Below are 56951 nucleotides of genomic sequence, written 5' to 3'. Positions count from 1 at the left end.
GGCGAGCATCTGCGACAGCACGACGGGGTCGATCGAGATCACGCCGTCGAAATGACTGCCGTTGGTGTGCTTGAACTCGTTCTGGAACAGTGTCGCCGTGGTCGGGAAGTTCGGCGTCATCGTGAAGTTCTGCGAGTAGGTCGTGATGTCGGACCGGTACAGCTTCGCGGCCGCCGCGGGCAGGCTCGTGTAGGAGGTTCCCGCGGTGCCGGCGGTGTAGAACGTCGTGGAGCTGGCCTGATCGAGTTCCTTGAAGTGACCGTTGTTCACGGTCATGATCATGCTCGCCGCCGGGTTTCCGCCCGTGGCGCGGATCTCGGCGTTGTTCTGGAAGATCAGCAGGTACGTCTTCTTGCCGCTGCCGCCGGCGATGTTCAGCAGGGTCGGCAGATACTTCTGTGCGAACTGCAGCTGCGGCGCGGCGGAATTGATGACGCCGTCGATCTGATCGACCGGGCCGGACACCTGCGACATGAGGCCGGCCCTGTCGATCGGGGCGAGTTCGGCCTGCGCGGCGGTGAAGGCCGCCGCGATCGTCGGGATGGAGGTCTGCGCCTTCTTGAACGCGGTCAGGTCGATGCCGCCGCCCTTCAGCGCGAGCTGGTTGAGCTTGAGGCTCGACATGACCTCGAGCCCCGGCGTCAGCGCCTTGCCGGTGAGGATGTTCATCGCGCGGGTCACCCGCTGGACGGCATCCACGTTCTTGCCGACGACGGGCACGTGGGCCGCGACGACCCACAGCGATCCGTTCACGGTGTGCGATGCGGCCTCCACATCGGCCGTGATCTGCTGCGCAGTGGTCTTCATCTGCGACTGGTTGCCGGCCTTCACCGCGACGCCCAGATGGTCCAGCCCCGTCTTGGCGCTCGTGAGCTGGGCTTGGACCTGCTTCACCTCGTTCATGAAGCGGAACCCGGCGATGCCGCCGGCGATCAGCAGCAGGAGCAGGGCGATGCCGACTCCGCCGGCGATCCATCCCCACCGGACGCGGCGACGGTGGCGGCGGTGCTTGTGCTTGTGCGAACCGCCCGATGAGCGGTGGCGCCCGCTGTGCGACGCATGATGGGCCCCCGAACCGGTGCTGCGCGCGGCGCCCGACCCTGCCGCGCCGGCGCCGAAGAGGCCGGCCGCCGGTGCGCCGGGCTGCTGCGGGATGGGCGGAGGCAGGGTGTCAGTCCCCGACGACTCCTCGACGGCCTTCCACAGGCTCCACGTCTCCTCGGTCTCAGTCGGCTCGGGGGGCCTGTTCGAGGCGTCCGGCGACTCGGGCGGGGTGTCGGTGGGCATTCGGAAATAATAGCGGCCTCATCCTGAGGCGACGCTGGAGGAATCGCACGATTACGCCTGGTCAGCGAGCGGGATCCTCAGCGTGGAGGCTGTCGTAGATGTCCTGGACGAACGCTTCGATCGGCTCCGCGCCCGTCTCGGGGCCTCCGGCGAGCCAGCCGTCGACACCCACCAGGATCGCGGTGGGCGTGCGCAGCACGTCGAGGAGAGAACCGGCCACGTACTGGTGGGGATCGTGGAGCGTCTGCGGCTCCGTCGTCGACGTCAGCTCGCTGTTGTCCGGCTCGCGCATGAGGAGGAACCGCACGTCGACCTCCGGCAGCAACTCACGGTAGCGATCGATGCTCTCGATCACCGGCTCGCATGTGCCGCACGTCTCGCTGACGGCGAGCAGGAGGATGGGACGCTGCTCGGCGAGCTTGCGGAGCGAGATGACCGTGCCGTCGGCGAGGGTCACGGGCACGGCGGGTGTGCGGACGCGGACGTAGTCCAGTTCCTCGTCGGAGCGCACCGCAGGCGCAGACGCCCCCGGCGGTATCGCGGCCGCGGTGGTCTCTGCGGCATCCCGGTGCATGATGAGGAAGACGGTCACGGCCGCGACCGCGAGCCCGAGCACCCACCACCAGGACCCCATCGCAGCCACCACTGCGCCGCCCCAGAGCGGGCTCGCCCAGATCGTGGCGGTCGTCGCCACGGCGAGGGCAGTGAGCCATGCATTGCGGACGACGGTCCACCCCGTGACGGGCGCCTGCTCGCCGAAACAGGAGCACGAGGCATCCGGAGTCCGGCGGAGAACGCTCACGATGAGGAACGTGTACGCGCCCATGAGGACGATCGCGACCGCCCCGGCGAGGACGCCGAGCGCCCCACCGAGGACCGCGAGCGCGACACCGAGCACGATCTCGCCCCACGGATGCAGACGCAGCAGCCAGGTGCGGCGCAGGCCGCGCGGCACACCGAGATCCCGCCAGCCGTTGAGGTCATCCGGATGCCGCAGCTTCGCCACCCCGCTGGCAATCAGCACGGCGGCCAGGACGAGTGGCAGGCTCACGGTGAGAGCGACGGGCATGATGCGATGCTACCGGCGCCGCGAGCGGCCGCGGCGCTCGATCACCCGGCGATAGAAGGCGGCGTGAGCAGCGGCGACGTCGGCATCCGAGAGCAGCCCCGGGGTCCCCACCGCCGCAGCGCTCAGACGCGTGCGCAGCGCGGGGTCGGCGGCGAGCGCGCGCAGAGCGGACGCGAGCGAGGACGCGTCCCGGGGCGGCACGCGCAGGCCGTTCGCCCCGTCGACGACCCACTCGGTCGGTCCGCCCTCGTCGACCACCACCGTCGGCAGTCCCGCGGCGAGGTATTGCAGGACGTTCTGCCCCATCGGCTCCGGTCGGATGGATGCCTGAACACCCACATCCCAGGTCGACAGCAGCGTGTCGACGTCGCCGACATGTCCGGGGAAGAGCACACGATCGGCGATGCCGAGTGCGGCGACCCGATGCTTCAGCGCGTCCAGGTGGTCGTCGTGGCCGAAGGGCGCTCCGCCGGCCAGCTCGAGTGTCTCCGGCCCGTCGGGGAACGCGGAGGCGAAGGCGTCGACGAGCAGGTCCTGCCCCTTCCACGGATCGATTCGGGCGAGCATGCCGACGCGGATCGGTGTGTGAGTCGCGGCGCGCGGACGGCTCCGGCGCAGACCCGAGGCGCTGGGGATGACTTCCGCGTCGACACCGGCGCGGAAGAACGGGTGCGCGGACTCGAGGGTCGCCCGTGAGTTCGCGATGACTCCGTCGGCGCGGGGCAGCACGAGCCGGGTCATCAGCGCGTAGCCCGCCGTTCCGAGCGCTTCGACGTCGATCATGTCGCGCAGATGCACGACGAGGGGCACCTTCGTCGTCCAGGCCGCCAGGGCGGTGTAGGCGGCCGCGCGCGAGGTGTTGGCATGCACGACGTCGGCGGTCCGGAACTCGGGGCTCACCCGGGTCACCGCGGCCTGTGCGAGCACCGATCCGCCGAGGGCCAGCAGTCTCATCGCGCCGCCGGAGCTCGCGCCCGCGCTCTGCGCGACCCCGCGCACGCGCACCGGGACGTCGCCGACCGCGCCCGCGTAGACGTCCTCGCCGGTCGTCGGCGGAAGCAGCAGCACCGCCGCCCAGTCGTGCTCGGCGCGCAGCATCCGGGCCAGCGCGTACTCCGCGCCACCGGTCGTCGTCGTGTGATCGAGGTGCGCGACGCGCATCGCGCGACGCCCGATCCGGTCGGTCATCGACTCCCCCAGTCCCTGATCCTTCTCGGCGACGCAGGCGACCGCCAGAATAGGTCGTGAGCGAGTTTATCGAAGGGGTTCGCGTGCGCGTACTGAGGATCTCCCACAGCGCCACCGTCGCGGCGTGGCGCGGACGGGAGCGCGCCCTTCGCGCTCGGGGTGTGCACGTGAGCCTGCTCGCGGCTTCCCGGTGGCACGCCGGGGGCGTCGAGGTCTCCCTGGCGACCAGCGCGGGCGACGAGGCCACGGCGGTGCGGACCCGGGGCCGGCATCCCGCGCTCTTCGTCTTCGACCCGCGCCCGATCTGGCGCGCGCTCGGCGAGCAGTGGGACGTCATCGACATCCATGAGGAGCCGTTCGCCCTGGCGACCGCGGAGGTGCTCCTGCTGCGGGCCCTGCGGCGCAACCGCGCGCCCGTGGTCCTCTATACGGCGCAGAACATCCCGAAGCGGTATCCCGTTCCCTTCCGCTGGCTGGAACGGGTCGCCCTCCGAACAGCGCGGGGCATCTCGGCGTGCAATGCCGAAGCGGCACGGATCGTGAGCGCGAAGGGTTTCGCCGGGCGCGCGCGGGTCATCCCCCTCGGAATCGACGCGGACGAGTTCTCACCGGCCTCGGCGAGCTCCGCCCCGCTCGAGGAAGACGACGGCTCGTTCGTGGCGGGCTTCGTGGGGCGGCTGGTGCCGGAGAAGGGGATCGATGTGCTCCTCCGGGCTGCCGCGGCCGCCCCCGGGATGCGGGTGCGGATCGCCGGCGCGGGGCCTCTGGCCGCCGACGTGCCGGGGCGCGCCGCCGAGCTCGGCATCGCCGGGAGGGTCGAGCTGGTGGGTGCGGTGCCGCCGGAACAGGTCGCGGACTTCTATCGCGGGATCGACGTGCTCGCGATCCCGTCCCAGGCCACGCCGTCGTGGACCGAGCAGTTCGGGCGCGTCGCCGTCGAAGCGATGGCGACGGGCGTCCCCGTCGTCTCCAGCGATGCCGGCGCCCTCCCGGACGTCGTCGGCGGCGCGGGGATCGTCGTGCCCGAAGGGGATGCTGCGGCCCTGGCGACGGCGCTCGCCTATGCCGCGGGACCACGGCGCACGGAGCTCGTGGCGGCCGGGTTCGCGCGCGCGGCATCCTGCACCTGGGATGCCGTCGCGTCCGACTACCTCGACCTGTACGAAGCCGTGATCCACCGTCCCGGTGATCCCGGGCCGGAGCACCGGGCATCGCCCGGGCTCGAGATCGTCGTCGTCGCCTACGGCGCCCCGGACCTCCTGCGCCGGGCGCTCGCGCCGGTCGCCGGGTTCCCCGTGACGGTGGTGGACAACTCGTCGCTGCCGGAGATCGCGGACCTCTGCGCTGAACTCGGCGTCCGCTATCTCGACCCGGGACGCAACGGCGGGTTCGGCACGGGGGTCAACGTCGCTCTCGCCGACCGCCTCGTCCCGCACGGCGATGTGCTGCTTCTCAACCCCGATGCGGTCATCGCACCCGCCGACATCGCACGGGTCCAGAGCGGACTGCACGCCACGCCCGGCATCGCCAGCGCCGGCCCCGTCCAGGTGGACGAGGCCGGGCATCCCGCCCGCGTCGACTGGCCGTTCCCGTCCCCCGCCGGCGCCTGGGCCGAAGCGATGGGACTCGCCCGGCTGCGGCGCGCGGACCGCTACGTGATCGGGTCCGTGCTGATGCTGAACGGCGCGGCGATCGACCACGTCGGCTGGTTCGACGAGAGCTTCTTCCTGTACGCCGAGGAGACCGACTGGGCCTACCGGGCGAAGCTGCTCGGCTGGCGGCATACCGTGACGGCGGATGCGAAGGCGGAGCACGCGGGCGCAGGCACCAGCACGGACGCCACCCGCCGGGAGGTCCACTTCCACGCCGGCCAGGAACGCTTCTACCGGAAGCACTTCGGCGCCCTCGGCTGGACGATGACGCGGTTCGCGGTCTGGGCGGGGGCGACGGTGCGCGGCATCCTGCTTCCCGGCGATCGCGGCCGCGCCGCCTGGCGCCGTGCCGCGCTGTACGCGCGGGGCCCGCTGAAGGTCGAGCGCCGGCGGTACCCCGAGGCTTCGGAGCGCCGATGAGGATCGTGCAGATCGCGCCGTACATCCACACCGGGTCCGGGGTCGCCGGCGTGGCCGCGAACCTGGAGCGGGAGTTCCGCGCTCTGGGCCACACCGTCGAACGCTTCACCCTCGAGGACGCGCTGCGCGGAAAGTCCTTCCGAGAACGACGAAGTGTGCCGATGCGCGCCTTCGCCCTCTTCCGGCAGATGGTGTGGTTCACCGTCATCGGCACGGCGCGCGCCAAGGAGTATCTCGCCGAGCGTCCGGATGCCGTCTCGATCTGCCACAACAACGTGATGACCGGCGACGTCTACGTCGACCACGGGGTGGTCAGCGCCGCCATGCGCGCGCGTGGCAACGGCGCCTGGCGGATGGTGCGCAACCCGACGCACCTGTTCACGTTCGCGCGTGACCTCGTCCGTTACCGCGGCCGGGCCCACCGCGCCGTCGTGGCGCTGTCGCCCGCGCAGGTCGAGGTGCTGCGCCGCACCTACGGAAAGGTGCGTCCGCCGGTCGTCGTCATCCCGAACGGCGTCGACCTCGAGCGGTTCCGCCCTCCCACGGCGGAGGAACGCCGGAACGCGCGGGCGCAGTTCCGCCTCGACGACGAAGACCGCGTCGTGCTGTTCGTCGGGCACGAGTTCGAGCGGAAGGGACTTCCCCTCGCGATCGACGCGCTGGCGCACGCGACGACGGTGCTCATGCTCGTCGCGGGAGGCAACCAGCAGTCCATCGCGGACGCGCGCGCCCACGCGGAGGCCGCCGGAGTCGCAGATCGGGTGCTGTTCATGGGCCCGCGCGGCGACGACCTGCCGCTCTTCTTCGCCGCCAGCGACATCTTCGCGCTGCCGAGCGCCTATGAAGCGAACGCACTGGTCGTCCTGGAGGCGCTCGCCGCCGGCGTCCCCGTGGTCGCCACCCGCGTCGGCTACGCCCCCGACGTCATCGTCGACGGCGAGAACGGGTTCCTCGTGGATCGCGACCCGATCGAACTCGCGGCGCGCTTCGAGCAGCTCGCCGCGATTGATCTCGCGCCGCTGCGGGAGGCCGCACGACGCAGCGCGGAGGCGCACAGCTGGCGGGCCTCGGCGCAGCGCTACGTCGAGCTGCTCGCCGACCTGCGGCCCGATCTCGATCGGACCGCGCCATGAGCGGCATCCGCGTCGTGCATGCGATCCGGTCGGCGAGCTTCGCCGGTGTGGAGCAGTTCGTGCGGCGGCTGTCGATCGCCCAGGCGGAGGCCGGGCACGACGTGCACGTCATCGGCGGGGATCCGGCCCACATGGCCGCCCCGCTCGCCGACGCCGGCGTCGGTTTCGAGCCGGCCGACCGGACGGCGGCCGTGGCGGCGGCGATGCGCCGACGCAATGATCGCGCCGACGTCGTCAACACCCACATGACAGCCGCGGACATCGCCGCGGTGCAGGCGTTCGCAGGTCGCGCACGCCCCGCGATCGTCTCCACCCGCCATTTCGCCCAGCGGCGCGGCCGTTTCCGTGCACTCCCTCTCGATCCGGTCGCGCGCCGTGTGGTGGATGCCGAGATCGCCGTGAGCTCCGCCGTCGCCGACGCGATCGGCGTCCCCAGCACGGTGGTCTTCCCGGGCATCGAACCACCGCCCCTCCCCCCGACGGCAGGGCGCGAGCGCGTGATCCTGGTCGTGCAGCGTCTCCAGCCCGAGAAGCAGACCGTGCTCGCGATCGAGGCCTTCGCACGATCGGGCCTTGCCGACGAAGGCTGGCGGCTCGACATCGCCGGAACGGGTGCGGAGGCGGAGGCTCTCGCCGAAGACGCCTCCGGCCTCGGCGGCTCGGCGCGGATGCTCGGCTTCCGCGACGACGTGCCGCAGCTCATGGCCCGAGCGGGCATCCTCCTGGCGACGGCGCCGTACGAGCATTTCGGCCTCACGGTGCTCGAGGCCATGGCGAGCGGGCTGCCGGTGGTGGCGGCGGCCGCCGCGGGGCACCTCGAGACGATGGGCGGGCTCGACGACCGCGCTCTCTTCCCGCCCGGCGACGCCGACGCCGCCGCGGCCGGGCTGCGTGCATTCGCGGTCGACCCCGGCGCCCGGCGCCGGCTGGGCGAGGCCGAGCGGGCGCGCGTCATCGAGCGGTTCTCGGTCCAGGCCCAGGTGGAGCAGACGGATGCCGTCTACCGCGCAGCCATCGCAGACCGGACCGAGAAGGACAGGGCATGACCGATCTCGTCGTGATGTCGCTGGAGGCGTGGGACGGCGTCTGGCGACGCAACCAGCATCTGATCTCGCGGATGCTGGATGCCGATCCTGCCCTGCGCGTGCTGTTCGTCGAGCCGCCCGCCGATCCGGTGCATGACGTCCGCGCCCGGCGCCGGCCGCACCTCGGCTTCGGGCCGCGGCTGCTGGGCGACGTGTCCCCGCGGCTGTGGACCATGCGGCCGACGAAGGCTCTCCCGCGGCGCGTGGACCGCCGCGCCGACGAACGCATCGCGAACGCGGTGCAGCAGGCTGCGACCCGGCTGGACATGACCGAGCCGCTGCTGTGGATCAACGACCCCGCGGCCGCCGACGTGCGGCGCCGGTCCGGCTGGCCGGCGCTCTACGACATGACCGACGACTGGGCGGTCGCCGCCCGCTCCGACCGCGAGCGCACCCGCATCCTCGCCGGCGAGCAGGATCTGCTCGAGAACGCCGCCGCGGTGGTCGCGTGCTCCCCCGAGCTGCTGCGGCGCAAGTCCGCGGAGCGCGCGGCGGCGAAGGCTCCGATCGTGCTGATCCGCAACGCCGTGGACACTGCGGCGTACGCCGCCGATCAGGAGCGGCCCGCGGACCTCCCGGCCGGTCGCATCGCTCTCTATGCGGGCACGCTGCACGCCGACCGCCTCGACACCGACGTCTGCGTTCGGACGGCCGAGGCACTCGCCGGGTCGGCGACCGTCGTCTTCGTGGGCCCCGACGCCCTCGATGCCGCCGACTCCCGTCGGCTCACCGACGCCCGCGCGGTGGTGCTCGGTGCGCGCCCGCACGAGCAGATCCCGGCCTACCTGCGGCACGCCGATGTGCTCCTCGTGCCGCATCGGGTCGACGAGTTCACCGACAGCCTCGACCCGATCAAGCTGTACGAGTATCAGGCCGCCGGCAGGCCGGTCGTCTCGACCGCCGTCGCCGGGTTCCGCGAGGCGGACGACCCGCGCATCACGATCGCCGATGCGGTCGCCTTCCCGGAGGCCGTCGCGGCGCAGCTGGGCGCAGGCGCTTCCGGGCGTCCGGCAGCGGCCGTCGTGGACTGGGCCGACCGGGCCGCGGAGATGGCCGCGGTCGTCGCCACGCTGCGCGGCTGATCAAGACACAGAGTTCGCCGGCGAACGCGAACGCCCCCTCCAGCGGAGCTGAAGAGGGCGTTCGATGATCGGCGATCAGGCCGGCGGGCAGACGCAGTCCGGCGGCGTGCTCGGGATCACGACGTGCACCGGGATCGGCGAGTGGTCGTGGTCGGAACCGTCGGACGCGTGGCCCCAGGTGACCTCGAAGTCGAACGAGCACGCCTGGTTGGCGCTGCTGCTCGCATTCGCGACGAACGTGACGTTGATCGTCTGACCGGGCGTGACCGAGAAGGGCACGGCCGGCACGGCCGTGGCGTTGGTCAGGTTGCCGCACGTGTTGTTCGAGATCGTGATGGCGGTGATCCAGATGGTCTTCGTCGGGTCCGGGTTCTGGATCGTCGCGGGGACCTGGTAGCCCTTCGGCGGCAGGGTCTTACAGCTGTTGCCGGGCAGCTTACAGGCGGCGCCGGCCGAGATGATCGGCGGCTTGCCCGAGGCGGCGAACGCCGGCGCGGCTGCAGCGACCGCAACCGCGGGCACTGCCCAGGCCATGGCCTTGGTGACGGTACGGCGGCTGACGCCCTGCGGCGTGCTGGCGCCGGATTCTTCGATGTCGCTCATTGTGATTCTCCAGACGGACTCGGTCGGTGCTGAACGGCCGGAGGCCGCCAATCTGGGTTCGGGCAGGCGCGTCGTTCGCCCCCAGTCGCGAACAACGCAGGTTCAGGATAGTGCTGAGGTCCGGGCCGTGTCCAGTGAGCACTCGGCTCGAGTGTGCTATGCAACGAACCGTTTCTCAGCGGGCTTTCCTGCCTTCCCGATTAGACTGCCGAGGAACGCCGCGACGGAGGGTCGGCGGCCCACTGGGGAGACATGACTCAGCGACCGGAACGCGACACTCTGCCCGCACAGCTCAGGCTGGTGCTGCGCATGGCCGGGGCGCATCCTGCCCGCTGGATCGTCGGCACCGTGGTCGCCTCCGTGGCGCTCGCGGCCCTCGACACCCTCGGCGTCGCGGCCATGGTCCCGCTGATGACGCTGATCACCGGCGGCAGCACGGACACCGGAGCCCTCGGCGCGATCTCCCGGATGGCCGGCACCAGCGACGTGCAGAAGCTGATTCCCATCGTCGGCGGCATCGTGGCGATGGCGTTCATCTTCAAGACCATCGGCGCGCTGTGGTTCCGCTGGTGGCTGCTCGGCCGCACCACTCTGATCTCGGCGAGGTCCTCGACCGAGCTCATGCGGCGATACGCGCTCGCGCCGTACACGGACCACCGCTCGCGCTCGCTCAGCGTGCTCTACCGCAACATCAACGATGCGACGACCCAGTCGGCGAGCGTGCTGCTCGCGATCGTGACGATGTTCTCGGACCTCGTCGTGCTGATCGCGATCGGTCTCGTTCTCGCGGTCACCTCGTTTGAGGTCACGATCTTCACGGTCGTGCTCTTCGTCGTCCTGATCGGCGGGGTGCAGCGGATGCTCCGTCGGCGCCAGCGCTTCATCGGCGAGGAGATGGCGGATGCGAGCCTCGCGGCATGGCAGCATCTCATGCCCAGCATGGAGGGCTTCCGAGAGACGCGTCTCACGTCGACGACGGGCCGGTTCGTCCGAGGTTACGAGGATGCCCGTCTGCGCCAGGCGCGGGCCGCCCGCCAGATGGGCATCGTGGCCGACGCCCCGCGGTACCTGCTCGAACTGGGATTCATCATCGCGATCCTCGGGATGTCGGTCATCCTCTTCAACACGGGGACCGGTGCCGAGGCGATCACGGTGCTGGGCGTCTTCGCCGCGGCATCCGTGCGCATGCTCCCCACGCTCAACCGCGTCTCGGCCAACCTCGCGACGACCCGGATCGGCCAGGCCGGTCTTCGCATCATCGCGGACGCGGTCCACGAGCTCGACGCCCATGAACCGCACGACGAGACCGCGCACGACGGCACGGAGTACGTCGGCGACATCGTCATGCACGACATCACGTATCACTACCCCGACAGCGACGAGCAGGTACTCAACGGCATCTCGCTGCGGATCGCGCAGAACACGACGGTCGCTTTCGTGGGGTCCAGCGGCGCCGGGAAGAGCACGTTGCTCGACATCCTGCTGGGGCTGCTCGAGCCGGCCGGCGGCATCGTCGAGTGCGGCGGGCGGCCGATCAACGATGATCTGGTGGGCTGGTACCACGGCCTCGGCGTCGTGCCACAGGATGTCTTCCTCCTCAACGGGTCCGTCCGCGCGAATGTCGCGTTCGGCGTGCCGCCCGAGGCGATCGACGAAGCCCGCGTGCACGAGGTCATCCGGATGGCACGGCTCGACGACGTGATCGCGGACCTGCCCAGCGGCCTGGACACGGAGATCGGAGAGCGCGGCGTCCGGATGTCCGGTGGTCAGCGTCAGCGGCTGGGTCTCGCCCGGGCGCTGTACCGGCGCCCGCACGTGCTCGTTCTCGACGAGGCGACCTCCGCCCTGGACAACGTCACCGAGCACGAGATCGCCCAGACTCTCGCCGGTCTCGGCGGCACCCTCACGATCATCATCGTCGCGCACCGGCTGTCGACGGTGCGCAATGTCGATCAGCTCGTCTTCCTCCGGGGCGGCCGCGTCAGCGCCGAGGGCACCTTCGACGAGGTGCGTCAGAAGGACGAGGAGTTCGCGCGACTGGTCGAGCTCGGGCGGCTCGATCTTCCCTGACCCGCGGCGGGTTAGTGTTGCTCAGCGCCGGCGCCGAATCCGGTTCCGCACCGCCCGTGCGGTCTGCCAGACGCGTGAATCGCGGATCATCAGACCGCGAAGGTCGCGCCGAAGGGCCCGATCCCGAACCCCGCGCGCTTTGAGGAGCGCGAGGATGGACCGCGCATCGATGACCTCGTAGGGCTTCGGCCGGCGCACCTGTCGCAGGGGCGAGGAGTCGATCGTCGACGGGAAGGTGGCGCATGCCTCGAGCGCACCGTAGGCCTGCAGAACGGCCATCGTCCGGATGCACTTGGAGCAGCGTCCGCAGTTGTATTCGCCGTTCTCCTGCTGCCAGCACACCCGCAGGTGGCGCAGCGCGATCGGATCGGCGCTGATCGCCCCGATCTTGTCCGACCGATGGAGGTCGACACCGTGGTGCTCGAGGACCACCCGGCTCGTGGACCAGAGCGGATCGAGGTCGGCGTGAGAGCCCCACGGGACCGCGTCGTCGGTCTGGAAGGTCGACGGGATGATCACGCGCCCGACGTGGTCGGCCAGCAACAGCGCCACTGCGGCGAGCGCGGCGCCGTGATACTCCTCGCCCCACGGTGACCAGCGATCCGAGACGGCCCGCAGGTCGGTGCGCACCGTGATGAGCTGCTTGCCGAGCTCGCGCGCAGCGGACTGCACCCCGGCCAGGGCCCGCGCGGCCAGCTGGTCGTCGTCGATCGCGATGTCGAAACCCTGCACGAAGATGAGGTGGGTGATCTCGTCGCGCAGGGTGAGTGCGGAGTAGAAGGAGTCGACGCCTCCGGAGAAGAAGCACCCGACTCCCTCGACCGGCTCGCCCGGGGCTGCCTGGTCTGCCTCGATGATCACCCGGTGCAGGGTCGGGTTCCACTCGCGCAGGATCGACTGCGCACGCTCGGCACCGGCGACCGCGATCGGCTCGAGTGCGTCGTCGAAGACGGCGTCCTCGCCGGCGACCATGAGGATCGGGAGAGATGCCGCCAGCCACGACTGACCGGACTGGTCGAGTGGGACATCGGCGTCGAACATGCACCGCGCGGAGCCGCCGGCGAGGCCGCGGAGCTCGAACCCCGTCTGGCGCAAGTCGGGTGTCGGCACCGACCTGATCTCCACCACCGTGGCATGCTAGCAGTCGGGCCCCGCATCCGTGGGAGGTGCGATCCGGCCTGCGAACGACGGCAGGACTCCGTGAACGACCACGATCGCCAAATCCTCACCGACATCCGGGACCAGACCCGCAGAATCCTCGCCGACGCCGTCACCGGGCCCGACGGACGGCGGTTCACGCGTGCGGTCGTGCTGGACTTCCCGCGCTACAACAACGCCGGCGACAGCCTCATCTGGACCGGCACGATGCGCTACCTGCGCGAACTCGGGATGCGGGTGGTCTACGACGCGGATCTCGACCGGTTCAATGCCCGCGAGTTCGAGCGCACACGCGATGGGGCGGTCGTCCTCTTCCAGGGCGGAGGAAACCTCGGCGACATCTACGAGCGCCATCAGCTCTTCCGCGAGCGGATCATCCCGCAGCTCGATCGGTCGAAGGTCGTCGTGCTCAGCCAGAGCATCTGGTTCCGCGATCCGGCCAACGCCCGGCGCGCCAATCGGGTCTTCGCCGAGCACGACGACCTCACCCTCCTCGTGCGCGACTCCGGGTCCCTCGACCGGGCGCGCGCGCAACTCCCCGACGTTCGCGTCGCACTCTGCCCCGACCTCGCCTTCGGCAACGGCGAGCTGCGCCGGTCCGGGCATCCGGAACACGACTATGTGATCATCCGGCGCGACGACGAGGAGAGCCTCGGCGAGCCGGTCCCGGATCTGTCCGACGTCCTCGGCCCGATCGACTGGCACACGGCGATGCCCCGGCGATACGCGCGAATGTCCGGGGCGGCGATGTACGCCGCACGGGTCCACAATCGCTCCCCGCATGCGCTCAAAGCACTGTTCCGCGACTTCGCGCACGTGGGCAACACGGCAATGGCGCGGGCGAATGTCGCCTCCGCCGCGCATCTCCTGTCGCGGGGTCGCGTCGCGGTCGTCGACCGGTTGCACGCGCACATCCTTGCGGTCCTGCTCGACATCCCGCACGTGACCCTCGACAACAGCTACGGCAAGATCAGCAGCATCTTCGGCGACTACAGCGGCCGGTTCTCGACCGCACACCTGGCGACGTCTGGGCGCGAGCAGGGGGAGGTTGCGCGGGCCCTGCTCGACGCGTCGGCCGCCGCACGCCTCACGACGCCGTGAGGAATGTGACACGGTTGGGCTGATGGCTACCGCAGATCTCGTCACCGTCGTGATTCCGTCCTACAACGGCCGCCGATTCATCCACGCCACGCTGGACAGCATCCTCGCGCAGACGCATCCCGCGGTGCACTGCATCGTCGTCGACGACGGCTCGACGGATGACACCGTCGAGATCGTGCGCGCGCATCCGCTGGCGCCGACGATCATCCAGCAGCCCAATCTCGGGGTCGCGGTGGCCCGCAACCGAGGACTCGCCGCCGCCGCGCCCGGGTGGGTCGCCTTCCTCGACCAGGACGACCTCTGGCATCGCGACCGACTTGCATCCCTCGTTGCGTTCGCGAGGGCCGAGGGCGCGTCGGCGGTGGCATCCTCCGAGCACCCCTTCGCCTTCGCCGCCGACGAGGAACCATTGAGGAACGTGGGCGACGGTCGCGACACGTGGCCGCGGACCTGGATCCAGCCCGGCGAGGAGCAGTCGCTCGTGATGTCCGATCGCGAGCTCTCCGTCCACGCCACGGGCACGATCACCGTCGAGCAGCTGCTCGGGGGCGCCGCGATGCTCACGACCTGCGTGCTCTACGACCGCGACCTCGCGATCTCGGCCGGCGGTTGCGCACCGCACGCCCGCGCGCTCGACGATCACGTCCTCAACCTCAATGTGGCCCGCATCACGGGCGGCATTCTCCGGATCGACACGCAGGACGTCTTCTACCGGGTCCACCCGGCGTCGACCACCACGGTGTCGCCCATGGTCGGGCCGTTCCTGTCGACCATGGCCGCGATGCGGCTCGGCGGTGTCTTCCCCGACCGGCATGAGGTCGGGCCGAACGTCCAGCACCTCCTGTTCAACCTCGCGTATGCGGATCTGACGCTCGCCGACCAGCTGGGCCTGCTCGCACTGGTCGCCCCGCCGCGTGCCCGGTGGCGGTGGTTCCGACGTTGGCTCGCCCGCCGGTCGGGCCTCGCAGCACTGCGGACGCGCGCCCTCACCCCCCGGCGGAACCACCACTGACATGACCACGCGACCCGATGTCTCCCTGATCACGTGCACGGACGCGAGGTCCGATCCGGGCCCCGCCGTCGCGCGACTCGTGCAGGCCGCCCGATCCAGCCGCTTCGACGTCGAGGTCCTCCTCGTCGACAATTCGGCGTCGGGCATCGATCGCGCCTGGGACGACGTACGCGTCATCCGTGCGGAGCTGCCCGGCCTGTCGCGGGCACGGACCGTGGCGTGCACCTTCGCCGCGGCGGACAAGATCATCTTCGTCGACGATGACGTGGTGTTCGACGGCCACTGGGTGGACCGGCTGGCGGAAGCGCTGGATGCGGGGGCGGATGTCGTCGCCTCGCCGATCGCACTGGCCGACGACCTCGCAGCCAGGAACCTGCCGGCGCTCATCCGCGGCTGGCTCGCCGAGAACCTCGGGGCAGAGGGCCAGGTCGAGGTCGTCGGCGCAGGCTTCGGATTCACGAGGCGCATGCTCCAGCATGCCCTCTGGGATCAGTCCCTCGGTGCGGGGCCCCACAGTTCGGGGTACGGCGAAGAGCAGCTGTTCGCGCTCATGTGCCGCGCGGCGGGAGCCCGGATCGTCCGGGCACCGCTCCCGCCGATCGTGCACCACGCGGACCCCCGGCGGGCATCCGTCGAGAACATGCTCGAGGAGGCCGTGAAGAAGGCCCGGTCGGAGGCCTACATCGCCCATCACTGGCACGGACAGGTGCTTCGCCTGGGTCGCGCGCGCCGGCTCGTCCGGTCTCTTCGGGCGCGGAGGCGGGCGAGACGGGTCGGAACCGAGTTCGACGACAACGCCCTGCGAGCGCTGCACACGGCCTATGCCGCGGCCTTCGCCACCGAGATGGTGGCGCTGCGCCGTATTCCGCGGCTCTACGGCTCCTCGTCTGCGCGCTGAGCGACCCAGTCGATCAGCGGCGCGGTGGTGCGGCGCCAGGTCAGGTGTTCCAGGGCTTCGCTCCGCACGGCCCGCCCGCGGCTCCGGGCGAGCCCCGGGTCGCGCAGCAGGCCCGTGAGCGCATCCGCCCATTCGGCCGGGTCGTCCGAGATGACGGTTCCTGCCGGATGCTGCGCTCCGGCCGCGTCGGTGGTCGCCAGAACAGCTCGACCGGTCGCGAGTGCCTCGGCGAACTTGACCGGAGCCCCGACGCCCTCGCGAACGGGCGTCACCATGACATCGACCTGCCGGCGCAGCTCACCGAGGTCCGCGATCCGGCCGAGGTATCGCACGCCGTCGAGGCCGGCCACGGCATCCGGAAGGCCGCCCCCGGCGACGACGAACTCCGCGCCCGGCACCCGCCCGCGCACCTCCGGCCACACCTCGTCGACGAACCAGTCGATTCCCGAGCGATTCGGAAACCAGTCCCAGTTTCCGAACGCGCCGACCGCCATGGCGCCGGTGTCGTCCCGGGGCACCTCCGGCCATTCGTCCGGGTCGATGCCGTGCGGTGCCACGATGCGTTCTGCCGTCCCGGATCCGCCCAGCCGCTCACGCTCGAGCGGCGAGCACACCGAGACGGCGTCGGCCACGCGGAGGATCTCCGCCTCCCGGTCGCGCCACCGCCGCGCGGCATCGTCGTCGCCGCGCGCGTCCGCCCACGCGCTCCAGACGTTGTGCAGGTCGACCAGGACGGGAACATCCAGGTGACCGCCGAGCGCTCGGCGGCGGATGAGCGGCCAGGACTCGGTGTGCGCGACCACCACGGCGTCGTAGGAACCCGAGCGCAGGCGACGGCGGAGAGCGGCCATCCCGCGGATCGTGCGAATCGGCTTCCGGCGTCGCGAACGAACGATGCGCTCCACGGAGGCGAAGCCGCGCAGCGACTCGTCCGACTGCGGGCCGGCGAGCGTGACGACGTCCACGGCGATGCCGGCGCGCACGAACTCGCGGATCTGGAAGTACTGCCGGCGCTGGCCGCCCTGGCCGCCGACATCCGGCGTCTCGTTGCTCAGCCAGAGAAGGCGCATCGGCCTGTCTTTCGCGGGTGCGCCTTCGGTCACGACGTCGGCCCTCATTCGCTCGCTGCCCCGGCATCCCGCCTCGCCCGTCGGAATTCGCGTACGCTCTGAACCGATGGTGCGTGGGACTCCATCGCTTCATGCTATTGCCCGGGGAGATAACGCTTGACCGACGACCTCAAGGCCCGCGCGATCGCGTTCTACCTGCCGCAGTTCTTCCCCATCCCGGAGAACGACCAGTGGTGGGGCCCGGGATTCACCGAGTGGACCAACGCCGCCAAGGCGCGCCCGCTGTTCCGCGGTCACGTGCAGCCGACCCTCCCCGCCGACCTCGGCTTCTACGATCTGCGTGTGCCCGAGACCCGCCAGGCCCAGAGCGACCTGGCTCGCGAGTACGGCGTCGAGGCCTTCGCCTACTGGCACTACTGGTTCGGCGAGGGAGACCGGATCCTCGAGCGGCCGTTCCTCGAGGTGCTCGAGAGCGGATCCCCGGAGGTGAGCTTCTGCCTCGCCTGGGCCAACCAGTCCTGGACCGGCATCTGGCACGCCGCGGGCGACAAGGTGCTCAAGCACCAGCGCTATCCCGGTCCCGAAGACGACCAGCGGCACTTCGACACGATCCTGCCGGCGTTCCGCGACCCGCGCTACCTGCGCGTGGACGGCAAGCCGGTCTTCTACGTGTTCCGCCCCGAAGAGCTGCCGCATCCGGCCGAGTTCGTCGACCGGTGGCAGGCGATGGCGCGCGCCGCCGGTCTCCCCGGGCTGTACCTCGTCGCCGAGATGAGCGACCTGCTGGGTCGCGGCGCCACGTATCGCACGGGCGCGGCCGACGGATTCGACTCGTCCGTGTACATGCGGATCCCCGTGCGGGTGAACCAGGCGACGACACTGCGCATGCGCCTGCGCCGCAAGCTTCGCGGCGGCCCCGAGGTGTGGCCGTACGTCGACGACATCATGAAGACGGTCCCGCGCGATCGCGCCATCCAGCCGTGCGTCTACCCCAACTGGGACAACACACCCCGCTCCGGCCGGCGCGGCCTCGCCGTGACCGGTGCGACGCCCGTGCGGTTCCGGCGCAACGTGCAGGATGCCGTCGCGCTGCTGCAGGACCGCCCGGCCGAGGAGCGGCTCCTGTGGGTGAAATCGTGGAACGAGTGGGCCGAGGGCAACCACCTCGAGCCCGACCTGCGGGAAGGCCACGGCTGGCTGGAGGCCCTGCGGAGCGGGCTGACCGCATGACGGATGCCTCCCCCGCGCCGCTGCGGATCGCGATGATCTCGTACTACCTGCCCAGCGAGAGCAAGATCGGCGTGGGCTACCAGGTGCACGAGCTCGCGAACGAGCTCGCCCGGCGCGGACACCACGTGGATGTGTTCAGCCCGTGCGGGCCGGTCGACGGCGCCCGGTACGGACACGTGCACCTGCCGCTCACCGGGAGCCTGCGCACGTTTCGGTTCGCGTTCACGATGCGCCGCCAGGACCTGTCGTCCTATGACGTGCTGCACGCCCACGGCGAGGACTACTGGATGTGGCGCCGCCGCGTGCCGATGCACGTGCGCACCCTGCACGGTTCGTGCTTCGAGGAGGCGCTGCGCATCAAGGGCTTCGGGGAGAAGCTGCGCATGGTCGCTCTCGGCTTCACCGAGCTGCTCGCCTCCGTGGTGGCCGATCGCACGGTGCTGATCTCGCCGCAGACCCGGCGGTGGACCCCGTGGGTGCGCACAGTCATCCCCAACGGCGTGGACACGACGCGATTCCGCCCCGGAGACCCGGCGGAGAAGCTCCCCGACCCCACCGTGCTGTTCGTCGGCACGTGGCGGGGCCGCAAGCGCGGCGCCGAGCTCGCCCAGCAGTTCGCCCGCGACGTCCTCCCGGCCGTCCCCGGAGCCCGGCTGCGGATGGTGACCCAGGATGCACCCGATCAGCTCCCCGAGGGCGTCACCGCGCTCGGGCGGCTCGGCGACGAAGAGCTCGCCGCGGAGTTCCGCCGCGCCTGGGTCTTCTGCCTGCCGTCGGACTACGAGGGCTTCGGCATCCCGTACGCCGAGGCGATGAGTGCGGCGCTCCCCGTCGTCGCCACTCCCAACGTCGGCGCGCGGTACGTGACCGACGAGGGCCGTGCCGGAGTGCTCGCCCCGCTCGACCGGATCGCCGAGCCGATCCGGCGGCTGCTGACCGACGCGGCGGAGCGGGAGCGCGTCGGCGCGGCCGGGCTCGAACGATCACGCACCTTCGATCTGTCACGCGTCGTGTCGCAGTACGAAGAGATCTACCGATCCGCGAACGGCCGGGTCCGCCGCCGGCACGGGCGCGCCTGAGGCGCCCACGCGCCACGCTCAGCTGCGACGACTGCGATCGCGCGTGGTCCGCGGAGTCAGGTCCCCGTCATCGAGCAGCGGCGTCATGACGTCGCGGAGGTCGAGCTCGGCGGTGTCCGGCACTTCTGCGGCCGGGGCGCTCTCCCCGCCGGCGGCGCGGTGCAGGCTCTCCAGGAACGGGTCGTCGGCATCGAGCGGCATGTCCGCCTCCTCGGCGGCCTGCGTGGTTGCGGCGGCGGGCGTCGCCGGCGTGCCGTCTTGGCTGTAGTAGGTGTAGTACGCGTAGGAGTACGGAGAGGCATCCGCCCCGCGGATCGGAGCCCGGTTGATCACGATGCCGAGGGCACGGCCGCGCGCGTTCTCGAGGGCCTCCAGCGCCTTGCCGGCAAGATCGAACGTCGTCTTTCCTGCGCTCACCACGAGAAGCGCGCCGTCCGCCTGGTGCGCGAGCACGGCGCCGTCGGTCACGGGCAGCAGCGGCGGGGCATCCACGATCACGGTGGCCTCGGTCGACAGGTAGCTCATCAGCCCGTGCATGCGCTCCGACCCGAGGATCTCGCTCGGGTTCGGCGGCACGGTGCCCGCGGTGAGGACGAGCATGTTGGAGATGCCCGTCACCCGGTGCAGCAGCTCCGTGACCACTGCTCGACCGGCGAGCACGTCGCTGAGCCCGGCCCCGGCGGGCAGCCCGAGCTTCTTCGCGACGGTCGGGCGGCGCAGATCGCCGTCCACGAGCACCGTCGGTGCGCCGCTCGCCGCGAGCGCCTTGGCGAGCTCGACCGCGACCGTCGATTTTCCGTCACCCGGAACGGGACTCGTCACCACGATGACGCGCGGCGGGTTGTCGACGTCCATGAACTGCAGATTGGTGCGGAGCACGCGCATGGACTCGTCGAACGCGAAGGATGTGTCCGCTCCACGTCGCTTCTTGCCGTCCACGGGGCGCTCCGGGATCGTCCCGACCACCGGATGACCGAGCTTCCCGGTCACCTCCTCGCCGGCGCGGATCCGCCGGTCGGATGCCGTCCGGGTGAGCGCGAAGGCGATGCCGAACCCGAGCCCGATGACGCCGCCGACGAGAAGGGCTGTCTTCCAGTCCGGCGAGACCGGGATCGGCGAGGCCTCGGCGGGGTTTCCGAGGTAGACGTTCATCGGTGCGGACCCAGCCGTGCCGGTGCCCTGGACCTTGTCGATCGTCTTGTGGAGGCCCGTGACCCAGGCGTTCGCCAGGTTCTCGGCCTCAGCCGGAGTGTCGCCCGTCGCGGTGATCGACAGGATCGCCGTGTCCGGCGTGCTCGTCACGGTGACGCGCCCCGCCACGTCACCGGGCGTCGCGCTGAGGTGCAGCGCGTTGATGGCCCCCTGCGCCGTCGACTTCCAGGCGGCGTACTCGGTGAAGGATGCGACGTACCCCGTGGGGACGGACATTCCCTGCCCGACGACGGTCGCCGCGTTCTTGGCGTTCGCCGGCGTGGAGATGAATGCGGACGCGGTGGCCGCGTACACGGGCTTCTGCATGGCCGCCCACCCGGCGGCGAAGGCCACCCCGGCGATGGTCATCAGCACGACTGCCAACCAGTACCGGCGCAACCCCCGCAGATAGTCGCGAAGCTCCATGCTCCCCCTCGGCCCCAGATCCAATATCAGACCATGCTAGGACACGACCCGACTTTGCGGCTGGGAGTCGTGGATAGGCTCGACGGCGAGGCCTTCTGGGGAGGAAGACGATGACGTTCACGGTTCGCGTTCTGACGAGCGCTGTCCGGGTCGAGCTCGACGAGTCGATCCCGGCCGACGTCCGCGCGGGCATCGCGCAGCAGTGGGCACATCTGCAGGTCCCCGATGCGCCGCTCGGGCTCGAGGCGCTTCGCGTGCGCACTGTCGGATCGCCGGATCGCGGGGGGCCGGCCCGATCGGTTCTCGTGAACGATCCGAGCGAGGCGCCCGACACGCTGGCGACCGAACTCACCCTGGTGGGCCTTCGTGCCCTCGTCGGCCGGGCGTTCCTGTTCCACGCGGCAGGACTCGCGACGCGGGACGGGTCGGTGATCGCCCTCGTCGGTCCCTCCGGGCGCGGCAAGACGACCGCGTCGCGCGCGCTCGGGCAATCGCTCGCCTACGTGTCCGACGAGACGGTCGGCATCCGACCGGACGGCAGCATCATCCCGTACCCGAAGCCGCTGTCGGTCGGAAACCGGCCGGGGACGAAGACCCTCTATCCGCCGGACGAGGTCGGGCTGACGGTCGCGGACGGCGCCCTTCGGCTCGGGGCGCTCGTCCTGCTTGATCGGGACCCGGACGGCTCCGGGGTGCAGGTGGAATCGGTCGATCTCATCGACGCCCTCGCGGAGCTGGTGTCGCAGACGAGTTCTCTGGCATCCGTGCCCGAACCCCTCACCACGCTGGCCGCACTCATCGCACGGACCGGCGGCGTCCGCCGCGTCCGCTACGCCGAAGCAGGCGATCTGTGCGCGGTCGTCGACGAGATCCTCGCTCCCGGCGAGGCGAGCGGCCGACCTGTCACCGCGATGCACCCGGCCGATGATCCGACGGCCGCCCCCGGAAGCATCCGGCGCGCCCCGTTCGCGGAAGCCGTCGCCGACGGGGACCGGATCGCCGTGCTCAGCCGCTCGCGCCTCCACGTCCTCGAAGGGCTCGGCAGTGCCGTGTGGCGGTCCGCCGACGGCGTCTCCCCCGAGCAGCTTCGCGACGACGTGCTGGCCGGGATGCCGCCGGCACCGGAGGGCCTGGACGTCGACGCGGCGATCGAGGAGGCGACCGCAGAACTCCGGCGTGCCGGCCTCGTCGAGGTCGTCGCCGCGACGGCTCCGGCGACGTCAGCCGGCTGACGTCCTCGCGCCGGTGCGCGGCCGGAACGCACCCTCATCGACCGCTGCAGGCAGAGCTTCCTCCCCGGCACCCCCCGGTGGATGCTTCTTCGCGTACTCGGCTGCCCCCAGGCAGATGCCGGCGATCGCGAAGGGGATCGACACCTGCGCGCTCACCCAGAAGAGGTCGAATTGCGCCTGCACGAGGCGGCTGATGACCGCGGTCGCGGCCAGGGTGCCGTAGGCCGGATCCATGCGCCAGAGGACGACGATGATGCCGATCCACATGACCAGGAAGGCGACGAGCCCGATCAGCCCCGAGGTGACGAGCACCTCCACCTCGCCCTGCGGGGGCTGATAGTTCATGTCGGGGTTCACGTACCAGTACCGCAGCCCGTGTCCGACGAACGGTTCGTGCTTCCAGTACGCGTACAGCTCCTTCAGCCAGTTGAGGCGCTGGAAGACCGAGTTGAACTTGTTCTGGGAGACGATCTGGTCGTGCACCATGGAGATCACGAGGATCACGGCCGGGATGATCATCAGCAGCACCAGGCGCGAGTGCCCGAACAGCCGGCGTCGGCTCACCACGAGGATGATCGCGACGATGAGGCCGATGAGCGCCTGCCGGGACTGGGTGAACAGGATGGCGATCGCGAAGACCGTCAGAAGCGTGCGACGGGTGCTCCGCTTGAACATCGCCCAGGGCGGATCCACGTAGACGATGAGCGCCGCGAAGGCCATCGCGGTGCCGGCGAAGTTCTTGTTCATGGCGAACGGCCAGCTGGGGAAGACGGGCTTGAAGTCGCCGTGGACGTAGTGCAGGACGCCGGTCGCGATCGTGCTGGCGGCGATGACGAGTGCCGCACCGATCATCAGGTTGAAGGCGAGTTTGGCGTAGCCGGCGGCGCCGACGCCCCATCCCACCACGAGCGCGCCGGAGATCAGCAGCCATGCGTGGAAGAACTCGACGCTGTTCTGCACGAACGGGTTGACGATGACCGTGATCAGGGTGGCGAACTGGTAGATCGCGTTGAACCAGAGGAGCGCCCGCAGTTCACGGCTGAACGGGCGCTCGGCGAAGAGCAGTGCGGCGGCGAAGGCCGCGGCCAGCATCGCGTCGGACACGGTCAGGTTGACGTTCCCCGCACCCAACCGGGCCACGACGAACAGGACGGGCATCGACATCAGCGGAATCGCCATCGGGATGCGGGGTGTCAGCGTGAGGGCGATGACGAGGAGCGCGACGCCGATCGCCGTCGTCAGCCCGGCGGCGACGCCTCGGTCGAGCATCAGATAGGTCACCGCGAGGGCTCCGAGCGCGAAGGCCACCCACCGCCAGGTGAGGCTCCAGGCGAACGACAGACGCGGCGCACGACTCGTCCGCCCCGCACTCGATGCCATGGTGATCACCCCGCCCTGGAAATCCGCTTTCCGCAAGTATCTCAGCACCGAGCGGCGATCGGTCAGGATGCCGGCGGAGTCACCGGCCTCAGGAGCCCCTGGTCCACCAGAGAACGGGCGAAGGCGCGGACATGCTCGGGGAGGTCGTCCGGCGGCTCGTGCACCCGGGGGGATACCCGGTCGCTCAGGGTCTCGAGATCTCCGTCGATGAGAAGCTGCTGCCAGATCAGGGCGGCCGGTCCTTCCAGGGCCATCAGGGGGCCGTCCGGCATCCACGCGAGATAGACGGCGTCTTCGGCGACCACGCTGGCGACGCCGGGGCCGGGAACGAAGCGCGTCACGAGCGTCGTCCTCGTCCGTGGAGCGCCTCGCGCACCGCGGTGGCCGGCCGCGCGAAGAACTCCCGGGTGATCTCCCACCGCGTCGGTGCTCGGCCGAGACGGTGTGCCAGGTGTTCGACGTTCACCTGCGGAGCGCGCAGGAGGATCTGGACCCGTTCCCGCCGGGTCGGTGCCGCACGTACGCGAGCACGCCATTCGACCGTGCGCGGTCCGCCCGTCTGAAGCACGTTCCACAGCAGGTAGGAGCGTCGGTCACGGAACCGCTCCAGGTCTCCGGTGGCGGCGGCGAGCGCGACCCGGGCGTCGAGGGCGTCGGCGAGCTCCGTGACCGCCGTCCGATCCTCTGCGGATGCGTCGGCCCACAACCGCTCCACGACGTCGGGGCGCGGCGATCGGGCGGAGTTGAGCAGCGCGATCAGGCGCTGGGCGGTGAGGGACGGCACCGACGCGGGCAGGCCCGCGAAGGTTCCGGTCGTCCGATCGACCCAGAGCACGGCGAATCCGGCATCCGGCCGTGTCTCGATGCCGGGGAAGAAGCGGTGCACGTCGAGGTATCCCCAGAGCTCGTGGTGGTAGGTCTGCGCATGGCCGAACGGCGATCCCCCGCGGAAGGTGCTGTAGACGACCCAGCCGTGACGCTCCAGGGCGCCGTGCAGGCGCGCGACGTGCGCCGGCCGCACGATGAGGTCGATGTCGGTTCCGGATGCTCCGGTCAGTCCCAGTGACGGGTCCACGGCATCGCCTTTGATGTGCAGGATGTCGGCGGTGCACTCGTCCGCAACGGTCTGCACAGACGCCCTGCCGATCTCGATGCGCGCGGAAAGCGGGACCATGGCACCCGATTCCGTCATGCGCCCAGCCTATCGACGCGCATCGGCCGCGACCCGTGGCACGGCTCCGAGGCACGCGACCGGCGTCGTCCCGGAGCCCTCACGCGGTCGCGGCATCCGGACGACGATCCGACTTCCGGCTGAGCCATCGTCGACCCCAGCGCCGGACCGGCGATTCCAGGTATCGGTACGAGACGGCGACGACGACAAGCGTGAGGACGACGTCGACGGGTGCGGCGTAGGTAAGGCGGAGCCCGGTCAGCAACGGGACGAGCTGCATCAGGGTCAGCCCGTAGAGGTAGATCCCGTACGACCTCGCACCGAGCCAGCGGGGAACGGGACTGCCCAGTATTCTCGCCGCCACGGTGCGCTCGCCGCTGGTGACGTTGAGGACGACGACGGTGGATGCCACGGCGACGACGAGGAACACGACATGGTCGACGGGCGTCGGCGGCAGGATGAGGGCGGCCACGACGAAGACCAGCAGCGCGGGAATCCCCACCCAGCGCAGGCGGGCCACCGTGCCCACCCACGGAGAGCAGCCCCGGGCGCGCTGTTCGGCCGCCCAGCATCCGATCACGAGCGGAAGCAGGTGGGCGGTCGGAAGGAAGTAGTTCGGATCCGTGAAGGCGAACGCGGCCGCTGCGACGACGGACAGGCTCAAGAACCAGCGCTGGGCTCGCGGGGTGGCGCGCAGGATCACCAGCACGAGCAGTGCCGGCCAGATGAAGTAGAACTGCTCCTCCACTGAGAGCGACCACGCCTGGTCGAATGCCGTCGCCACCCAGTCGGTCCAGGCCTGCAGGAAGTCGCTGAAGTAGAAGAGCGCCCCGGCAGCGCTCCAGGGGACCTTGGCCGCCTGGCCCGCGAGGACCGCGGTGGTCGATGCGAGGACGATCCATACCAGCAAGGCCGGGAGGAGCCGGAACGCACGGCGCCAGTAGAACGCGGGAAAGTCGACCCGCCCGGTCGCGTCGACTTCCTTCAGCAGGAGTCCGGTGATGAGGAATGCCGAAAGGACGAAGAACACGTCGACGCCGAAGGCCCCACCGGGGAAGTACGCCGCCGCAAGGTGGAGGAGGAACACTCCTCCGACGGCGATCGCGCGCAACCCGTCGAGGGCCGGCACGTATCCCGAGCCCTGCTTCTGTGCGTCGTCGGTCACGATCGTGTCATCGGCGGCCCGTCATGCCACCCATTATGTGCCAATAGGATCGTCGCGTGGTCACCAGCGCGGACGCGGATCGCGCCGCGCCGGCGGCCCGGTTCGCGGTCCCATCGCGCGGCGCCGCAGTTGCCGCTGTGCTGCCGCCTGTCGCGGTCGCGGTCGTCGTCGGCATCCTGTCGGGGATGCGGGCCGAGCCGTGGCGCGATGAGTACGCCACCGCCGCGTTCGCCCTCCTCGATCCGGGTGACCTGGCAGCTGCTGCGGCGCACGTCGACGCGGTGCTCGCGCCGTACTACCTGCTCATGCATCTCGTGGTGCCCGGCTTCGGGATCACCGGAGCCCGAATCGTCTCGCTGCTCGCTCTCGGCGCCACCGCGGGGCTCGTCGCCGCCGTCGCGCTGCGGTGGTGGGGCCGCGGGCCCGCCCTGATCTCGGGCCTGGCGGTGGCGCTGAATCCGGTGCTGGTGGGCTTCGGTGTCCAGGCCAGGCCGACCGCACTGGCGGTGTGCGCGGTCGCGCTGGCGGTGCTCGTGCTCGACGTGGCGCTGACCGGGCGGCGCTGGGCGTGGTGGGTGTTCGTGATCGCCGCGACGTTCGCGGTGCTCATGCAGCTCTTCGCGGTCATCGCTGTGGTCGTCACCGGGCTCCTGCCTGTCGGCCGCGGACGCCGCGCCAAGCTCCGCGGGGCGGCGGCATCGCTGCCTGCGGTGCTCGTCGCCGGACTGCTGCTGGCGGTCGGGTGGGGTCAGCGCGAGCAGGTCGCGTGGATCCCCCGGCCGTCGCCGCGCGCGGCGATCCTCGCGCTTGCGGACGTCACGGGCACCGCTGTGCCGCATGCGGCATCCCTCGATTTCGTCGTTCTCGCCCTGCTCGTCGCCGGGATGGCGGTGACCGTGCTGTCCGCCCGCCTTCTACGGCCCCCCGTCGTCGCGTTCAGCATCACGCTGCTCGTCGTCCCCTGGTCGCTGCTGCTGATCGCGTCGTGGCTGACGGTGCCGGTGTTCGTACCCCGGTACTTCGCGGCCGTCGGCCTCGGAGCCGCTCTGATCGTGGGCGCGCTCGTCCGGGTTGCGCAGCGCTCGGACCGACGTATCGTGCGCTCGGCGGCGGCGATCGTCGTCGCCGTCCTCCTCGTCACCGGCACATCCGCGACGGTCGGCCGGATCCGGCATCCCGCGCCGTCCGTCGACGGGTACGGCACGATCGCCGGGATCCTGCGGGAGCAGGCGCAGCCCGGGGACCTCCTGGTCGTCGCGCAGGCTTTCGGCGAGGGCGGGCTCGCGTACGGCCTCGCCGAGGCGACGGCGGATGACCGCTATGCCTCTCAGCTGCGCGCGCGGCTGGCATCGGGAGACCAGCCGCCGCTCGAGTTGCGTCGGATCGTCTCGGTCCGGCCCTGGCGAACCGAAAGCGTCGTCGGAGGCGCGACGGGTGGCGCAGCGGTGTGGCTGTTCGGCCTCGAGCGGCCGTCACAGGACCGCCTTACGGAGCTGGACCCGGCCGTGGCGACGTGTATACGCTCGCAGGGCGATGTCGCGGCACTGCCCACGGACGGCGACGTGCTCGTGCGGTTCCAGGGATGCTCCGGCCCGTAAGTCGACCTCGACGAACAGGGCATGGCGTGACTGGTGTGGCTTCTGCTATTGATGTAACAGAATGCACCCAGTGGGGCGCCTGTCTCACGTTCGTCTGAGGAATCGAGATCGCCCATGAAGACACGTTTTGCGGCGCTCGCCGCCGGTGGCGCAGCGGTCGGAATGACCGTCGCACTTCTCGCAGGATCGGCGGCGTTCGCCGCGAAGGGCGGAAAGACGCAGCCGCCGGCACCCACACCCACACCCTCGTACTCGTGCGCGTCCTTCACCGGCGCTCCTGTACGGCAGGCGAAGCCGACCTACTCCGGCGTCGCGCTCCGTGCCGGCGACACCATCGTGGCGAAGGTCGCGTCCGTGCCGTCCAGCTTCGCGATCGATCTCGTCACGGTCGTCCAGGGCAGCGCCGGGTACAACATCACGTTCTACGCGGCCCCCGTCTCGAGCGGACTGACCTTCAAAGCGCCGGCTACCGGCGTGTACGAAGTCGACTGGTCGATCGACACGAACGGCGCAGGCCTGGGGACGACCATTCCGACCTGGACGTTCACCTGCAAGCCGGCAGCCTGAGCAGGCAGGACTCAGCTGCGCCCCATGCCCCGGTAGGTCCACCCGGCGGCCTTCCAGGCCGCCGGGTCGAGGCAGTTGCGGCCGTCGACGACGATGCGGCCCGCCGTGAGTGAGGCGGCGTGCTCGGGGCTGAGCTGCCGACGGTACTCGTCCCACTCCGTGACGAGCACCACGGCGTCCGCACCCCGCAGGGTTTCGTCGCGGCTGGCCTCGTAGGTCAGCTGCGGATGCAGCCGGCGCGCGTTCGGGATCGCCTGAGGATCGGTGACGACGACCTCGGCGCCGAGACCCTTGAGCTGCACGGCGACATCCAGCGCCGGCGAGTCGCGCACGTCGTCGGAGTGCGGCTTGAACGCCGCCCCGAGCACTGCGATCCGCTTGCCGTAGACCTCGCCGTCGAAGGCCTCGACGACCAGCTCGATCGCGCGGGCGCGGCGTCGCAGGTTGATGGCGTCGACCTCGCGCAGGAACGCCACCGATTGGCTCTTGCCGAGTTCCTCGGCGCGCGCGGCGAAGGCGCGGATGTCCTTGGGGAGGCATCCTCCCCCGAAGCCGATCCCGGCACCGAGGAAGCGGCGCCCGATGCGGTCGTCGTGCCCGAGCGCCTCGGCGAGAGTCGTGACATCGGCACCGGTGGCTTCGGCGATCTCGGCCATGGCGTTGATGAATGAGATCTTGGTCGCGAGGAAGGCATTCGCCGAGACCTTGACGAGCTCGGCCGTCGCGTAGTCGGTCACGATGAACGGCGTGCCCTTGTCGACGGACGGGTAATAGACCTCGCGAAGAACCTGGGCGGCGCGCTCGCCTTCGGATCCGGCCGGCACCCCGACCACCAGGCGGTCGGGGTCGACGGTGTCCTGCACCGCCCAGCCTTCGCGCAGGAACTCGGGGTTCCAGACCAGAACGGCCCCGGCGCCGTGCACCCGTTCGGCCAGACCGGCTGCCGTTCCGACGGGCACGGTCGACTTGCCCGCGACGATGTCGCCCGGCGAGACGTGCTCCAGCAACTGCGCGAACGCCGCGTTCACGTAGGTGAGGTCTGCGGCGGAACCTTCGCGCTGCTGCGGCGTTCCGACGCCGACGAAGTGCACGGCGCTCCCCCGCACGGCGGCCATGTCGGTCGTGAAGCGGAGGTTTCCAGCGGCGACACCGTCGGTCAGGATCTGCTGCAGTCCTGGCTCGTAGAACGGCGCGTCCCCGCGGGAGAGTGCCTCGATCTTCGCAGCATCCACGTCGACGCCGACGACGTCGTGGCCGATCGACGCCATTGCTGCGGCGTGGACTGCGCCCAGATACCCGCAGCCGATGACCGAAACCCTCATCTGTCCTCCCCGGAATGACATCACCAGTGTCCCAAAGACGACGGCTCGTGTCCGTCGTGCGCACGGTCTATGACGCAATCCGAGAAACCTCGTCGTTGCTGGTATACCGTTACGAATGGTGCACACGGCGCCCCCCTCACCGTGCGCGGATGCCCGGCTCCTCGCATGTCACGATGCGGTGATTGTGCCGTTCGCCCTGTACTCTGACCACGCGGCGGAACGCACCGATCCCCCAAGGAGCACCACGCACGATGGCTAACGATCTCAGCACCAAGCTGCTGCGACCCCACCTCGGCGCAGGCGCGCAGAAGACCGGTCTGGTCGCCGTCCGAAGCTTCCGATCCGTCATCCTCACCCGGCACGTCACCCCGATCGCACCCTGGGAATGGGGTGGCGCGCTCCCGGCACCGCTCACGCACCACGCGTTCGTGATCGCCGCCGACGGCGAGGGCGTGCCGTTCGGCGACACTGCACGCGCGGCCGTCTTCCTCACCGCCAACGCGCGGGTGACCATCCCGTGGCGGCGACATGCCGACGTGATCGTCGGATGGATCCCGCCCACCGCGCTCGCGGAGTTCGCCGACGTCGCGCCCGAGGACGCCACGCCCATCGACGATTCGCTGCTCGTGCGCGGTCTCACCTCCTTCGCCACGACGCTCGTGCCGGGCTCGCTCGACCCGTCGTCGATCGGCCGCTACGCGATCGAACGGCTGCTGGTCGAGATGGCGTTCGCGACGCTGCTGGACCAGAATTCGGCGCGGACCCCCGACCGGGCGCCCGCCTCGCTGCTCGAGCGATCGCGTGCGCTCCTTCTCGCCCACCGGTCCGAGCGCGAGTACGGCACGACGCAGCTCGCCCGCGAGCTGCACGTGTCCGTGCGCCAGGTGCAGCGCGCCTTCGCCGATGTCGGAACGACTCCGGGCGATGTGCTGCGCCGCAATCGCGTGGATCTCGCGGTCGAGCTGCTGCGGCATCCCGACTATCGTCCGCTGCCGATCGAAGAGATCGCCGCGCACGCCGGCTTCAACAACAGCCTGCAGATGCGTCGCGCGCTGCAGGCCGAGGGGATGCCGTCACCGTCGCGCCTCCGCGCGGGCGAACCGGTCCACTGACCCTCAAGCCGCGCGCAGCAGGCCTTCCCGGGTGAGCTCGACGATCGCCGCATCCACCAGTTCGGTCGCTTCGCCCACAGGCGGCCGGCCGTGCTGCTCGACGACGTGCTCGACGATCGCGCGACGATCGAGCCCGGCCTCGAGGCCCTGCCAGACGGCCGGGGCGATCCCGGCCAGGATGTGCACGCGTCCTCGCGCATAGACGGCCACGATCCCGTCCGCTTCGACCGCGTCGGTCACGTCGCCGGACGGCGACTGCGCGGTTCCGCCGCGAACCGGCAGCGCGGGGCGCCACGCGGCGGGCTCACCGGTGGGCGCGAGGAGCTCGTCCATCACCGAGACCAGATCCGAGGCCTCCGAGTACGTCACACGGCGCACCCCGCCCACGGCTTGGACGAGTCCGGCCAGGGTCTGCAGCGGATGCGCGAAGTCGCCCAGGTAGCTCATCTGCGGCACGAGCTCGAGGAGTGCCCGGTCGAACGGGACCGGCTCGATGCGCGGCGTTCCGATGTCGCCCTGCCGGTCGAGCAGCACGAGCGCGGCGAGGCGCAGCGGCGCGGCGGGCAGGTCCCGCAGTCCGGCCGCGCCGGGCGCGACCTGCTGCTTCGGATGCCCCTCCCGCACGATCGAGAGCGGCTTGCGGTACGGCAGGACGGTCAGGTCGGATGCCACGCCCACCGTCTCGTCGGACACGTATCCGAAGTGCGCTCCGAGCGTGCGGCTCAGCGTTGTCTTTCCGCGGCCGGAGGGGCCCACGAACGCCGCGACCCGGCCGTCGTCGGCAGCGATCCCGGCCGCATGGAACAGACGCAGGCTCCCCCGGGTCAGGTCCAGGGCGCGCAGGGTGACCTCCACCGACAGTCGCTCGAGCATCCGGTCGGCGTCGGCCGCCGGCTCGACCGGAAGGACGGCATCCGGAATCGTCGCCGAGATCGTGCCGCCCGCCCACGCGTCGCGCACGCGCGCCTCGACCTCGGCCGGAAGGTCCGCTGCGAGGTCGAGTCGGATCGTGCGTCCGAGCGCGCTGAGGTCGAGGTGCGCCACGCGGGTCAGCTCGCCGACTGCGCGGCGGCGACGTTCCCGCTGCGGACGGGGTTCGCCGACGGCGACGGAGACTGTGCATCGCCGGCCGGCGCGGGCATCGGCGTCGGCGCGGGTGCCGGTGCGTCGGGCTCGTCGCGGCGGTAGTACTCGCCGTGGTACTGGTAGCCGTAGTAGGCGGCCCCGGCGCCGCGGCGCGGAACGCGGTTGAGCACGATGCCGAGCGCACGCGTGCCGGCCCGGTCCAGGTTCGCGAGCGCCTTGCCGAGCATCTCGTAGGTCGTCTTGCCGACCGTTCCCACGACGATCACGCCGTCGGCGTTGTGTCCGAGCACGGCCGCGTCGGTGACCGGGATCAGCGGCGGCGCGTCGATGATCACGATCGCCTCGCGTGCGATCGTCTGCACCAGGTCGTGCATACGCTCGGAGCCGAGCACCTCGCTCGGGTTCGGCGGCACCTTGCCCGCACCGAGCACCAGAAGGTTGGGGACGCCGCGCACCTGCTGCACCACCTGGGTGATGTCGGCCCGATCCGAGAGCACGTCGGTGAGCCCGGCGCCGCCGGTGAGGCCGAACACCTTGCCGACCGTCGGGCGGCGCAGATCGCCGTCGATGAGCAGGACGTGCTCGCCCGCCGACGCGAGCGCGATGGCCAGGTTGGATGCCGTCGTCGTCTTGCCGTCGCCGGGCAGTGGGCTGGAGACGACGAGCACCCGCGGCGGGTTGTCGACATCCAGGAAGCGGATGTTGGTGCGAAGCTCGCGCATCGCCTCGGCGACCGCGAACATGTGGACGTTCTCGCTCGTGAGCGAGTTGCCGCCATCGAACGGGATGAGCCGTTCCTCAGACGTGAACGACTTCTCCTCGGGAATGGTGCCGATCACGGCGACACCGGTCTCGGCCTCGACGCGCTCGACCGAACGGATGCGCCGGTCGAGGGTGTACCTGACGACCGCGTAGGCGATCGCGAGAGCGAGGCCGATGAGCAGACCGACGGCGAGAGCGAGTTTCACGTTCGGAGACGAGGGTACCGTGGGCAGCCGAGCCGAGTCGACCGGTTGGAGGTAGATTGCGCCCGCTTTGGCGGCGTTACCTGTCTCGAGCCGGTTGACCTCGGCGGCCATACCGCGAACCCAGGCTTCGGCGATGTCACGCGCCTCTGTAGGCGTGGACGCGTCTGCACTGACATTGATCGCGAGAGTATCCGCGGGGTTCGTGATGGTGATGTCGGAGACGAGCGATTCGGGTGTGGTCGAGAGCTTGAGTTCGGCGATGACCCGGTCCGCGACCGCGCGTGACGAGCCGAGGTCGGCGAACGTCTTGACCTGTGAGCTTGCGAGGCTGTTGCCGGCGACCGCCGACCCGATGTCGTTGCCCGCCGGCTGCGCCTTGACGATGGCGCTCGAATCGGCCGAGTACACCTGGGGCTGGAGCAGCGTCCAGCAGTAGGCCAGCAGGACCGTGGCGACGACGATGATGATCATCCCCAGCCAGTGCGCGCGGAAAAGTCGAAGGTAGTCACGTAGTTCCATTGAACTCCCCCAAACGCGTACGAGGACGCCGGTTCGAATTGACGCTGACAACACAGGTGCCCGCCACCGGCGCGAGGCGGTGGCGGGCAGCTGGGAAAGCGAGGCTGGTCAGAGGATTCCCGCTCCGATCGGAACGCTGATCGTCGTCGTCGCGGTGTACGTCGTGCCCCCGAAATCCACAGTGAGTGTGACAGGGAACGTCGTCAGAAGGTTGAGCGCCAGCGGTGTCGTGTGGGTGCCCGAGAGGCCGAACTCGACGGGGATCACCACCGCGCCGTTCGACGCGGCGGTGAAGTTCACCCCCGTCTGGGTGAACGTGGTGGTCGGGTAACCGACACCCCCCGTGTAGGCCGCATTGTTCTGACCCGAGACCACCACGCCGTTGAGCTTGTACACGCCGAAACCGCGCGCCGTGCCAAGCGTGACATTCACACCCGCCGTCGGCTTGCCCACCACGATCGTCACCGTTGCGTTCGCGTTCAGCGCACCGGCGCCATTGGTCAGCGTGAACTCGTCCGGAAGCGTGATCGCGACGCCAGCCGTGGCGGTCCCGCCGCCGCTCAGCAGCTGGAGCGTCAACAGACCGCTCTGGGTGCTGGTCCAGGCCAGACTCGAGTTCGTCACGCTCGCGGCGGCGAGCGGTGTTGCGACGGCGGCAGCCACCACCGGGATAGACCACGCCGCACCCTTGATGACGGTGCGGCGGTTGAGTCCGCTCTCTGCGGTTTTGTCGAGCTCGGCCATAGCTTCCTCCGTGGTGGGACTGTCTGTGGATGACATCCGGCGGGCCATCCACCGGACCAGTTTTGCCAGCACCGACGCTCCGCAACCCCAGACCCGTCGCCAATTGATTCGTTGTTGTCGCAGATCGATCACACAGCAAGCCACCTCGCTGCCCATGAGGCGCAACATGCACCCCGCGACGCATTTCATTCACCTCGCGCCAACCTCTGGTTCGAGCCCGGTCGACGCGAATTAGCCTCCGATGGGAGAGGTCTGATACTGGGCTGTGCGATCCCCGTGACAACGCATTGAGCGGTATCGGTCCTCCCGCTCCGGGCACGCACACTCTCACGCGCCGTCCGGAGAGCTCAGACTGGGGACGAGGGGCAGCATGACGGCCGACGCATCCGTGGGATCACAACTGAATACGGCTGTGGATGCCGCACAGCGGTTGGGGCACGCCCTCGTGTCGCAGCCCCACAATTGGCGCGTCCGCTACGCGACGCGTGTGTGGGTAACCGACCTGGCGCTTCTGGTAGCCGTCGTGTTCGGAACGCAGATCCTCTGGCTCGGTCTGGAGCCCGCAGACGTCGCGACGCGCGAGAGCAATTTCGTTTCGCCATTCTCCTACTGGGCCTTCTCCATCGGGCTGGTGAGCCTCTGGATGCTCGCGCTCGCCCTCGTCGACTCTCGGAGCGACCGCGTGATGGGCACCGGGAGCGCCGAATACGTCCGCATCATCCGATCGAGCCTCAACCTCTTCGGAATGATCGCGATCGTCGCCTTTCTCGTGCGCATCGATGTCGCCCGCGGCTACCTGCTCATCAGCCTCCCGCTCGGCATCGTTCTGCTGCTGACGGGGCGCCGCGCATGGCGCGGGTGGCTCGTCGCGCAGCGCCGGGCCGGCAACTACAGCGCGCGCGTGCTGCTGGTCGGCTCAGTCGCGTCGGTGACCCAGCTCGCGCACGAGTTCGGCCGCGCCCCCAGTGCCGGCTACACCGTGGTCGGAGCGTGCCTCGCGGGCGGGCCCCGTGCTGGTGCCCTCGGCGAGGACTGCGACATCCCGGTCGTCGGCGATCTGGACGCTATCAAGGCCTCGCTCTCGGCTACGGGCGCAGATACCGTCGCCGTGACGAGCACGGGCGACCTCACACCCCAGCAACTCAAGCAGCTCTCCTGGGACCTGGAGCCCGGCAAGCAGCACCTCGTGCTCGCTCCCACGCTGATCGACATCGCGGGCCCGCGCATTCATACCCGGCCCGTCGCCGGCCTCCCGCTCATCCATGTCGAGACCCCGCGTTTCACGCGAGGTCAGCGATTCCTCAAACGTTCCTTCGACGTCGTCGGCTCGGCAGTCCTCCTGCTGATCGCCTCTCCCGTCCTCATCGCGCTCGCGATCGCGGTGAAGGTGTCCAGCACCGGCCCCGCGTTCTATGTGCAGAGCCGGATCGGACAACACGGCAAGCCCTTCGGGATGATCAAGTTCCGCTCGATGCGCGTCGGTGCAGATGCCGAGCTCGCCGCCCTCCTCGCGGCGCAGGGCACCAGCGAAACACCCCTGTTCAAGGTCAAGGACGATCCCCGCATCACCCCGATCGGAAAGTTCATCCGCAAGTACTCCCTCGATGAACTGCCCCAGCTTCTCAACGTGCTCGGCGGATCGATGAGTCTCGTCGGCCCGCGGCCCCAGATCGCCGCAGAGGTGGCTCTTTACACGGACGCCGCACGCCGCAGGCTCCTCACGCGACCGGGAATCACGGGCCTCTGGCAGGTCAGCGGCCGGTCGGCCCTCGACTGGGACGACGCCGTTCGGCTCGATCTGTACTACGTGGAGAACTGGTCGCTCGCCGGCGACCTCACGATCCTGGCCAAGACGTTCAACGCCGTCGTCTCCCCCGGGGAGACCGCGCATTGATTGCCGGAGCGGATCACTGCCAGCCGACGAGCACCACGGCGACTGGGTCGGACGATCGCTCGGCTCACTTGCGCTGGGTGATGCTGAACCGGCGAAGATGCACGAGCGCCAGCGCACCACGGCACCAGCGCGACCAGCGGTGGGCCCACGCCATTCGACGAGTCGGAATCACCGCTGGATCGTTGCGCGGAATATCCTCACGCGAGATCCACATTGCTCGCAGGAAAAGACCGGGCTTCCGCGACCATGATGCATTCTTGATCTCACTCAGCCAGGCCACTGCAGAGCCACTCTCAATGGTGTGCCTGTTGGCATCCCAGGCCGCGATCTCGTCGGCCGTGAGGTCGGACCGATAATCCAATTCAAGTTGACGCAACACCGTTTCGAGAACAGTTTGCGCGCGACCGATGCGTGCAATCTCGGCTACCCGCTCCAGCTCCGCCTCAGAAAAAGTCCTCTTCATGACGTCAACGACATGTGCCAGTTCCTTCTCATGCCTTGCCGACCGCGTGTACCGAAGCGCGTGGAGGCAGAGGATGACGGCCGTGTCGGGCCGCGACGTGGCCTGCGCGATTCGGTGCGCAACAGGAATTGCCACCCGACCTCGCCAGAGCGCGTCGAAGACGACGGCGCGGTCGGCGAAGAAGCCGGGGAACCAGAAGTGCACGTCGATGTCGTTCGGCCAGCGCTCGTTGATCATCGTGACAGAGTGCGGTCCGAGGAACGACGGAACGGTCCGCTCCACGCGCTCGTGCCAGCCCCGCTCGACCATGAGGCCGAGAAACCTGTCGAAGTCGCTGGGGTCCACGAGGACGTCCGCGTCCGCGGCAACCCGAGGAGGCCGGAGCTCATGATGGTCGGCTGCCGGCCCTTTGATCGAGAGCAACCGGATGCCGGAGGCTGCAGCGATCTCGGCCATGAGAGCATGTGCCAGCGTCGTCCCTTCAACGAGCGTGAGCGCTGCCTCGTCCTGTCCCATCACATCCCCATCGCACCGGGGCCCCGATCCCCCGGCAATCGCCGAATTCGCATTGAAGTCTATCGTGCCGCCGACGCTGAATTGCGTTCTCGTCCGGCCGCGGGCAGCTCGAGTCGCGCAATATACTTGAGCACACGGCGCCTTTCTGCGGCGGGCACCCCCTCACCCCTGTCTCTTGTATCCCATGAGCTCGTCATCTGCGGGCCGGTGCCATTTGGAGTGCATTCGTGAAAGTAACATTCCCCGCGCGCGTCGTGACTCGGCATGTCGGTGGTAACACCACGTATGCGCGGCGCATCAAAGCTGGGCTCGAAGAGCGTGGAATCGCCACCGGGCTCATGCCGATGGGCGTCCACCCGGCCCTGACGATGGTCGAGGAGACGGTCTACGGCTCACGGAGGCGGAGCGGCGAAGTCGTGCACTACTCCGCCGATACAGGTTCTCTGATCAAGACTCGCGCGGCGAGCGTCGTCACCGTCCACGGGGTCGCGAGCCGCTGGATCGATGTCGCCCGCACACCCCGGCAGGAACGCCTCTGGCGGTTCCGCGTTCAGCGGGCGATCCGCTCGTCTGCACGTGTGATCACCGTGTCCCAATCCTCAGCCGACGACGTCGCCGAAGTCTTCGGTCTCGACCGCGCGCGCATCTCGGTGATCCCGCACGGGGTGGACTACGAGCCCTTCAAAGAACGGCGTGCCTTCTCTCCCGAGCTCAATCGCCTCCTGCCGTCGGAGTACGTGCTCTACCTCGGCAACCTGGAGCCGCGCAAGAACATCGAGGCGCTGGTCGCCGCGTTCGAGCACCCCGCGCTGCGGACCCTCGACGTGCCGCTCGTGATCGCCGGCCGCCCGGCATGGAACTTCGACGCCATCTTGCAGACCATCAAGGCGTCTCCGCACGTCATCCCTCTGGGCTTCGTCTCCGACAACGACAGGGTCGCACTCATGCAGCACTCGAGTCTCTTCGTCTTCCCCTCGCTGTACGAGGGGTTCGGGATGCCCGTGCTCGAAGCGCTGGCCGCCGGGGTCCCCGTGGCATGCTCGGATCGTGGATCGCTGAAGGAGGTCGCCGGCCCGGCCCTGCGCTTCGAAGGCCTCGACAGCGAGGCGATCGCCGCCGGCATCCACCGGGCCCTGACCGACCAGGAGTGGCGGGGTCGTGCAGCGACTGACGGCGCCGAGTGGGTGAAGCGCTTCAGCTGGAGCCGCAGCATCGAGCAGCACATCGCGGTCTACGAGTCCGTGGCATGACCGACGTGCCACGGCTGATGGACGTCGCGCTGCGCCCGGATGGAAGGCGCGGCTGATGCAGGTCATCCGCAGATCCGATGTCGGAACAGCCAGCAGTTCCCTCGCGATGATCGTGGCCGGTGCGATCGTGGCAGTCGTGCCGGCCACCGCGCAGGCGATCGCCTCACGGGCGTACACCACAGGTGAACAGGCGCACATCGCCATTGCGCTCGGCGTCGGCGTCCTGCTGAGCGGCGTCAGCAGCGCGGCGGTCATCGAAGCGCGGCTCGCCGATCCGACGATCGCACACAAGAGTTACATCCCGTGGTGGTCCACCGCGGCCGGTGTGCTCAGCGGCATCCTCCTCCTGTTCGCGCCGGTCACGTCGTGGGCGGTGGTATTCGCAATGCCGCTGGCCATGGCGTCCCTGCAGATGGGACGCCTGCACGCAATCAGCGATCATCGGTGGCGCGGCGAGCTCGCGACGGCCGCTGTGCTCGGGGTCGGCTGCCTTTCCGCATTCCTCGTCGGCACCGCCGGGGTCTCCTGGGCCTTTCTCATCCTCGCCGCGGCGATCATCGCCGCGGTGGCCATCCGCGCGATCGGCGTTCCGAGCCATCCCGCGGAGCACGTCGATCCCCGCAAAGCTCTGTGGGTCGCATCCGAGACTGCCATCGTCGCCTCGATGCCGCTCATCCTCAACTCAATCGTCTTGGGCGCGATCAGCGCGGAGGCCGCGGTGGGGTTCCGTCTCATCCTCACCGTGCTGGGCATACTCCAGCCCGTTCTCGGCTACATGCGCACCCGCCTGCTGCGCGCGACGTCGGTGCGAATGGTCCTGTTCCTCTCCACCCTCACGATGCTGACACTCATCGCCGTCATCGTTGCCGACCTCCTGGGACTGTTCGCGGTGATCTTCTCCACTTCCTGGGCATACGTGGGGTTCGTGCCCCTCGTCCTCGCGTGCATCTGGAAGGCGCTCTCGGTGCCCGCAACGCTCCCGTTCACCCGCATGCGTCGAGAGGGTCGGGTCACCGCCGTCTTCTGGGCCCGAGCGGCATCCAACGTAATCTACCTCGCCATGGGAGCAACCGCCGCCCACACGGCGGGCACTCTGGAGAGCGTCTTCGCCGCCCTCATCGTTGCGGAGGCCGCGACCATGGTGCTCTTCACCGTTCTCGCGCGCAGCGTGCGCCAGGCGCCGGCCGGCTCAGGGGTCGACGAGGATGCGGCCTGAATGCTCCGTCGGGGCGCCCGCGTCATCGGTCACGGTGGTCCGCAGCGGCGGTTCGGGGGTGGCCGGGACCCGCGTCGACAGCAGGGCGATGAAGGTCCAGATCGGGAGGAACGTCCAGGACGACTGTGTGGCCACGCCGACGGCAAGATAGCCGGCGAGAGCGAGCAGAAGCGGGGATCCGACGCGGTTGCGCAGGATGATGGCCACGATCAGCACGACAAAGGCGGCCAGAGCGAACAAGCCCAACTCGGATGCCACATGCCCGTAGGCGTTCTCGGCGATGGGCCGGGTGGCATCCGTCGAGTAGATCCAGGGGAGCTTGTATTCGCCGGAGTATCGGTTGAAGTATGCCCCGAACCGGCCTGGGCCGACACCGAACAGGGGGTGGTCCTGGGCCATGGCGAACGCGATCTGCGACTTGATCGTCCGAGTGTCGAGCGACGTCGTCGCGAAAGCGTAGTTCGGCGCGAACTGGGTGAGACCCAGCTTCGCCAGCTGCTTCCCGAGAACGTTCCGAAACCCGGGGATGATGATCGCGACGAGCGCGACGAACGCGGCGGTGCCCAGAATCGGCACGACGTACTTCGCCTTCGGACGCAGCAGTAGGGCGGCAAGGACGCCGACAGCGAGACCCACGTACGCGGTGGTCGACTGGGAGTAGACGATGCAAAGCACCGCGACGCCCGCCGCGACGTAGCTTCGGCGGTACAAGGCGACGATGAGCGCTGCGCCGGCGTAGAAGCCGAGGTGCTGACCTTCGAGGAACGGTCCGGATCGCAAAGACGAAACATCGCCCGTGACACCGACCGTCCGGAACCCGAGCCGCGCGATCAGGCCGGTGGAGCCGGTCAGCTGTGCCACCCATTGCAACGCGACGGCACCGCCGCACAGCCAGATCGAGATCACGATCGCTCGCGCCGTCTTCTCGCGATCGACGCGGCGAAGAATCGACCAGAACGTCAGCGACAATGCCGCGTAGCCGGTGTACAGGGCGAGGTCGAATTCGAATCCTCGCGTGTACCCGTTCGCGCTCAACCCCGAGGGCGGTGGGACGAAGTTGACCAGGGCGGAGAACCCGAGCGTGATTGCCATCGCGAACACTGCCCAGCTCGCGACGTCCCACCGAACGCGACGCTTGCGCGGTCCGAGGACGTAGACGGCGATTGCGAGCCCGATCAGGATCTCGCTGATCTTGAGCGGGAACCCGACGTCAAGTGTCATCGCGTACTGGAACGGCATGAAGACGACCGCGAGCAGCAGGAGCCGCTCGAAGACCGGCCCATCGAGCAGTCGGCGCTTCGGCCCTTCGCTCATGGTCCGCCCACTCGGTCTGCGCGCATCACCGCGCCGAGGCCTCGGCTCTCGACCCGTCACGGCTGCTCGCCGATCGTTCGGTAGACATCGCCCAGGTCGTCGTAGAGGCCCGGGTCGTTCATCCCGCGGATCGTCGCCCGGGTGGCGGCAGCGAGCGCGTCGGATTCGCCTCGGACTGTGAAGTACCGCGTGACAGCTTCGGCGAGGTCGGCGGCGTCCGGCCCGGCGCATGGATATCCGAGCGATTCCAGAGAGGGGATCCGGCGGCACAAGGTTGGAAGGCCGGCAGTCATGGCCTCCGCGAGCGACATCGGCGACGCCTCCCACGCTGCCGTGTGCAGGTAGAGGGCGTGCCCGCGCAGGAGGGCTGTAACGTCGGGAGCAGCGAGCCACCCGGTGACCCTGACCCCGGCTTCCTCGAGCGTCGCACGGAGGAGCGGGTCCCCGTCACCGACCCAGGTGAACGAGATGCCGGACGAGGCCGAGACGATCCGAGCGACTTCGGCGAAGAGCGCGGGGTCCTTCTGGGCGCCGATGCGTCCGACGGTGACGACGTTGCGTGTCGCTGTGTATGCGCGCACGGCGAGTTCATCGATCGGCGCCAGATTCGAAATGAGGCTCGTGCGCATCGCAGGGCGCAGCCGCCGCCCGATCTCCTGCTCGTCGGGGCTGACCGCGACGAGCATCGCGGTGCGTGTCGCCAGGACGCGCTCGGCTGTTCGATAGCCTCGCCGGGCGGCCGACGTGAGGTCGGTGCGCTCGAACGCGAAGCAGTGCGGCGAGTAGGCGACCCGGGTACGGCGCGGCAGCGTCGCGCGAAGCGCGCCGGCCCAGCTCGAATGGAGATGCACGACGTCAGGGCGCTCCCGGACGATCGTGCGCCGCGCCTCGCCGAAGAATTCTCGCATCGACCCGGAGACGAGCCGGAGGTCGACGTCGCTCGGCGAGACCGTGGACTCGCCCGGCCGCGACCGCGCGAAGACGGAGTGACGGATGTCGGGCGTCAGGGCTGCGAAGTGCGAGATCGCCGTCTGCACTCCTCCGCCGTGTGCCTCTGTGACGTGAAGCACCCGCATCGTCAGGCGACGCCTTGACGTGTCGCGGCCACCACCGCACGGATATCGTCCCGGAGCTCGGACCGAATGTCGGCGATGGAGGCGAGACGCGACGTGACGCGCGCCCAGTAGGCCCCGGGGTCGGCGGTGATCTGCGCGACCCGCGATGTCACCTCGGCCAGGTTCGCGTCGCGTGCCGAGAGGACGAAATCGTCGAGGCCGAGGTCTTGGAATGCACTCAGCCCCTTGCGCTCGTAGCTCAGGTGGATTGCCGGGTAGCCGGCCATGAGCGAGCTCAGTGCCCCGTGCAGGCGCGTGCTCACCACGACTCGCGGCGTCGCCTCGGCAAGGAGGTCGCCCACCGATGGAACGGGGCCCGTGACGTAGCGGCCGATGATCTGCCGGTCGTCGTTGTCGCCCCCGCTGGACTGCAATACCCAATCGAACGCGCCGCTGTCGGCGATCTCTTGAAGGAGGGAGTAATAGTTGCGGGGACGGGGTAGGTCACGAGCGACGAACAGCGGCCTGTGCTCGCCAGGGGCACCCGGCTGCGGCGGTCGAGATGCTAGCGCCAGAATCGCGAGATCGGGGACGCGGCGTACGTTCGGGAGTGAGGCAAGCTCGTCGCGGGTCTTGTCGTCACGGGCATAGACGCGGCGCACGCGTTGGAGCCGTTCGCGGATGCGCTTCCCGGCCGCCTCGTCGAACGGGCCGATGCTCTGCGGGAGGTAGATCGCCTTCTGGCCGTGCCGACTCGCGAGCTTCAGCTGCCCGTAGTGCGCACCCCAGGTCTTGATCGTCTCGGTCAGGAACCCGCCGCGCAGATAGGCGCCTCCCACGGCGAGGATCACATCAGCCTCAGACGCCAGTCGGCGCACTTCCGCAGACGGTCCGAACGGGATCGTGGCGAGCATCAGGGCCCGTCGATTCATCCATGATCGCACCGTGCTGACAGGCGCCCACTGGACCGCGCGGTAGGGAGCGGCGGGATCCGCGAACGCGGCGGCATCACTGGCGACGAGCACGACGTCGGCGTCGCCGATCGACTCGTCGACCATCTCGAGCGTGAGATCCACGAGGAGTCCGTCACCGGCGTTCGACGGGCTGTACGCGTGCAGGAGGAGCACTCGTGGGCGTTCAGGCCATCTGGGCACCCCGGAGGCGACATTCGTCACGAATACCCCCTCGCGCGGCGGCCTGCCCGCGTCCCGTCAATCGTATGAAGACAGCGTGCGCCCGTTGCTCACTCGTGACGCATAGTGCGCGAACGGGGTCGCGAATTGATCAGATGCCGTCGTCGGCTCCACTCGATCCACTCGACGAGCAGCAGTCCGACGCACGCGCCGACCACGTTTGCGATGACGTCGTGCATGCTCGCCGTCCGTGCACCGCCCATCAGCGACTGCACCGACTCGATTCCCACTGTCGCGATCAACGCGATCGGCAAGATCAGGAACCTCCGCTCCAGTATCAGTGCCAGCAGTGCGCCCAGCGGCAAGAACAGCAGGACGTTCGCAGTGAACTCGATTCGGGCATAAGTCATCACCGGGACGAGATCCGTCACCGACCGGAGGAACACGCCCATGCCCTGATCGACATGAGAGGGCCAGAAGGCGACAAGGATGAGGGCGACGGCGTACGCGACCAGCCAGAGACGCGGGTCGGAGGCTCCGCGACCCGGCCCGTTCCGCGACCGCCCTTCCACGCCCGCGCGAGGCTCGGCCCCAGTCATCCCGCGATTCGCTCGGTGGGCGCGACAAAGTACCGCTGGGCGAGCTGTGCGACGAATGACGAGACGTCCGCCCGAAGCGAATCGGGCTCGGCCTCGTACTCCTCGGCGAGTCGGTCGGCGATCTCGCCGACCGTCACGGGACCGCGCGCGATCACCCGCCAGATGGCCGCGGCGGGACCCTCCATCGCCTGCGGTGTCTCTCCGTCGCCGGACAACCGCAGCACGACGACGCGGTCGGCATCCCCCGTCCACGCGACGTCGGGCGGAATCCCCCAGTAGTTCTCCGGCATCTCGAGCCCCCCCTCGAGGGGGCGAACAGCTCCCCTCAGCCTTGCCGTCAGTCTAATCGGCGCGGCCGGGTGAACCCGGACAGAGGGTCAGTTCGAGGGCCGCCGGTGGTCGGCGTCCTCCCGATCCATCTCCTCTACGGCGGCCTCGATCACGGCGAGTTCCCACGCGGGGCCTCGCCGCACGGGGCGGAGTCGGGGATCGAACGGGTCGTGGTCGGGATCCACGGCGTCGTTCGACGACGGGTCGAACTGCGAGCGGATGGCTGGAACATCCGCCCGCTTCTTCTTGGGCACCGCGTAACCTCCTCAGGGATACGCGCGCACCTTGACTTCGGGTCGTCCGGGTGCACGTGAAAGCCGCGCCAGGGAAGCGCGGTGTGGTGCGCGGCGGTTCGGGCAACCGCCGTGTCACTCAATTCAACACCTTCCGTGCAGAAATAGCAGACCGTGAGAGGATTTTCACCCTGCGGATCACCCGTATGTATTCGGATGAATGGCTGCTCTCAGAGCAGGTCGAGGTGCGTGGCCTCTCGCACGGCGGCACCTGCCGAACTCACGCCGAGCTTCCGGTAGAGCGACGCGAGCTGCGACTTGACCGTGTTCGCCGAGATGAACAGCGAGTCGGCGATCTCCTCGCGCGACAGCCCGCGGCCGAGACCGGCCAGCACCTTCAGCTCACTCGCACTCAGACGCGGACGCCCGAGCACCCCGAGCGCGTCATGCACCCACCGCGGGTCACGCCGGACGCCCGGTGCGGTCGCCTCGACCTGGGACATGAGGCCCGGCGAGAGCATGGTCAGGAACGCGTGGTCGAAGGGGCCGAGCTGCTGCGCGATCCGCGTGATCACCGCGGTGGATCCCGCCTCTTCCCCCTCGGCGAAATGCGCCAGCGCGAGCACTGCGAGCCTTCGGTATTCGGCCTGACGCAGGCCGCGGGTCTGCGGCTCGGCCGCGGCGACCTCGCGCATCGCGCGCCGGGGGTTCGACGCCAGCAGGGCCACCAGCGCCTCCACGAAATGGGTGCGCCAGTGGTCGGGGTCGGCCGCGGCGAGCTCTTCGCGCGCCTGCACGACGTTGCCGCGCAGCACCGCGTCGAGCCCGAGCTCCTGCCCGAACACACTCGCCGCCACCCCGGACACCCCCGCCGACGCGAGGCCGGTCGCACGAAGCGCCCCCAGACGCGCACGCCCGTCCTCGAGGCGGCCGGCGGTGATCGCCGCCCGTTCCGCGACCATGACGAAGAACGGCCAGAATTCGCCCATGGGCTCGTACGTCAGCTGCAGGGCCTGCTCGGCCGCGGCATCCGCGTCGTCGTCGATGCGGAGCAGAGCATCGACGAGTCGGACCTCGAGATCGATCTGCGGCTCGATCCAGCTGCACGTGCGCGGGGTCTCGGTCGCGCGACGGCGATGGATGCGCGCCGCCGCGCGGTCGCCGAACAGGCCGTGCAGCAGCGCCGAGCGCACGTGCGCCCGACGGGTGAGGAATTCGTGTCCCGGTCGCGGCGCGATGAGAAGGAGGCGCTCGTTCAGCGCCAGCGCATCCGCGAACTCGCCGGCGAGCGCGGCCGTCGCCGCCGCCTGCGCGAGGAAGAACGACTGGAATCCCCCGGTCGGATCGATCAGCTGCGTGATCGAGCCGACGACCTCGGGTGCCCCGCGAAGGACGATGTACGCGGCGACCGCGTCACCGTCCAGCCGCGCCCGGAGCGCCTCGGCGAGCAGCATCCAGCGCTGCATCCGCGGGTGTCCCTCGAACGACGAGCCCGCACCCGCGAAAGCCGAACGGTCTCCCGGCGTCATGAACACGCTGCCGAGCAGGAAGACCTGAGGATGCCGCGCGAGCATGGTCGGCGGGATCGAGACGAGGATCCGTCGCAGCTCGTCCGGCGGGATGCCGTACCAGACGTCGAGGATCTCGCGATCGATCAGCTCGACCAGTGCCTCGGAGTCTCCTTCGGCATGCAGCTGCCGCACCCGGGTCCCCATGTCCCGTGCGGCTTGGTGGTCTTTCCCCATGAATCCCCCCAGCGTCAGCCTAGGGGATGAGGTCCGGCGGCCGGCCCTCACCGCCCGGCCGCGTGGAACGGCACGCTCGCCTTCACCAGGGTCTCGACGAACTCGTCGGCCGGGTCGGACAGTGCCGTGATCGCGCCGCCGATCCCGAACGATGCCGCGTCCCCCTCGATCACGAGGGTCCGGATGACGACGCTCAGCACGGCGGCACCCGAGGCATCCAGCCACCCGAGCGCGCCCGCGTACGGTCCGCGCGCGGCGCCTTCGAGGTCGTCAATGATCTCCATCGTGCGCCGCTTCGGCGCTCCCGTCATCGATCCCGGCGGAAAGCATGCCCGGACCACGTCGACGGTGCGGATGCCGGCACGGCGGCGCCCGGTGATCGTCGACACCAGCTGATGCACCGAGGAGAACGACTGCACCGCGAACAGCTCGGGGACGGCGACCGTGCCCGGTTCGCACACCCCGCCGAGGTCGTGCCGGGACAGATCGACGATCATGAGGTTCTCGGCGCGGTCCTTGGCGCTCCCCGCCAGGTCGCGCCGGAGCGCGGCATCCTCCATGGGCGTGGCGCCCCGCGGGCGCGTGCCCTTGATCGGCCGGGTCGTCACGCGCCCGTCGCGGTCCACGCGCAGGAACGTCTCCGGCGATGCGCTGAGGACGCCGATCGGCCGACCTCCGGGTGGTGTGATGCGCAGGTACGCTCCGTATGGCACCGGGCTGACGCGACGCAGCTCGACGAACGCGGCGAGCGCGTCAGCCGGTGCGGGCACGGAGGCCGTGTTGGTGAGGCAGATCTCGTACGAGTCGCCGTCGACGATGTGCTCCTGCGCCCGGGCGATCTTGTCGAGGTACGCCGGGCGCGCGTCGCGCAGGGCGAGGAGGTGCTCCGGCACGGGGCCCGGGGTGTAGGGGCGGGTCGCTTCGTCCTGCTTCGCGCGCGGCGGGACCGGGGAGGCCCCCGGGGAGGGTGCCGGCGTGGCCGGGGCCGGAGCCAGGGTGTGGCGGAACGCGCGGCGGGTGCCGTGGTCGAGCACGACGAACTCGGCCGGCCAGATCCAGGCGGCATCCGGCATCCTGCTCCGGTGCGTCTCGTCCCCGCCGCACAGGGCCTTCAGCTCGTAGCCGAGGTAGCCGGCCAGGCCCGCGGTGAACGGGCCGGCCCCGGGATGATCGAAGGCGTCGAGCAGCTCCCCGAGCAGCGTGAACGCGTCGCCCGTGACGTGCCGCTCCCCCGCGGGCCCGCGCAGCGTCAGGATGCGATCGGCGATGCGGTAGGTGAGGGTCACGGTCGCCCGGCCGAGCACCGAGACGTCGGCATCCGGATGCTCGGGCTGCGAGCTGTCCAGCCAGAATCCGTCCGCGTCGCCGACGAGCCCGGCATAGAGGGATGCCGCATCACCGGGCCAGGGCACCTCCTTCACCCGGGGCGTGCCGGCGAGCGTCCCGCCCACGGCGGCGAAGGCCTGGGCGACGGCGGCATGCCGGGTGTGGTTGTACGCATCGGCGAGCGCGACGAACCGGCGCAGCAGGTCGTCGCCGTGGCGGCCGGCGATGGACTCCGGGTGGAACTGCACGCCCCAGATCGGCAGGCGGCGATGTTCGAGCGCCATGACGACGCCGTCGGCCGTGCGCGCGGTGACGCGCAGCGCGTCCGGAACCTCGGTGACCGCGAGCGAGTGGTACCGCACCACGGGGAACGGGCTCGGCAGGCCCGCGAACAGCCCGGTGCCGTCGTGCTCGATCTCGTGCACGAGCCCGTGCGCGGGACTCGGTGCGCGCTCAACGACGCCCCCGAAGACATCCGCGATGCCCTGGTGGCCGAGGCACACGCCCAGGATCGGGCACGGTGCACGCTCGATGACCTCGCGGCACACGCCGAAGTCCGCGGGATTCGCCGGATGCCCTGGCCCGGGCCCGAGCACGACGGCATCCACCTCGGCCCACGGCAGCTCGTCGAACGGCATCCGGTTGTCGACGACGAGCGGCGGGATGCCGGTGACTCCCGCGACGAGGTCGGCGATGTTGTTCGTGAACGAGTCGAAGTTGTCGATGATCAGCACCCGTGCCACACAACAAGGATGCCAGGTGCCCCGGTGTGGGATCGCCACGCGCTTCCCGCTCCATCGGCCCGTCCGCTTTTCGGAGAATCCGTCGAAATTCGGATGCCGCCGCCCGAAGCATCCGAAATCGGGGCGATTCTCCGAATCCGCTCAGGGAGGAGCGTGCCACGACCGACCTGAACGTCGCCGCGAAGGCCGACCGCATAGATTGGGATCATGGGGACAGGTGACCAGAAGCCGACGCTGCGGCGCGAACTGCGCAGGCGCACTCCGGTGACGCCGCCGGCATCCGCACCGTCGCTCGCGTCGCTGTTCGCGGGCACCTCGGCCGCGACCGTCGGTGACGAGGCCGATCCCACCCCCACCATCCTCGTCGTGTGCACGGGCAACATCTGCCGGTCGCCGCTGGCCGAACTGCTGCTGCGCGAACGCCTCGCGCCCCTCGGGGTGCGCGTGCACAGCGCCGGCACCGGCGCGCTCGTCGGCCGCGGCATGGCACGCGAGTCGCAGCGGGTCGCCCGGGAGCACGGCATCGACCCGGCGCATGCCGCCGCCCACCGCGCCCGGGCTCTCACCGACGACATGGTGACGCGCGCAGATCTGACGCTGACGATGACGACCGACCACCGCACCGACGTGATCGGGCGAGCGCCGTCCGCGCTTCGCCGCGTCTTCACCGTGCGGGAGTTCGCCGCGCTAGCGGCCGCACCCGCCGATCTGCCGCCGGTGGATGCCACCCAGTCGGCCCGCGCGCGCCTGGCCGCCGCCGTGGCGGGCATCGCCGCGCAGCGCGGCAGCGTCGTCGCCGCCCCGGGCGACGAGGACGTCTTCGACCCCTACGGCCGCTCTCCCGCCGAATACGACGAGTCGGCGCGCGAACTCGTGCCCGCGCTCGACGAGGTCGTCCGCGTCGTGCGCGCGGCGCTGGAGTCGCCGGCCGGAGCAGCCGGATGAGCGCCACCGAGGCTCCCCCGCGCCCGCGCTGGCGACGCGTGACGGGAAGCGCCTGGTTCCAGCTGCTGCTGGCGTTCGTGGTGTTCGGACTCATCCTGAGCTTCGTCGCGAAGCCCTACGTCGTGCCGTCCGCGTCGATGCAGAACACGCTGCAGCCGGGCGACCGCATCCTCGTGAACCGGCTCGCGTACGTCGCCGCGCCTCCCGGCGACGGCGACGTGATCGTGTTCGACGCCGACTCCACCTGGGACACCGGCCCCGCGACCGCGGTGAATCCGATCAAGGCGGCCCTGCGCTGGGTCGGCGAGGTGACCGGTTTCGGTCCCTCCGGCAGCCACACGCTCGTCAAGCGCATCATCGGCACGCCCGGGCAGACCGTCAAGTGCTGCAGCGCCGACGGCCGGGTGGTCGTCGACGGGCATCCCCTCGACGAGCCGTACGTGTTCCAGGACTTCCCGTTCCAGCCCGGCACGCTCGACTGCACCACCACTCCCGCATCCTCCCGCTGCTTTGCCGCGGTGACCGTGCCGAAAGACAGCTACCTCATGCTCGGCGACCATCGGTCCGACTCCGCCGACTCGGCCTACCTGTGCCGCAGCGGCTTCCCGCCGCCCGAATGCTGGCGCTGGGCGCATCGCGACGACATCGTCGGCAAGGCGGTGGCCGTGATCTGGCCCATCGGCCGCTGGTCCGGCCTCTGACACGACGAACGCCGCATCCGGATCGGATGCGGCGTTCGTGACGAGTGGGTCAGCGCGAAGCGCTGTTGCGGCGCGACGAGTGGATCGGGATGCCGAGGGCCACGGCGACGAGCAGGATGCCGAGGATGAAGATCAACGCCTGCAGGCCCGGAACGGAGAAGGCCAGACCGAAGCACGCGATACCGGCCACGAAGAGCAGGAGGCAGACGATGAACATGGCTCAAGACTACTACGCGACGCGCCGGGCCGATTCCACGACCTCGGCGTGCACGAGGATCGGCAGGTGGTCGCTGCGGCCCTGCGGCAGGGTCTTGATGCGGTCGATGTCGAAGCCCACGGACGTCGCGAAGTCGTAGTGACCGCGGAAGAACCGGTACCGCGTGTACGTGCGCTGATCGCTGAGCGTCAGGCGGTATCCGTGTTCGCGCACCTTCTGGCCCAGGTTCTCCTTGAAGACGGGGTAGTTGTAGTCGCCCACCATGAGCAGCGGCAGCCCCTCGCCGAGGGTCTGCAGCTCGGTCAGGGCAGTGCGGATCTGGTGCCGCCGCAGGCGGTTCAGCGCGGTGAGCGGCGCCGCATGGAAGGAGGCCACGATCAGCTCGCTGCCGGAGTCGATGTCGAGCAGGCGCACCCCCAGCATCCGCTCCTCGGCGGGCTTGAGCACGCGGTCGTGCAGCGACTTCTTCAGACTCATCGCGTGGATCTCGAGCGGCCGGTACATGGACTCCCGGTAGTACACCGCCAGGCCGAGCCGGTTGCGCTGGGTGGCATCCGCCAGCCGGAGCCCACCCACCTCGGCCGGGATCGCGCTGGTGTCGACCTCCTGCAGGCAGAGGACGTCCACGTCGTGGCCGTCGACCAGGGCGCGCAGTTCGCCCGCCGCCTTGTGCTTGTTGAGGTTGTACGAGATCACCTTCATGAATGAATCGCCTCCCGCGGCCAGCCTACGGCGACGACCTATGCTTGCGGTTCATGCCGGCGGGCGTCGCGCAAACCGTGCAGCCTAGGCCGGTGTGCGTCGGGCGCGCGTCTGCTCGGCGCGGGATGCCAGCAGCTCATCGGCCGGATACCCGACCTCGGTGAGGGTGAGCCCCCGCGCCGCGAGCACCTTGAACGCGCTCGTGCGCTGCCCCTCGTCGCGCAGTCGCGCGGCATCCTCGACCTCGAGCCGGCCCTGCCCGACGGCGACGCACGCGCCCACGAGCGCGCGCACCATCGAGTGGCAGAACGCGTCGGCGCGGATGTGCGCGACCAGCACCCGATCGCGGTCGCGCTGCCAGTCGAACTCGAGGAGCGTGCGGATCGTCGTCGCCTCGTCGCGGGGCTTGCAGTAGGCGGCGAAGTCGTGCAGGCCGGTGAGGGATCGCGCGGCGGCATCCATCCGCTCCACGTCGAGCACCGCGGGCACCGTCGTCGTGCGGTGCCGCTGCAGCGGGTCGTAGCCGGCCACCTCGTCGGCCACGCGGTACTCGTACCGCCGCCACACCGCCGAGAAGCGCGCGTCGAAACCGGCGGGCGCCGTCGAGGAGCGGATGACGGTGACATCCGACTCGCCGCCGAGGGCGCCGCGCAGACGGCGGGCGAGCTGTCCGACGGGGTCCGCCACCGCCGTGCGGCGCGTGGTGCCCAACAGCCGCGCCGCCTGGGTCTCGTCGAGGTCGAGGTGGGCGACCTGACCGGTCGCATGCACCCCGGCATCCGTCCGCCCGGCGACCACCAGACGCGGGTCGCCCCCGAGCACGCGCTGCAGCGCCGTCTCGAGCTCGCCCTGCACGGTGCGGAGCCCGGGCTGGCGCGCCCAGCCCCGCAGCAGCGTGCCGTCGTAGGCGATGTCGAGGCGGATCCGCATCGTTCCAGCCTACGGGCCGGATGCCGGGGTCCGAGACCCCGCCGGACGCAGCGAGGCCCGCATCCCGGAAAGGGATGCGGGCCTCGCGTGCGTTCGGGCTCTCAGGCCTTGTCGGCGTCCGCCACAGCGGTCTCGGCCTCGGCCTCGGCGTCAGCCGCGACCTCGTCGGCAGCCTCGGCGACCTCAGCGGCGACCTCGGCCTCCGCAGCAGCCTCCTCGGCGGCCTCGACGGCCTCCGCAGCGACCACAGCAGCCTCGGCAGCCTCGACGGCGGCCTCGTCGGCGACCTCATCGGCCGTCTCCGCGACGACCTCGGCCTCGACGGCCTCGACGACCGCGGCAGCGGCCTTCTTGGTCGCCTTCGACTTCGGCTGGACCGGCTCGAGCACGAGCTCGATCACGGCCATCGGGGCGTTGTCGCCCTTGCGGTTGCCGACCTTGACGATGCGCGTGTAGCCGCCCTGGCGGTCGGCGACGAGCGGTGCGATCTCGGTGAACAGGATGTGCACGACTTCCTTGTCACCGATGACCGACAGCACGCGACGACGCGAGTGCAGGTCGCCGCGCTTCGCGAAGGTGATCAGACGCTCGGCGAGCGGGCGCAGGCGCTTGGCCTTGGCCTCGGTCGTCTTGATCGACTTGTGGGTGAACAGCGACGCGGCCAGGTTCGCCAGCAGCAGACGCTCGTGTGCCGGGCCGCCGCCGAGACGGGGACCCTTGGTGGGCTTGGGCATTCTCAGTTACTCCAGTGTGAAAAGAAGGTCAGACGGTCTCGTCGTCGTCGTAGCCGCCGTAGAAGTGGGCGCCGTCGAAGCCGGGCACCGAATCCTTGAGCGACAGACCGAGCGAGATGAGCTTGTCGCGCACCTCGTCGACCGACTTCTGACCGAAGTTGCGGATGTTCATCAGCTGCGTCTCGGAGAGCGCAACGAGCTCGGCGACGGTGTTGATGCCCTCGCGCTTGAGGCAGTTGTACGAACGCACCGACAGATCGAGGTCCTCGATCGGCATCGACAGTTCGCTCGACAGCACGGTCTCGACCGGCGCCGGGCCGATCTCGATGCCCTCGGCCTCGACGTTCAGTTCGCGGGCGAGGCCGAACAGCTCGGTCAGGGTGCGGCCGGCCGAAGCGACGGCGTCGCGCGGGGCGATCGACGGCTTGGTCTCGACATCCAGCACGAGCTTGTCGAAGTCGGTGCGCTCACCGGCACGGGTCGCGTCGACGCGGTAGCTGACCTTGAGCACCGGCGAGTAGATCGAGTCGACCGGGATCTGGCCGGCCTCGGCGTACTCGTTGCGGTTCTGCACGGCCGACACGTAACCGCGGCCGCGCTCGATGGTCAGCTCGAGCTCGAACTTCGCGGTGTCGTTCAGGGTCGCGATGACCAGCTCGGGGTTGTGCACCTCGACACCCGCCGGAGCGGAGATGTCGGCGGCGGTGACCTCACCGGCGCCGGTCTTGCGCAGGTACGCCGTGATGGGCTCGTCGCGCTCGCTGGAGACGACCAGCTGCTTGATGTTCAGGATGATCTCGGTGACATCCTCCTTGACACCGGGGATCGTGCTGAACTCGTGGAGGACGCCGTCGATGCGGATGCTGGTGACGGCGGCACCCGGGATCGAGGAGAGCAGGCTGCGACGCAGGGCGTTGCCGATCGTGTAGCCGAAGCCGGGCTCCAGCGGCTCGATGACGAAACGGCTGCGGAACTCGCCGATCTTCTCCTCGGTCAGCGTGGGACGCTGTGCAATGAGCACTCTGTGTTCCTTTCAGTCACGTGCCCGCTATATGACACGTGCGGTGGATGAGTTTTGAGTTGTGAGACGGATGCCGGGGCACCCGTGATGCGCACGGATGCCGGGATGCCGACGAGCGGCATCCCGGCCCCGGGAATCTCAGACGCGGCGGCGCTTCGGCGGACGGCAGCCGTTGTGTGCCTGCGGCGTGACGTCCTGGATCGAACCGACCTCGAGACCGGCGGCGGTCAGCGAGCGGATCGCGGTCTCGCGGCCCGAACCCGGACCCTTCACGAAGACGTCGACCTTCTTGACACCGTGCTCGGCGGCCTGGCGGGCGGCCGACTCGGCGGCCATGCCGGCCGCGTACGGGGTCGACTTGCGCGAGCCCTTGAAGCCCACGCCACCCGAGGAGGCCCAGCTGATGACGGCGCCGGACGGGTCGGTGATCGAGACGATCGTGTTGTTGAACGTCGACTTGATGTGGGCGTGACCCACGGCGATGTTCTTCTTCTCCTTGCGGCGCGGCTTGCGCGCGGCGGACTTGGCCTGTGCCATGTGTGCTTTCTCCTAAAACCCTTGGGGGTGCGCCTTAGCGCGCCTTCTTCTTGCCGGCGACGGTGCGCTTGGGACCCTTGCGCGTACGCGCGTTGGTCTTGGTGCGCTGACCCCGCACGGGCAGGCCGCGGCGGTGGCGCAGGCCCTCGTAGGAGCCGATCTCGACCTTGCGGCGGATGTCGGCGGTCACCTCGCGGCGCAGGTCACCCTCCACCTTGTAGTTGCCCTCGATGTAGTCGCGAAGGGCGACCAGCTGGTCGTCGGTGAGGTCCTTCACGCGGATGCTCTCGTCGATCTCGGTCGCAGCGAGGATCTCGTTCGAGCGGGTACGGCCGATGCCGTAGATGTAAGTCAGGGCGATCACCACGCGCTTATCGCGCGGGATGTCGACGCCGGCGAGACGTGCCATGCGGCTCTCCTAGGAGTGTCGTGGAGGTGTGAAGCAGGATCGGTGCCCGGGCCTCCGCCCCGAGGTGTCCCCCTTGCGGGTTCTGATCCTGCGTATTTGGATGTCGACCGTCACCGGTCGTTGAGCGAGCGAAGCGAGACGAAACGCACTGAGCTCGCGATATTCAGTTGTGTGTTCTGCGATCCGGGTTTCGCGAGCCGGGGAGCCGAGGGTTCGACTCGCTTCGCTCGCTCGACCTTGAGATGCGGCGCATCAACGCGGGCTTCGCTCGCATTGATCCGCCCCGTCTCAACCCTGGCGCTGCTTGTGGCGCGGGTTGGACTTGCAGATGACCATGACGCGCCCGTGGCGGCGGATCACCTTGCAGTGATCGCAGATGGGCTTGACCGAGGGGTTGACCTTCATGTCGGTATTTCCTTTTCGCTGTCTTCACCGTGCGGGCACACGAATGCCCGGGGTGTTACTTCTCGACCGGTCTAGCGGTAGCGGTAGACGATGCGACCACGGGTGAGGTCGTAGGGGCTGAGCTCCACGACGACGCGGTCTTCCGGGATGATGCGGATGTAGTTCTGCCGCATCTTGCCCGAGATGGTGGCGAGCACTTTGTGTCCGTTGCTGAGCTCGACGCGGAACATCGCGTTCGGCAGCGCCTCGGACACCGTGCCCTCGATCTCGATGACACCGTCTTTCTTGGCCATAGCCTCGCTAACGCCTGGCAGACCGGCCGGTCTGCGGTGGATGGGATGATGGTGCGGCGACACGCCGATGAAGGCGCAAGGCACCAAACATCCAGTGTACGTGTTAGATCAGCAACCGGCAACCTCGGGCGTGTCGCGCCCGCGCCGGCAGCGTCACGCGCCCCGCAGGCGTGCGCGGAGGGCCGCGAGATCGGCTGCCGACAGGCCGTGTCGCAGGAGGTATTCAGCCGTGCCGCCGTCGGCGTCGAGGCGGGCGAACACCGACTCCAGGGCGGGCCGCGGCGTGCGGGCGAGCAACTCCTCGATCTCGGGCCCGACGGAGATCCCGGCGGCCACGATGCGCGCGCGCATGGATTCGGCCCACTCCCCCGACAGGTTCTGCTCGGTGCGGAGGTAGTCGTCGATGATCGCGTCGCGGGATGCCCCGGCGGCATCCAGCAGGAGCGCGACCGCGACCCCGGTGCGGTCCTTGCCGGCGGTGCAGTGCACGAGAACGGCCGGGCGCGCCGGATCGGCGGGCTGCGCGACGAGCCGGGCGACGGCGGCGAAGTCGGCTCCGTGCTGGTCGAGGAGATGCGCGTAGACATCGGTCAGCTGCGGCACCTGCGGCACCTCGTACTCGCCTTCGCTCTGCCGCACTGCCCCGTCGAGCATCGGAAACGCGACCCGGCTGATGCCCGCCGGCAACCGGTCGGGTGCCGCGGCGACCTCGGTCTCGGAGCGGAAGTCGACGACCGTGCCGATCGGGCTCGCCGCGATCGTCGCCTCGCCGGCATCCGTGACCGACATCAGCGCGTCGGAGCGGTACAGCACGCCGGGTGCGACGGCGCCGCCGGATGCCAGGGCGATGCCCGCCACGTCGCGCGAGTTGTACGTTCCGTCGATCAGCGTCGTCATACCCCGATTCTTTCAGGCGCGTCGATGCGTTCGCGCCCGCGCACCAAGGCGCGTTCCGCTGTCCTGGATTACACGTCCCAGCGCAATCCAGGACAGTCGAACCCTCGCCGCCGCGCACCAAGGCGCGCTCCGCTGTCCCGGATTACACGTCTCAGCGCAATCCAGGACAGTCGAACACCAAGGGCGGCGGCGACGCGACGCGGCGGAGCCGCGGCCGGTGCCGAGGCCGAGGGCGAGGCCGAGGCCGAGGCCGAGGCGGCGGTCAGGTGCGGGCGACCTGCTCGATGTCCTCGAGGAAGGCGGCGCTGACCTCCGGTGACACCGTCGTGCGGGTGCCGGCGATCGCGTCGAGGTAGTCCTGGGTCGACGGGCCCTGCGGCTCGGCGCCCGGGGCATCCTCACCGGACGGGTCCGCCCCGCGCTCCACCGCCGCCTCGAAGGCGCGCTGGGAGGCGCTGCGCGCCGCGAACTCGATGTCGGCCGGCGAGAACCCGGCCGTCCGCTCGACCAGCAGCGGCAGGTCGACGCGGTCCGCGACCTGTTCGGGGATGTAGCGCTGCCAGATCGCGCCGCGCGCCTCCTTGTCGGGCAGGCCGATCGGGATGACGTAGTCGAACCGCCCGTGGCGCAGGAACGCGCTGTCCAGGGCCCGGATGAAGTTCGTCGCACACACCAGCAACCGCCCGGGCTGCTCGCGGAACGCGGGGATGATCTTCAGCAGCTCGTTCGTGACGCCCTGCAGCGGCGACGGCGGTTCGCCCGACCGCTGCGCGGCGATCTCCTCGACCTCGTCGATGAAGACGACCGCGTGCTCGAGCTCGGCGATCTTCGTGAACGTCTCGCGCAGCGCGCCCGCGAGGCCCTTCGGGTCGGCGGCCAGGCGCGACGGGAACACCTCCACGAACGACCACTCCAGCCGCGACGCGATGGCCCGCGCGAACGTGGTCTTGCCGGTCCCGGGCGGACCGAACAGCACCACCGCGCGCGGCGGCATCACCCCGAACCGGTCGGCGAGGTCGGGTTCGGCCAGCGGCAGCACGAGGCGCTGCTCGAGGATCTCCTTCTCCCGCCGCATCCCGGCGACCTTCTCCCACAGGTCACGGGGCAGGAGGCGCGCGCCGAGTTCCGCGAAGGAGCTCAGCTCCGTGCGCTGCACCGGGATGCGCCGCTCGAAGTACCGCAGCTGCTGCTTCAGCTCGAAGCCCTGGTGCGCGAACGCCTGCACGCGGGTGTCGACATCCGGCATCAGCACCGACAGCTTCACGAGACCGATCGGCGCCATCTTCTTCTCGAGCGCAGCCAGGAGGGCGGTGCCGATCCCCTGACGCCGCCACGGCTCCGCGGTCGCGAGGAACACGATCCAGCCCTGGTCGTGCGCGGCGCGCCCGACCACGGCGCCGATCACTTCGTCGCCGTGCACCGCGACGATCGCGTGGTCCTTCTGGCACGAGGCGATCACCTCGCTGAGGTCGTAGACCGGCTCGACCTGCGCCCGGCGCAGCTCCTCCCACAGGTGCAGGATGCCGTCGAGGTCGTCGTTGTGGAATTCGCGCAGTCGCCAGCCGGCCATGGGGTGCTCCTCCGGGTCGGGGTCAGGATGCCGGTCTGCCGGCATCTGATCCGATCCAACCGGGCCCAGCCGCGTTGGAGTGCCAACTTCGGTGGGATCAAGGGGCGGAAGTTGGCACTTCAAGAAGAAGAGGCGTTGTTTCCGGGTGCGGGTCG

The 56951-nt window shown here is 69.9% G+C and carries 54 protein-coding genes (1 of these 54 running past the window's edge); 19 read left to right on the top strand and 35 right to left on the bottom strand.

The genetic code is table 11. The annotated features are described in order from the left end of the window. The 3 genes from LK09_RS03340 to LK09_RS03330 form a co-directional block, all read right to left on the bottom strand. Positions 1-1287, bottom strand: partial view of a DUF4012 domain-containing protein gene (locus tag LK09_RS03340; protein ID WP_039395937.1) — the 5' portion only. Its footprint begins 786 nt before the window's first position; 1287 of the gene's 2073 nt are visible here — the first part of the coding sequence; it begins with the start codon at positions 1285-1287; its stop codon lies off the left edge, out of view. Between the two features lie 61 nt (positions 1288-1348). Further along, the gene (locus LK09_RS20560; RefSeq protein WP_052226375.1) at positions 1349-2356 is read right to left on the bottom strand and encodes a MauE/DoxX family redox-associated membrane protein; all 1008 of its coding nucleotides are present in this window, start codon (positions 2354-2356) and stop codon (positions 1349-1351) included. 9 nt (positions 2357-2365) lie between these two features. Beyond that, the gene (locus LK09_RS03330; RefSeq protein ID WP_039395936.1) at positions 2366-3544 is read right to left on the bottom strand and encodes a glycosyltransferase family 4 protein; all 1179 of its coding nucleotides are present in this window, start codon (positions 3542-3544) and stop codon (positions 2366-2368) included. 83 nt (positions 3545-3627) lie between these two features. On the opposite strand from LK09_RS03330, the gene LK09_RS03325 reads away from it, so the two are divergent. The 4 genes from LK09_RS03325 to LK09_RS03310 are packed head-to-tail and all read left to right on the top strand — an operon-like array spanning position 3628 to position 8916. Then, a complete protein-coding gene (locus LK09_RS03325) occupies positions 3628-5616 on the top strand; it encodes a glycosyltransferase (protein ID WP_231562942.1) in 1989 nt (662 codons plus the stop codon). Further along, the gene (locus LK09_RS03320) at positions 5613-6749 is read left to right on the top strand and encodes a glycosyltransferase family 4 protein (protein ID WP_039395935.1); all 1137 of its coding nucleotides are present in this window, start codon (positions 5613-5615) and stop codon (positions 6747-6749) included. The genes LK09_RS03325 and LK09_RS03320 overlap by 4 nt, the downstream gene beginning before the upstream one ends. After that, entirely contained in the window at positions 6746-7795 is a 1050-nt protein-coding gene (locus LK09_RS03315; protein ID WP_039395934.1) for a glycosyltransferase family 4 protein, read from the top strand. Before LK09_RS03320 ends, LK09_RS03315 begins: the two co-directional genes overlap by 4 nt. After that, complete coding sequence (locus LK09_RS03310) at positions 7792-8916, top strand: glycosyltransferase (RefSeq protein ID WP_039395933.1); 1125 nt, start codon at positions 7792-7794, stop codon at positions 8914-8916. Before LK09_RS03315 ends, LK09_RS03310 begins: the two co-directional genes overlap by 4 nt. Positions 8917-8991: 75 nt before the next feature. Here LK09_RS03310 and LK09_RS03305 read toward each other — a convergent pair whose 3' ends face one another. Next, complete coding sequence (locus LK09_RS03305; protein WP_039395932.1) at positions 8992-9519, bottom strand: hypothetical protein; 528 nt, start codon at positions 9517-9519, stop codon at positions 8992-8994. Between the two features lie 252 nt (positions 9520-9771). Here LK09_RS03305 and LK09_RS03300 point away from each other — a divergent pair, with 252 nt between their 5' ends. Then, positions 9772-11589, top strand: coding sequence for an ABC transporter ATP-binding protein (locus LK09_RS03300; protein ID WP_039395931.1), 1818 nt, complete (start codon positions 9772-9774; stop codon positions 11587-11589). 21 nt (positions 11590-11610) lie between these two features. Here LK09_RS03300 and LK09_RS03295 read toward each other — a convergent pair whose 3' ends face one another. Further along, on the bottom strand, positions 11611-12717 hold the full coding sequence (locus LK09_RS03295) for an adenine nucleotide alpha hydrolase family protein (protein WP_156138639.1): 1107 nt from the start codon (positions 12715-12717) through the stop codon (positions 11611-11613). Positions 12718-12789: 72 nt separating this feature from the next. Between LK09_RS03295 and LK09_RS03290 the strand changes: the two genes are divergently transcribed. The 3 genes from LK09_RS03290 to LK09_RS03280 are packed head-to-tail and all read left to right on the top strand — an operon-like array spanning position 12790 to position 15758. Beyond that, on the top strand, positions 12790-13848 hold the full coding sequence (locus tag LK09_RS03290) for a polysaccharide pyruvyl transferase family protein (RefSeq protein ID WP_052226373.1): 1059 nt from the start codon (positions 12790-12792) through the stop codon (positions 13846-13848). 22 nt (positions 13849-13870) lie between these two features. Further along, positions 13871-14860: a glycosyltransferase family 2 protein gene (locus LK09_RS20555; RefSeq protein WP_052226372.1), complete on the top strand. Its 990-nt coding sequence runs from the start codon at positions 13871-13873 to the stop codon at positions 14858-14860. 1 nt (position 14861) lies between these two features. Then, positions 14862-15758: a glycosyltransferase family 2 protein gene (locus tag LK09_RS03280; protein ID WP_039395927.1), complete on the top strand. Its 897-nt coding sequence runs from the start codon at positions 14862-14864 to the stop codon at positions 15756-15758. Here the strand turns inward: LK09_RS03280 and LK09_RS03275 are convergent. After that, complete coding sequence (locus LK09_RS03275; RefSeq protein ID WP_197060958.1) at positions 15734-16861, bottom strand: glycosyltransferase family 4 protein; 1128 nt, start codon at positions 16859-16861, stop codon at positions 15734-15736. The genes LK09_RS03280 and LK09_RS03275 overlap by 25 nt on opposite strands. 123 nt (positions 16862-16984) lie before the next feature. Here LK09_RS03275 and LK09_RS03270 point away from each other — a divergent pair, with 123 nt between their 5' ends. Further along, the gene (locus LK09_RS03270; RefSeq protein ID WP_039395923.1) at positions 16985-18058 is read left to right on the top strand and encodes a glycosyltransferase WbsX family protein; all 1074 of its coding nucleotides are present in this window, start codon (positions 16985-16987) and stop codon (positions 18056-18058) included. After that, positions 18055-19137, top strand: a complete 1083-nt coding sequence (locus LK09_RS03265) for a glycosyltransferase family 4 protein (RefSeq protein WP_039395921.1) — start codon at positions 18055-18057, stop codon at positions 19135-19137. Before LK09_RS03270 ends, LK09_RS03265 begins: the two co-directional genes overlap by 4 nt. A gap of 18 nt (positions 19138-19155) precedes the next feature. Here the strand turns inward: LK09_RS03265 and LK09_RS03260 are convergent, their stop codons facing one another. Then, positions 19156-20754, bottom strand: coding sequence for a polysaccharide biosynthesis tyrosine autokinase (locus tag LK09_RS03260; RefSeq protein WP_052226371.1), 1599 nt, complete (start codon positions 20752-20754; stop codon positions 19156-19158). Between the two features lie 110 nt (positions 20755-20864). On the opposite strand from LK09_RS03260, the gene LK09_RS20550 reads away from it, so the two are divergent. After that, the gene (locus tag LK09_RS20550; protein WP_052226370.1) at positions 20865-21986 is read left to right on the top strand and encodes a P-loop NTPase family protein; all 1122 of its coding nucleotides are present in this window, start codon (positions 20865-20867) and stop codon (positions 21984-21986) included. Here LK09_RS20550 and LK09_RS03250 read toward each other — a convergent pair. The 4 genes from LK09_RS03250 to LK09_RS03235 all read right to left on the bottom strand — a co-directional run bounded on the left by LK09_RS03250 (position 21975) and on the right by LK09_RS03235 (position 25702). Next, positions 21975-23366 carry an O-antigen ligase family protein gene (locus tag LK09_RS03250; protein ID WP_156138638.1) on the bottom strand — a complete coding sequence of 464 codons (1392 nt, stop codon included), beginning with the start codon at positions 23364-23366 and terminating at the stop codon, positions 21975-21977. The genes LK09_RS20550 and LK09_RS03250 overlap by 12 nt on opposite strands. Before the next feature lie 62 nt (positions 23367-23428). After that, positions 23429-23707 (bottom strand): hypothetical protein, encoded by a 279-nt coding sequence (locus LK09_RS03245; RefSeq protein WP_039395919.1) that lies wholly within the window; start codon positions 23705-23707, stop codon positions 23429-23431. Next, positions 23704-24558, bottom strand: a complete 855-nt coding sequence (locus LK09_RS03240; protein WP_052226368.1) for a nucleotidyltransferase family protein — start codon at positions 24556-24558, stop codon at positions 23704-23706. Before LK09_RS03240 ends, LK09_RS03245 begins: the two co-directional genes overlap by 4 nt. A gap of 79 nt (positions 24559-24637) precedes the next feature. Further along, the gene (locus LK09_RS03235) at positions 24638-25702 is read right to left on the bottom strand and encodes an acyltransferase family protein (protein WP_039395917.1); all 1065 of its coding nucleotides are present in this window, start codon (positions 25700-25702) and stop codon (positions 24638-24640) included. A 56-nt stretch (positions 25703-25758) separates the two neighbouring features. Here LK09_RS03235 and LK09_RS03230 point away from each other — a divergent pair, with 56 nt between their 5' ends. Next, entirely contained in the window at positions 25759-27300 is a 1542-nt protein-coding gene (locus LK09_RS03230) for a glycosyltransferase family 39 protein (RefSeq protein WP_039395915.1), read from the top strand. A 114-nt stretch (positions 27301-27414) separates the two neighbouring features. Beyond that, on the top strand, positions 27415-27867 hold the full coding sequence (locus LK09_RS03225; RefSeq protein ID WP_039395913.1) for a hypothetical protein: 453 nt from the start codon (positions 27415-27417) through the stop codon (positions 27865-27867). Positions 27868-27878: 11 nt separating this feature from the next. On the opposite strand, the gene LK09_RS03220 is transcribed toward LK09_RS03225, so the two are convergent. After that, positions 27879-29189, bottom strand: a complete 1311-nt coding sequence (locus tag LK09_RS03220; protein WP_039395911.1) for a UDP-glucose dehydrogenase family protein — start codon at positions 29187-29189, stop codon at positions 27879-27881. A gap of 251 nt (positions 29190-29440) precedes the next feature. Between LK09_RS03220 and LK09_RS03215 the strand changes: the two genes are divergently transcribed. Next, entirely contained in the window at positions 29441-30301 is an 861-nt protein-coding gene (locus LK09_RS03215; RefSeq protein ID WP_039395909.1) for a helix-turn-helix transcriptional regulator, read from the top strand. Between the two features lie 3 nt (positions 30302-30304). On the opposite strand, the gene LK09_RS20545 is transcribed toward LK09_RS03215, so the two are convergent. From LK09_RS20545 to LK09_RS03200, 3 genes are all read right to left on the bottom strand, one after another. Further along, positions 30305-31345 (bottom strand): hypothetical protein, encoded by a 1041-nt coding sequence (locus LK09_RS20545; RefSeq protein WP_052226367.1) that lies wholly within the window; start codon positions 31343-31345, stop codon positions 30305-30307. A gap of 5 nt (positions 31346-31350) precedes the next feature. Further along, positions 31351-32874, bottom strand: a complete 1524-nt coding sequence (locus LK09_RS03205) for a polysaccharide biosynthesis tyrosine autokinase (RefSeq protein WP_082008025.1) — start codon at positions 32872-32874, stop codon at positions 31351-31353. A 108-nt stretch (positions 32875-32982) separates the two neighbouring features. Continuing rightward, positions 32983-33618: a hypothetical protein gene (locus LK09_RS03200; protein ID WP_052226365.1), complete on the bottom strand. Its 636-nt coding sequence runs from the start codon at positions 33616-33618 to the stop codon at positions 32983-32985. Positions 33619-33988: 370 nt separating this feature from the next. On the opposite strand from LK09_RS03200, the gene LK09_RS03195 reads away from it, so the two are divergent. Further along, positions 33989-35512: a sugar transferase gene (locus LK09_RS03195; protein WP_082008024.1), complete on the top strand. Its 1524-nt coding sequence runs from the start codon at positions 33989-33991 to the stop codon at positions 35510-35512. A 64-nt stretch (positions 35513-35576) separates the two neighbouring features. Here LK09_RS03195 and LK09_RS20540 read toward each other — a convergent pair whose 3' ends face one another. After that, the gene (locus LK09_RS20540) at positions 35577-36491 is read right to left on the bottom strand and encodes a nucleotidyltransferase family protein (protein ID WP_052226363.1); all 915 of its coding nucleotides are present in this window, start codon (positions 36489-36491) and stop codon (positions 35577-35579) included. A gap of 254 nt (positions 36492-36745) precedes the next feature. On the opposite strand from LK09_RS20540, the gene LK09_RS03185 reads away from it, so the two are divergent. Together LK09_RS03185 and LK09_RS03180 are read left to right on the top strand one after the other, a co-directional pair. After that, a complete protein-coding gene (locus tag LK09_RS03185) occupies positions 36746-37741 on the top strand; it encodes a glycosyltransferase family 4 protein (RefSeq protein WP_197060957.1) in 996 nt (331 codons plus the stop codon). Between the two features lie 55 nt (positions 37742-37796). Continuing rightward, entirely contained in the window at positions 37797-38957 is a 1161-nt protein-coding gene (locus LK09_RS03180) for a hypothetical protein (protein WP_039395905.1), read from the top strand. On the opposite strand, the gene LK09_RS03175 is transcribed toward LK09_RS03180, so the two are convergent. From LK09_RS03175 to LK09_RS03140, 8 genes are all read right to left on the bottom strand, one after another. Next, positions 38931-40271, bottom strand: a complete 1341-nt coding sequence (locus tag LK09_RS03175; protein WP_039395903.1) for an O-antigen ligase family protein — start codon at positions 40269-40271, stop codon at positions 38931-38933. The genes LK09_RS03180 and LK09_RS03175 overlap by 27 nt on opposite strands. Before the next feature lie 56 nt (positions 40272-40327). After that, positions 40328-41341, bottom strand: coding sequence for a glycosyltransferase (locus LK09_RS03170; RefSeq protein ID WP_197060956.1), 1014 nt, complete (start codon positions 41339-41341; stop codon positions 40328-40330). Between the two features lie 8 nt (positions 41342-41349). Next, positions 41350-42453, bottom strand: a complete 1104-nt coding sequence (locus LK09_RS03165) for a polysaccharide pyruvyl transferase family protein (protein WP_052226361.1) — start codon at positions 42451-42453, stop codon at positions 41350-41352. Between the two features lie 116 nt (positions 42454-42569). Then, entirely contained in the window at positions 42570-43058 is a 489-nt protein-coding gene (locus tag LK09_RS03160; RefSeq protein ID WP_082008021.1) for a VanZ family protein, read from the bottom strand. Further along, positions 43055-43348 (bottom strand): PqqD family protein, encoded by a 294-nt coding sequence (locus tag LK09_RS03155; RefSeq protein ID WP_039395901.1) that lies wholly within the window; start codon positions 43346-43348, stop codon positions 43055-43057. Before LK09_RS03155 ends, LK09_RS03160 begins: the two co-directional genes overlap by 4 nt. 87 nt (positions 43349-43435) lie before the next feature. After that, positions 43436-43642: a hypothetical protein gene (locus LK09_RS03150; protein WP_039395900.1), complete on the bottom strand. Its 207-nt coding sequence runs from the start codon at positions 43640-43642 to the stop codon at positions 43436-43438. A 209-nt stretch (positions 43643-43851) separates the two neighbouring features. Next, positions 43852-45336: a helix-turn-helix transcriptional regulator gene (locus tag LK09_RS03145; protein ID WP_039395898.1), complete on the bottom strand. Its 1485-nt coding sequence runs from the start codon at positions 45334-45336 to the stop codon at positions 43852-43854. Between the two features lie 77 nt (positions 45337-45413). Further along, positions 45414-47435 (bottom strand): chorismate-binding protein, encoded by a 2022-nt coding sequence (locus LK09_RS03140; protein ID WP_039395896.1) that lies wholly within the window; start codon positions 47433-47435, stop codon positions 45414-45416. 207 nt (positions 47436-47642) lie between these two features. Between LK09_RS03140 and LK09_RS03135 the strand changes: the two genes are divergently transcribed. Beyond that, positions 47643-48380 (top strand): arsenate reductase/protein-tyrosine-phosphatase family protein, encoded by a 738-nt coding sequence (locus LK09_RS03135; RefSeq protein WP_082008020.1) that lies wholly within the window; start codon positions 47643-47645, stop codon positions 48378-48380. Continuing rightward, the gene (lepB, locus tag LK09_RS03130) at positions 48377-49081 is read left to right on the top strand and encodes a signal peptidase I (protein WP_039395894.1); all 705 of its coding nucleotides are present in this window, start codon (positions 48377-48379) and stop codon (positions 49079-49081) included. The genes LK09_RS03135 and lepB overlap by 4 nt, the downstream gene beginning before the upstream one ends. A gap of 49 nt (positions 49082-49130) precedes the next feature. Here the strand turns inward: lepB and LK09_RS21370 are convergent, their stop codons facing one another. The 11 genes from LK09_RS21370 to LK09_RS03080 all read right to left on the bottom strand — a co-directional run bounded on the left by LK09_RS21370 (position 49131) and on the right by LK09_RS03080 (position 56796). Continuing rightward, positions 49131-49298, bottom strand: a complete 168-nt coding sequence (locus LK09_RS21370) for a hypothetical protein (RefSeq protein ID WP_156138635.1) — start codon at positions 49296-49298, stop codon at positions 49131-49133. A gap of 12 nt (positions 49299-49310) precedes the next feature. Next, positions 49311-50000, bottom strand: a complete 690-nt coding sequence (locus LK09_RS03125) for an endonuclease/exonuclease/phosphatase family protein (protein ID WP_039395892.1) — start codon at positions 49998-50000, stop codon at positions 49311-49313. Between the two features lie 84 nt (positions 50001-50084). Beyond that, a complete protein-coding gene (gene truA / locus LK09_RS03120) occupies positions 50085-50930 on the bottom strand; it encodes a tRNA pseudouridine(38-40) synthase TruA (protein WP_039395890.1) in 846 nt (281 codons plus the stop codon). A gap of 101 nt (positions 50931-51031) precedes the next feature. Next, positions 51032-51664, bottom strand: coding sequence for a 50S ribosomal protein L17 (gene rplQ / locus LK09_RS03115; RefSeq protein WP_039395889.1), 633 nt, complete (start codon positions 51662-51664; stop codon positions 51032-51034). A gap of 28 nt (positions 51665-51692) precedes the next feature. After that, positions 51693-52685, bottom strand: coding sequence for a DNA-directed RNA polymerase subunit alpha (locus LK09_RS03110; RefSeq protein ID WP_039395887.1), 993 nt, complete (start codon positions 52683-52685; stop codon positions 51693-51695). A 138-nt stretch (positions 52686-52823) separates the two neighbouring features. Next, positions 52824-53222, bottom strand: coding sequence for a 30S ribosomal protein S11 (rpsK, locus tag LK09_RS03105; protein WP_039395885.1), 399 nt, complete (start codon positions 53220-53222; stop codon positions 52824-52826). A gap of 34 nt (positions 53223-53256) precedes the next feature. Then, positions 53257-53631: a 30S ribosomal protein S13 gene (gene rpsM, locus LK09_RS03100; protein ID WP_039395883.1), complete on the bottom strand. Its 375-nt coding sequence runs from the start codon at positions 53629-53631 to the stop codon at positions 53257-53259. 288 nt (positions 53632-53919) lie between these two features. Further along, a complete protein-coding gene (gene rpmJ, locus LK09_RS03095) occupies positions 53920-54036 on the bottom strand; it encodes a 50S ribosomal protein L36 (protein WP_005050492.1) in 117 nt (38 codons plus the stop codon). A 71-nt stretch (positions 54037-54107) separates the two neighbouring features. Further along, on the bottom strand, positions 54108-54329 hold the full coding sequence (infA, locus tag LK09_RS03090; RefSeq protein WP_039395876.1) for a translation initiation factor IF-1: 222 nt from the start codon (positions 54327-54329) through the stop codon (positions 54108-54110). A 153-nt stretch (positions 54330-54482) separates the two neighbouring features. Continuing rightward, positions 54483-55226 (bottom strand): tyrosine-protein phosphatase, encoded by a 744-nt coding sequence (locus LK09_RS03085; RefSeq protein WP_039395873.1) that lies wholly within the window; start codon positions 55224-55226, stop codon positions 54483-54485. Between the two features lie 262 nt (positions 55227-55488). Then, the gene (locus LK09_RS03080) at positions 55489-56796 is read right to left on the bottom strand and encodes an ATP-binding protein (RefSeq protein ID WP_039395871.1); all 1308 of its coding nucleotides are present in this window, start codon (positions 56794-56796) and stop codon (positions 55489-55491) included. Between the last annotated feature and the right edge of the window lie 155 nt (positions 56797-56951).

Source organism: Microbacterium mangrovi (assembly GCF_000802305.1).
Classification (GTDB): Bacteria; Actinomycetota; Actinomycetes; order Actinomycetales; family Microbacteriaceae; genus Microbacterium; species Microbacterium mangrovi.
The sequence above is the reverse complement of the archived record's forward strand: the minus strand, read 5'-3'. Positions and strand labels throughout refer to the sequence as shown.

Coding starts and splice junctions, on each gene's coding strand:
- LK09_RS20560 (WP_052226375.1), bottom strand. CDS start 2,356: ATGCCCGTCGCTCTCACCGTGAGCCTGCCACTCGTCCTGGCCGCCGTG.
- LK09_RS03330 (WP_039395936.1), bottom strand. CDS start 3,544: ATGACCGACCGGATCGGGCGTCGCGCGATGCGCGTCGCGCACCTCGAT.
- LK09_RS03320 (WP_039395935.1), top strand. CDS start 5,613: ATGAGGATCGTGCAGATCGCGCCGTACATCCACACCGGGTCCGGGGTC.
- LK09_RS03315 (WP_039395934.1), top strand. CDS start 6,746: ATGAGCGGCATCCGCGTCGTGCATGCGATCCGGTCGGCGAGCTTCGCC.
- LK09_RS03310 (WP_039395933.1), top strand. CDS start 7,792: ATGACCGATCTCGTCGTGATGTCGCTGGAGGCGTGGGACGGCGTCTGG.
- LK09_RS03305 (WP_039395932.1), bottom strand. CDS start 9,519: ATGAGCGACATCGAAGAATCCGGCGCCAGCACGCCGCAGGGCGTCAGC.
- LK09_RS03300 (WP_039395931.1), top strand. CDS start 9,772: ATGACTCAGCGACCGGAACGCGACACTCTGCCCGCACAGCTCAGGCTG.
- LK09_RS20555 (WP_052226372.1), top strand. CDS start 13,871: ATGGCTACCGCAGATCTCGTCACCGTCGTGATTCCGTCCTACAACGGC.
- LK09_RS03280 (WP_039395927.1), top strand. CDS start 14,862: ATGACCACGCGACCCGATGTCTCCCTGATCACGTGCACGGACGCGAGG.
- LK09_RS03265 (WP_039395921.1), top strand. CDS start 18,055: ATGACGGATGCCTCCCCCGCGCCGCTGCGGATCGCGATGATCTCGTAC.
- LK09_RS03260 (WP_052226371.1), bottom strand. CDS start 20,754: ATGGAGCTTCGCGACTATCTGCGGGGGTTGCGCCGGTACTGGTTGGCA.
- LK09_RS20550 (WP_052226370.1), top strand. CDS start 20,865: ATGACGTTCACGGTTCGCGTTCTGACGAGCGCTGTCCGGGTCGAGCTC.
- LK09_RS03250 (WP_156138638.1), bottom strand. CDS start 23,366: ATGGCATCGAGTGCGGGGCGGACGAGTCGTGCGCCGCGTCTGTCGTTC.
- LK09_RS03240 (WP_052226368.1), bottom strand. CDS start 24,558: ATGACGGAATCGGGTGCCATGGTCCCGCTTTCCGCGCGCATCGAGATC.
- LK09_RS03225 (WP_039395913.1), top strand. CDS start 27,415: ATGAAGACACGTTTTGCGGCGCTCGCCGCCGGTGGCGCAGCGGTCGGA.
- LK09_RS03220 (WP_039395911.1), bottom strand. CDS start 29,189: ATGAGGGTTTCGGTCATCGGCTGCGGGTATCTGGGCGCAGTCCACGCC.
- LK09_RS03215 (WP_039395909.1), top strand. CDS start 29,441: ATGGCTAACGATCTCAGCACCAAGCTGCTGCGACCCCACCTCGGCGCA.
- LK09_RS03205 (WP_082008025.1), bottom strand. CDS start 32,874: ATGGAACTACGTGACTACCTTCGACTTTTCCGCGCGCACTGGCTGGGG.
- LK09_RS03200 (WP_052226365.1), bottom strand. CDS start 33,618: ATGGCCGAGCTCGACAAAACCGCAGAGAGCGGACTCAACCGCCGCACC.
- LK09_RS03195 (WP_082008024.1), top strand. CDS start 33,989: ATGACGGCCGACGCATCCGTGGGATCACAACTGAATACGGCTGTGGAT.
- LK09_RS20540 (WP_052226363.1), bottom strand. CDS start 36,491: ATGGGACAGGACGAGGCAGCGCTCACGCTCGTTGAAGGGACGACGCTG.
- LK09_RS03180 (WP_039395905.1), top strand. CDS start 37,797: ATGCAGGTCATCCGCAGATCCGATGTCGGAACAGCCAGCAGTTCCCTC.
- LK09_RS03175 (WP_039395903.1), bottom strand. CDS start 40,271: ATGAGCGAAGGGCCGAAGCGCCGACTGCTCGATGGGCCGGTCTTCGAG.
- LK09_RS03160 (WP_082008021.1), bottom strand. CDS start 43,058: ATGACTGGGGCCGAGCCTCGCGCGGGCGTGGAAGGGCGGTCGCGGAAC.
- LK09_RS03155 (WP_039395901.1), bottom strand. CDS start 43,348: ATGCCGGAGAACTACTGGGGGATTCCGCCCGACGTCGCGTGGACGGGG.
- LK09_RS03145 (WP_039395898.1), bottom strand. CDS start 45,336: ATGGGGACCCGGGTGCGGCAGCTGCATGCCGAAGGAGACTCCGAGGCA.
- LK09_RS03135 (WP_082008020.1), top strand. CDS start 47,643: ATGGGGACAGGTGACCAGAAGCCGACGCTGCGGCGCGAACTGCGCAGG.
- lepB (WP_039395894.1), top strand. CDS start 48,377: ATGAGCGCCACCGAGGCTCCCCCGCGCCCGCGCTGGCGACGCGTGACG.
- LK09_RS21370 (WP_156138635.1), bottom strand. CDS start 49,298: ATGTTCATCGTCTGCCTCCTGCTCTTCGTGGCCGGTATCGCGTGCTTC.
- LK09_RS03125 (WP_039395892.1), bottom strand. CDS start 50,000: ATGAAGGTGATCTCGTACAACCTCAACAAGCACAAGGCGGCGGGCGAA.
- truA (WP_039395890.1), bottom strand. CDS start 50,930: ATGCGGATCCGCCTCGACATCGCCTACGACGGCACGCTGCTGCGGGGC.
- rplQ (WP_039395889.1), bottom strand. CDS start 51,664: ATGCCCAAGCCCACCAAGGGTCCCCGTCTCGGCGGCGGCCCGGCACAC.
- rpsK (WP_039395885.1), bottom strand. CDS start 53,222: ATGGCACAGGCCAAGTCCGCCGCGCGCAAGCCGCGCCGCAAGGAGAAG.
- rpsM (WP_039395883.1), bottom strand. CDS start 53,631: ATGGCACGTCTCGCCGGCGTCGACATCCCGCGCGATAAGCGCGTGGTG.
- rpmJ (WP_005050492.1), bottom strand. CDS start 54,036: ATGAAGGTCAACCCCTCGGTCAAGCCCATCTGCGATCACTGCAAGGTG.
- infA (WP_039395876.1), bottom strand. CDS start 54,329: ATGGCCAAGAAAGACGGTGTCATCGAGATCGAGGGCACGGTGTCCGAG.
- LK09_RS03085 (WP_039395873.1), bottom strand. CDS start 55,226: ATGACGACGCTGATCGACGGAACGTACAACTCGCGCGACGTGGCGGGC.
- LK09_RS03080 (WP_039395871.1), bottom strand. CDS start 56,796: ATGGCCGGCTGGCGACTGCGCGAATTCCACAACGACGACCTCGACGGC.